Genomic DNA, 54664 nt, shown 5'->3' with positions numbered 1-54664 from the left:
GCGCCCGCGCCGGTGCAGCAGCGGCGCGTCGTCCTCGCCCACCGCAAGCGAGTCGAGCCGGCAGGTGACCTCCAGCGACCAGCCGACCTCGCGGCTGTCGACCAGGCTCACTGCGAACCAGGTCCCGCTGGAGACGAGCCGCGGGCCCCACTCGGTCTCCTCGAAGGCGCCCATCCGGAACGGGCCGCCCGGGGCGGGGGCGGTGCCGGCGAAGGCGTCGGCCAGGTCGCGGTCCGGCCACGACAGCAGCTGCACGACGCCGCGCCCGGTCCCCAGCAGGCGATCGGTGAGGTCGGCGTCCGGGTCGAGCAGCGCGAGGACGTGGGCCGGCTCGCCGTTGGCCAGCATCAGCGAGGTCACGGTGAGCCCGGAGCGGTCCCGGCCCGCCCCGGCCGTCCACAGGCTGACCGCACCGCCGAGGCGGCCCCGCAGCCGGCGTACCGGATCGGGGTCGGCGTCCGCGAACGGGTGCGTGCTGTGGATGGTCACAGGTGGAGCCTAGGTCGAGGCGGGCCACCTGCTCGTGGCACGCTGCCGTGGTGGAGACGAGGATCCGGGTCCTGGCCATCCTGGGCGTACTGCTCGGGCTGGGCGCGCTGCTCCCTCTCCCCCAGGCGGCCGCGGACGACGACGGCCGGGTGCTGCGGGTCGGCACCGAGGGCACCTACCCGCCGTTCACGTTCGTCGACCCGCGCACCGAGGAGCTGACCGGCTACGACATCGAGGTGATGAACGCGGTCGCCGAGGAGGCGGGTTGGGGCGAGCCGGAGTACGTGCAGTCGACGTTCGACGCGCTCTTCCCGGCGCTGGACGCCGGTCGCATCGACGTCATCGCCAACCAGGTCACGATCAACCCCGAGCGCGAGGCGCGCTACCTGTTCACGCGTCCCTACACCTACTCGCGCGGGGTCATCGTGACCGCCGCCGGCACCGAGGACGTCGAGACGCTCGACGACCTCGAGGGCCTGACCGCGGCCCAGTCCGAGACCAGCAACTGGGCGCAGGTCGCGCGCGACGCGGGTGCGAAGGTGCAGTCGGTGGAGGGCTTCGCCCAGGCCGCCGAGCTGCTGGTGCAGGGCCGCGTCGACGTCATCGTCAACGACAACATCGCCGTGCTCGACTACCTCGCGTCGACCGGGTCCGACGACATCAAGATCGTCGGCAACGCCGGCGACGAGATCAGCCAGCAGGCGCTGGTCTTCCGCAAGGACGACGCCGCCCTGCGCGACCAGGCCGATCAGGCGCTCGCGCGGCTCGGCGCCGACGGCACGCTCGCGGAGATCTCGGAGGAGTACTTCGGCGCCGACGTGTCGGTGGCCGATCCCGAGGAGATCGACGCCCCGAAGGACCGTGACAGCCGCAGCTGGGTGGCGGTCCTCCAGGACGCCGCCTGGCCGATGCTGAGGGGCGCGATCCAGGGCACCATCCCCCTGACCGCCATCAGCTTCGCGGGCGGGCTCCTGATCGGGCTCGCCGTGGCGCTCGCCCGGATGTCCCCGTCACGACTGCTGAGCGCCCCTGCCCGCGCCTACATCTCGCTGATCCGCGGCACCCCGCTGCTGGTGCAGCTGTTCATCTTCTTCTCGGCCTCCCCCAGGTCGGGCTCACGCTGCCCGGCTTCCTCGCGGCCTGCCTGGCGCTGAGCCTCAACGTCGCCGGGTACGCCGCCGAGATCATCCGCGCCGCGATCCTGTCGGTACCGCGCGGCCAGCTCGAGGCCGCCACCACCATCGGTATGGAGCGCTGGCAGGCGCTGCGCCGGATCGTGCTGCCGCAGGCGGCGCGGATCGCGGTCCCCCCGCTGTCCAACTCGCTGCTCTCGCTGGTCAAGGACACCTCGCTGGTCTCGGTCGTCCTGGTGACCGACCTGTTCCGCGAGGCGCAGAACGCCGCGGCGTTCAGCGGCGAGTTCATGCCGCTGTACATCTTCGCCGCGCTCTACTACTGGGTCATCTGCCTCGTCCTGTCGATCGGGCAGAGCGCGCTGGAGAGGCGACTGGGAAGGTATGCCGTATGAGCGCCCCGCTGATCGAGGTCCACGGCCTCGTCAAGTCGTTCGGGGACACCCCGGTGCTGAAGGGGGTGGACTTCACCGCCGACTCCGGCACCGCCACCGTGCTCCTCGGCCCGTCCGGCTGCGGCAAGACCACCGTGCTGCGCTCCCTCAACGTGCTGGAGACCCCCGACGCCGGCCTGGTGCGCATCGGCGACGCCGCGGTCGACTTCGGCGAGCTGCCCAGCGACAAGGGCGCCCGGCGCCGCGCGATCCGGGCGCTGCGCTCGCGCAGCGGGATGGTCTTCCAGTCCCACCACCTTTTCCCCCACAAGACGGTGCTCGGCAACCTCATCGAAGGGCCCGTGCAGGTGCAGGGCCGCCCCGAGGCCGAGGCCGTGGCCGACGCCCGGCAGCTGCTGGAGCAGGTCGGCCTCGCCGGCCGCGAGGACGCCCGGCCGGCCGACCTCTCCGGCGGCCAGCAGCAGCGGGTCGGCATCGCCCGGGCGCTCGCGCTGAAGCCGGACGTGGTGCTCCTCGACGAGCCCACCTCCGCCCTCGACCCCGAGCTCGTCGGCGAGGTGCTCGGGGTGATCCGCGACCTCTCGGAGCAGGGCTGGACGATGGTGATCGTCACCCACGAGGTGCGCTTCGCCCGCGACGTCGCCGACCAGGTGCTCTTCCTCGACGGCGGGGTGGTCGCCGAGCGCGGCGGCGCCGAGGTGCTGAGCGAGCCCCAGCACGAGCGCACGCAGCAGTTCCTGCGTCGGGTGCTCGAGGCGCGCTAGCCGGACTGCCCCGACAGCGGCACGACGAGCTGCCATTCGGTGCCGAACGACCCGGTGCTGAGCTCGGCGGTGCCCCCGAGGTCGGCCATGCGTCCGCAGATCGACTCACGGACCCCCAGCCGGCCCTGGCGGGCCGCGTCCTCGAGGCGGCCGGCCGGGATGCCGGGCCCCTCGTCGCGGACCGAGACCTCGATCCGCTCGGGCAGCGCCTCCAGGAGCACCCACGCCGGGGCGTCGGCGCCGACGTGGGCGACCACGTTGTCCAGGCAGGCGGAGACGACCGCCCGCAGCTCGGCGACCACCGCGGCCGGCAGCTCGACCGGCGTACCGGGGGTGGCGACGGTGACGTGGCCGCGCGCCCCGAGCTCGGCCAGCGCCGCCGCCAGGTCGGCCGTCGCGTCCGGTGCCGTGGAGGACACGGCGTCCTGGGAGCGGATCAGGGTGCGCAGCACCTGCTCCTGCTCGCCGGCCAGCCGTCCCAGGTCGGCCGCCTCCCCGCCCAGCTCCGCTCCGCGGCGCTGGACGAGCGCGAGCACCTGGAGCACCCCGTCGTGCACGGTCCGGGCCAGGCGGGCGCGCTCGGCCTCGGCGAGGACGGCGCGCTGGGCCTCGTCGCGCTCGCGCGCCATCAGCTGCAGCGACTCGCACAGGAAGCCCACGATGGGCCCCGCGACCAGCAGCAGGAAGATGTTGGCGTAGTTGGTCTGGGTCAGGTCGTCGCGGACCGTGGCGTCGACCCCGGCCACGCAGACCGAGGCGAACAGCCCGCCGCGCCAGTGGTGGTGGATCGCCCAGGCGAAGATCGGGCACACGACCCAGAAGCCGGGGATCGAGGCGTTGAACCACTCCCCCTTCACCAGTGGCGTCACCGCGAGCAGCGCCAGGGTCACCGCGAGGTCGGCGCCCAGGAGCCGGCGGGTACGGCGCGCCGGGTCCGCGTAGGCCCTCAGCGTCACGCCCGTCCAGACCACCATGACCGCAGCGCAGACCAACGCCCAACGCGGGTGGTCGAAGCCGTCGGCCCGGTAGAGGTTCAGCGCGAGGGCGTAGACCAGCAGCACCACCCGCAGGATGCCCAGGGCCCGGAACAGCCGGTCCTCGACGTCCAGCGCCGGCCGGCTCCAGAGCCGCAGCTGGGTCAGGACGCCTTCTTCTGCTCGTCGCCGTCCCGGGGCGCGATCGAGTCCGCCTTCGCCTTCGCCTCGGCCTCGAGCCGCTTGGACTCCTCCTTGGCGCGGCTGGCGTACATGTCGACGTACTCCTGGCCGGAGAGCCGCATGATCTCGTACATGATCTCGTCGGTGATCGAGCGCAGGATGTAGCGGTCGTTCTCCAGGCCCGCGTAGCGGGAGAAGTCGAGCGGCCGGCCGAAGCGCACGACCGGTCGCGTGAACGACCCGAACGTCTTGCCCGGGGGCGCCACCACGTTGGTGCCGACCACGGCGACGGGGATCACGGGGACCCCGGTCTCCAGGGCGAGCCGGGCGACCCCGGTCTTTCCACGGTAGAGCCGGCCGTCGTGGGAGCGGGTGCCCTCGGGATAGATCCCGAACAGGTCGCCCTCCTCGAGGATCCGCTTCGCCGACGACAGGGCGCCCTCGGCCGCGGAGGCGCTGGAGCGGTCGATGGGGACCTGCCCCGCACCGGAGAAGAACAGCTTCTGGAACCAGCCCTTGATGCCCGGGCTCGTGAAGTACTCCGCCTTGGCCACGAACGTCACCCGGCGCGGGAGCGTGAGCGGCATGAACAGCCAGTCGGCATAGGAGAGGTGGTTGCTCGCGAGGATCGCCGGGCCCACCTCGGGCACGTGCTCGGCGCCCTCCACCTGCGGGCGGAACACGACGCGCAGCATGGGGCCCAGCGCGACCCACTTGAGGAACCAGTAGAACAACGAAGCACCCTTCTTCATCGCCGACCCGGCGGCTGGCCTGGACCTGGGGGCAGCGTAGTCCCTGCCGGCGGCTGTGACCTACAGCCGCGACGCCCCGAGGTGGTGCACAATCGGCGCCATGACGACCGAGGCCCTCGCCGCACCACTGACGATCGCGGCGCAGCCGGAGCTGACCGGCGGGCGCCGCGTCGGCGTGCTGCTCAGCCACGGGTTCACCGGCCAGCCCGCGTCGATCAAGCCGTGGGGCGAGCACTTCGGGGCGCTCGGGTACGCCGTGTCGGTGCCCCGGCTGCCGGGCCACGGCACCACCTGGCAGGAGTGCAACACCACGACCTGGGACGACTGGTACGGCGAGCTGGCCCGCGCCTTCGACGCGCTCTGCCTGGACAACGACGCGGTCGTGGTCGGCGGGCTGTCGATGGGTGGCGCCCTCGCGCTGCGCCTGGCCGCCGACCACGCCGAGCGGGTCTCGGGGCTGGTGCTCGTCAACCCGGCCGTGGCCACGAGGCGCCTCGACGTCAAGCTCCTGCCGGTGCTCAAGCACGTCGTGCCGTCCTTCCCCGGGCTGGCCAACGACATCAAGAGGGCCGGGGCCGACGAGCACGGCTACGACCGCACGCCGCTCAAGGCCATCCACTCCCTCATGCGCGCCTGGCCGCCGCTGGTGGCCGACCTGCCCAAGGTCACCTGCCCGATCCTGTACCTGCGCTCCACCGTCGACCACGTCGTCGACGAGGCCTCGCAGCCACTGATCACCGGCAAGGTGTCCTCGCGCGACGTGACCGTCGTACCGCTCACCGACAGCTACCACGTGGCGACGCTCGACAACGACGCGCCGCGCATCTTCGACGAGTCCGCCGCGTTCGTGGCGAGGACGACCGCGGCGTAACCTCGAGTCGTGCAGCGCGACAACGACGACGATGCCTGGCGCGCGATCGTCGAGAACTACGGAGACCGGGCCGACCTGGACCCCGAGCCTGCGCCGGAGCCGGCCGCCGCACCCGAGGAGCCGGTGGCGGGCGAGGCCAGCTGGGACGACCCGTACCCGGACGCCGACTGGTCCTCGGACCGCTTCGTGCCCCCACCGCCACCGCCGGTCCCCGCGACCACTCCCGACCGGATGCTCGCCTGGGCCGGCCTCTTCGGGGCTCCGGCCATCCTGCTCGTGTGCCTGGTCGCCGGCATCGACCTGCCGCCGCTGCTGGCCTACCTGCTCGTGGCGGCGTTCGTCGGCGGCTTCCTCTACCTCGTGCTGCTCATGCCCCGCGGCCCCCGCGACCCCGACGACGACGGCGCGGTCGTCTAGCCGGTCCGCGCGATGCGCGCAGCCCCGACCATGCCGGCGGCCGAGCCGCAGGACCCGACGAGGACCTGCGGCAGGTCTCGGTGGCCGGCGCCGACCAGGGTGCGCTCCAGGGCGGCACGGGTCGGCCCGAGGAGCAGCTCACCCGCGTCCGACACCCCGCCCCCGACCACGACCACGGGCGGGTCGAACGAGCCGACGAGCCCGGCCAGCCCGACGCCGAACCAGTCACCGACGGAGGCCAGGGCCTGGATCGCCGCCGGGTCACCGCCCGTGGCGGCCGCCGTGATCGCCGCGCCGTCCTCGTAGGCGTCTCCGGCGAGGCGCGTCAGCGCGTTGCCGCTGGCGTACTCCTCCAGGCAGCCGCGCAGGCCGCACTCGCAGACACGGCCGTCGGGCACCACCCGGACGTGCCCGAACTCCCCCGCCATGCCGTTGGCGCCGCGCCACAGCTCACCGCGGTGCACGATCGCGCCGCCGATGCCGGTCCCGATGGTGACCAGCAGGAAGTCGGGGTGCGCCAGGCCGCGGCCGTGGGCCAGCTCCGCCACGGCCGCGCAGGAGACATCGTTGTCGAGCAGCACCGGCACGCCCCAGCGCGCCGACAGCCGGGCGGCGGTGTCGTCCTCCTGCCACGGCAGGTGGGTGGAGAAGCGCACCCGGCCCCGGGTCAGGTCCACCAGGCCGGCGACCGAGAGGCCCACGGCGGCGACGGTGCGCCGGTCGGCCACCTCGAGGACCGCCTCGGTGACCGCGTCGTCCAGGGCGCGGGGCTCCGCCTGCCGCCCGGGAGTGCGCCGCCGCGCGGTCCGGAGCACGCGACCGTGGTCCGAGACCTCGCCGGCCAGCACCTTGGTGCCCCCGACGTCGACGCCGATGTGGAGGGCGCTCACCGCCGTGCCAGGTCGGCCGCGCCGATGACACCGGCCTTGTTGCCCAGCGTCGCGAGGCGGATCTCGGCCACGGGGCGGTGGGTGGGCGCGATGAGCTGCGACTCGAAGGCGGCACGCAGCGGGTCGAGCAGGAGGTCCCCGGCCTCGCTGACGCCGCCGCCGATGACGACGGCGGCGGGGTCGAGGACGGTCGTCAGCGAGGCGATGCCGTGGCCGAGCCACCGCCCGAGCGAGGCCAGCAGGTCGACGGCGAACGGGTCGCCGTCCCGCGCGGCCTCGGTGATCAGCGCCCCGTGGATCCCGGACGGGTCGCCGCCGGCGCGGGCCAGCAGCGACTCCACCTGCTCCGCGCCGCCCGCGGCCGCCGTACGGGCCTCCCGCACGAGGGCCGTCCCGCTTCCGTACTGCTCCAGGCACCCGCGGTTGCCGCAGCCGCACAGGTGGCCGTCCGGCACCACCCGCAGGTGCCCGATCTCGGCGGCGACGCCGTAGGCGCCGCGGTAGAGCTCCCCTCTCAGCACCAGACCACCGCCGACCCCCGTGCCGACGGTGACCATCAGCAGGTCGTCCACGTCCTCGGCGGCACCGAACGCGAACTCGCCCCACGCCGCGGAGTTGGCGTCGTTCTCGATGACCACGGGCAGGCCGACCTGCTCCTCGAGCTCGCGCTTCAGGTCGAGGTCGCGCATGGCGAGGTTGGGGGCGAACAGCACCCGGGCACGGCCGGCGTCGACGTACCCGGCGAAGCCGATCCCGACGCTGTCGACCTCGTGTCGCGTGCGCAGGTCGGCGACCAGCCCCGCGATCGCGGCCTCGATGGCCTCGCGATCGGTCGCGGGCGACTCGACGCGCGCCTCCTCGAGGATGGCGCCCTTCGCGTCGACCACGGCGCCCGCGATCTTGGTGCCTCCGACGTCGATGCCGCACGACAGGCTCATGACTCTTTCTCCGACCCGAGATCATCGTCCAGGTCGATGCGCTCGACCTGGTGCCCGCGCCCGGTGGCGTCGGGGGGAACGGGGGTGGCCAGGAGCCCGGCGGCCGCCTGGAGCAGGGCCGACGCGGCGACCTTGAGCTGGGCCCGCACCTCCGGGTTGGTCTGGCGCACGGCGTGCATCGTGCGGCACACCGGGCAGTAGGTGCACTCGGGGCCCCCGGTCGCGACGTGCTCGTCGACGTCCTCCAGCAGCGAGGCGGCCTGCCCGGCCAGCCCGCCGAGGCCCTGGCCCAGGTCGGCGCCGTGGTCCCTGGCCCACTCGGAGAGGGCGCCGAGCAGCTTGGCCGCCTCGTCGCCGACGCTGCCGACGGGCTCGTCGGCGGCGCCGGGCCGGTCCTGGGGATCGCTCACGTCGCCTTCTCCCGTACGTCGTCCTGGGCCGGGTCCGTGAACCGGACCCGCAGCTCACCCTGGTCCACCCGGGCTCCCGCGACGCGCAGGCGCGCGAGGCCGGCCGGGAGGGTGAGAAGGCGACGATACGACCCCACGGCCTGTCCCGAGGAGCCGAGGGAGGCGTCGTCGCGCAGGGTCACGACCAGCTCGTCGCCGTGGCGGGCGAGACCGACCTCTGCCCGGGTGACGAACGGCAGCGACAGGTGCAGCTCGGCGCCGTCGGCGGTGCGGTCGACGCGGTAGGGCCCGGTCCCGGCCGGCACGGCGAGCGGGTCCGAGTCGCCGTACACCTGTGCGGCGAGCGTCCGCAGCGCGTCGACGCCGACCGGCTCGGTGGCGCGGTACACCGAGCGCCATACCGGCAGGTCGGCGAAGGACTGCGCCACCTCCGCGAGCACGGCGTCCTGGGCGAGCACCCAGCCGGCGCGCCAGTCGTCGGCGCCCTCGGCGGGGAAGACCCGGTTGGCGACGACCCCGTCGACGCGGTAGCCGAACAGCGAGAGGCTCGTGTAGGAGCGGCGCGCCTCGGCGAGCACGACGCTCTCCGGCGTCAGCACCAGCCGCACGCTCGCCTCTGGGCCCGACAGCAGCCCGTGCACCTCGTCGAGCTCGGCGTGCAGGCGCTCGACCGCGTCGAAGATCCCGTCGCCGGGCATCGGCACGCCCGCGGCCCGCGACAGGACCGGCTTGAGGGCCTTGACGACGCGGCGCTGGGTCGGCAGCACCCGGTCCATGTACCAGCCGAGGGCCTCCGGCAGGGCGAGGAGGCGCAGCGTCTCGGCGGTCGGGGCGCAGTCGACGACGATGACGTCCCACTCCCCCGACAGCGCGTGCAGGCGCAGCTCCAGCAGGGCCAGGACCTCCTCGGCCCCGGGGATCACCGTCAGCTCCTCCGCCGCGACCGGATCCACGCCGACGCCCTCCAGCACGCTCAGCAGATAGCGCTGGATCTCCGCCCACGACTGCTCGAACCTCAGCTGGGCGTCGACCTGCTGCACGAACAGTCGCTCGGCCACCTCGGTCGGCTCCGCCCCCACCGGCGCGCCGAACGCGTCGGCCAGGGAGTGTGCCGCATCGGTCGACAGCACCAGCGTGCGGTGGCCGGCGTCGGCCGCGAGGGCGGCCGTCCCGGCGGCCACGGTCGACTTGCCGACACCGCCCTTGCCGGTGAACAGGAGTAGGCGCACGGCGGTCTCAGAGAGACTCGACGCGCTTCTTCAGCCCCTTCAGCGCGGTGTCGATGAGGATCTTCTCGCCCTTGCGCTTCAGCATGCCGATCAGGGGGATGCTGACGTCGAGGGCGAGGCGGTAGGTGACCTCCGTGGACCCGTTGCCCAGGTCGCGCAGCACGTAGGCGCCGTCCAGGGCCCGGAGCATCTTGCCCTCGACCAGGGTCCAGGTGACCTCGGCGTCGCCGTCCCACTGGTAGGCCAGCGTGTACTCGTCCTTGATCGGTGAGACGTCGAGCGCGAAGAAGACCTGCTCGGCGCGCCCGTCCTGCTCCGGGCCGTAGGTGGCCACGACGTCGGCCACGGTGACGCCCTTGGCCCACTGGGGGTAGGCCTCGAAGTCGGCGATCACGCCCATCACGTCGCCGGGCGCGGCGTCGACGACGATCGAGGAGGTGGTCTGTTCGGCCATCGTGAACCCCTAGCTGGCGCCCCGGGAGGCGGGTGGATCGGAACCGCGATGCTACCGGATGGTCGGCCTCTCGACCCTCGGCGGTAACCTGCCCGCAACGGCCCGATGGGCGAGCCTGAGGAGGAGAGACGTGCGCGAGTTCTCGACGCCCATGACGATCGAGATCCCGACGACGGGAAACCTCACCGACGACGTGGTGGCGAATGCAAGTGAGGCCCCCGACGCGGTGGTGTTCAGCCGTGCGGTCGACTCGGGCTGGACCGATGTCACCGCGGCGGAGTTCCTGGCCGAGGTGTCCGCAGTCGCGAAGGGCCTGATCGCGTCCGGCATCGAGCCCGGCGACCGGGTCGCCCTGATCTCCAAGACCCGTTATGAGTGGACGCTGCTGGACTACGCGATCTGGTTCGCCGGCGCGGTCACGGTGCCGATCTACGAGACCTCGGCGGCCGACCAGATCTCCTGGATCCTGCAGGACTCCGGCGCCAAGGCCGTGGTCGCGGAGACCCCCGCCCACCTGGCCCGCATCGCGGAGGTCCGCGCCGGGCTGGACGACCTCAACCACGTCTGGTCGATCGGCGACAACGCGGTGACGGTGCTCGGACGGATCGGGCACGACGTCGTCGACGAGGAGCTGGAGAAGCGCCGCACGTCGAGCACCCCGCTCGACCTGGCGACCCTGATCTACACCTCCGGCACGACCGGGCGCCCCAAGGGCTGCATGCTCACCCACGGGAACTTCATGTTCGAGCTCGGGGTGGCCACCGACGAGCTCCACGACCTCTTCCACGAGGGGTCCTCCACCCTGCTGTTCCTGCCGCTGGCCCACGTCTTCGCGCGGATCATCCAGATCGGGTCGGTCAAGCGGCGCACCCGCCTGGGGCACAGCGCGGACATCAAGAATCTGGTCGAGGACCTGCAGCAGTTCCGACCGACGTTCATCCTCGCCGTGCCCCGCGTCTTCGAGAAGGTCTTCAACACCGCCTCCCAGAAGGCCACCGCCGACGGCAGGGGCGCGATCTTCGCCCGCGCCGCCGAGGCCGCGATCGCCTACTCGCGCGGCCTGGACTCCGCCAAGGGCCGCGCCTCCCTCGCCGTGCGCGCCCAGCACGCACTCTTCGACCGCCTCGTCTACGGCAAGCTCCGCGACGCCCTGGGCGGCAGCTGCGAGTACGCCGTCTCCGGGGGCGCTCCCCTCGGCGACCGGCTGGGCCACTTCTACCGCGGCATCGGCCTGACGGTCCTGGAGGGCTACGGCCTCACCGAGACCACCGCCGCGCTCACCGTCAACCTCCCCGAGGCCACCAAGATCGGCACCGTCGGCCGTCCGCTGCCCGGTACGGCGGTCCGCGTCGCCGACGACGGCGAGCTGCTGTTCCGCGGCGGTCAGGTCTTCGCGGGCTACTGGGCCAACGAGCAGGCCAGCGCGGAGGCGATCGAGCGTGACGGCTGGTTCCACACCGGCGACGTCGGCGAGGTCGACGACGAGGGCTTCGTGCGCATCACCGGGCGCAAGAAGGAGATCCTCGTGACGGCCGGAGGCAAGAACGTCGCCCCCGGCCCGCTCGAGGACCGGATCCGCGGGCACCTGCTGGTCAGCCAGTGCATGGTGGTGGGCGACCGGCAGCCGTTCATCGCCGCGCTCGTCACGATCGACCCGGAGTCGTTCCCGGCTTGGGCGGAGGCCCACGGGAAGACCGGCTCGATCGCCGACCACGTGGACGACCCCGACCTGCGCGCCGAGATCGAGGCGGCGGTCGAGGACGCCAACAAGACGGTGTCCAAGGCCGAGTCGATCCGCAAGTTCACGATCCTGCCCGGCGACTGGACCGAGGAGGGCGGCGAGCTCACTCCCAGCCTGAAGCTCAAGCGCAACGTGGTGCTGCGGCAGTGCAAGGACGCGATCGCGGCCCTGTATCTTCCCTAGCACGAGAGTCTCGGTGCCGGGGGCAGACAGAGGATCGGCGGGCGCGACCGCGCGCCCGTTCCGACCGGCGGGGGGTGGCGGGGCATGACCGACGCTCGACGCCACGCGCGCCTGGTCCGCCTGACCACCGCGGGGCGCGCGTTCGTCCTCCTCGCCATGGGGGTGCACGTCCTGTGGCGCCGCGACGTGCCGGCGGCCTGGGCGCTCCTCGCTGTCGCGATCACCTGGACGGTGGCGCAGCTCGTCGCCTGGCGGGCGCCGCACGTGCGGGTGGCGTGGCTCGAGGCCGCGGTCGTGGGACTGGTCTGCGGCCTCTCGCTGGGGTGGACGACCGGGGTGCTGGCCGCCCTCACCCTGGCGCCGTTCGTGGGCGGGCTGCTCCGCGGCTTCGCGGGCATGGCGGTCGCGAGCGCCGCGCAGCTGGCGGGGCTCCTCGGCGGCGCCCTGGCCGTCCACGGCCCGCTCTCCGTCGAGACCGGCCTCGCCGTGTTCACCTGGACGGTCACCGGGCTCGGGGCCGGCGGCGTGGCGGCGTACGTCCGGGCCGCGGTGCCCGACGGCGCGCCTGACGCCGACGCGCCGTACCGCGACGCGCAGGGGCTGCTCCGCCAGCTCATCGACCTGTCCGGCGGGCTCAGCTCCGGTCTCGACGTCGGCTCCCTCGGGGGTGCGCTGCTCAGCCAGGTGCACGACCACGCGCCGGCGCAGACCCTCGCCCTCTACGTACGCCGCGGCGAGACCGTGGTGCCACTGCTCGAGGACCCGCCGGTGGGCCCGGAGGCCGAGCGCCTGGCCGCGGCGGCCTGGGCCACCCGCCGCATCCAGGTCGAGGGCCGCGCCTTCGCCTTCCCCCTCGGCGAGGGCTCGATCGTCGCCGGCACGCTCTCCGAGCGGGTCGAGCTCGACCTCCAGCCGCGCCTGGAGGAGGTCCGGACCGCGCTGGGCTCGGCGGCCGTGCAGCTCGACACCGCCCTGCTGTTCTCGGCGTTCCGCGACGCCGCCACCGCCGACGAGCGCCGGCGGCTCTCGCGCGAGATGCACGACGGAATCGCCCAGGACATCGCCTCCCTGGGCTACCTGGTCGACGCCCTCGCAGCCCGGCCCGCGGACCCCCGGCAGGCCGGTCAGCTCGCGGCGCTGCGCGAGCGGATCAGCACGATCGTCTCCGAGGTGCGCCAGTCCGTGCTCACGCTGCGCACCAGCGTCGGCGAGAGCGAGAGCCTGGGCGCCGCGGTGGGCACGCTCGCCCGTCACCTCAGCGAGGTCTCGGGGGTCCCGATCGCCGTCACCCTCGACGAGCACAGCACCCGGCTGCGGGCCGAGGTGGAGGCCGAGCTCTTTCGGATCACCCAGGAGGCGATGACCAACGCCGTCCGGCACGCCCGCGCGGGCTCGGTCGAGGTCGTCTGCCAGGTCTACCCGCCCGAGGCGCTCATCACCGTGACCGACGACGGCCGCGGGCTGCAGCAGCGCCGGCCCGACTCCCACGGCCTCGCGATCATGCGTGAGCGGGCGGATCTGATCGGCGCCGACCTGGCGATCGGCGACGGCGTCGACGGCGGGCTGCGCATCGCGGTCCGGCTGGGGCGGAGCGCGCAGGACCGGGTGGCGACATGAGCGAGAGCGGGCTCCGGGTCCTGCTGGTCGACGACCACGAGCTGATCCGCAACGGCCTGGCCGGCGTCCTCGACCTCGAGGACGACATGACGATCGTGGGCGTCGCGGCCACGGTCGCCGAGGCCCTCACTGCTCACGACGACTTGGCCCCCGACGTGGTCGTGGCCGACCTGCAGCTGCAGGACGGCACCGGCCTCGACATCGTCCGGGCCGTGCGGCGGCGCAACGACGCCGCGGGCCTGGTGATCTTGACCATGCACTCCGGCGACGACCAGATCTTCGCGGCCATGGAGGCCGGCGCCTCGGGCTTCGTCGGCAAGGACGCCCCCGCCTCGGAGGTGGTGCGGACGGTCCGGCACGCCGCGGTGTCGCCGCGCTCGTTCGTGTGCACCGGCCTGGTCGGCGCGATGATGCGGCGCCAGTCACCGGGGGCGACCCGGCTCAGCGGCCGCGAGCACGAGGTCCTGCTCCTCCTCGCCGACGGGCTGGGCGCCGCCGCGATCGGGGAACGGCTGTACCTCAGCGAGTCGACCGCGAAGGCGCACATCGCGCGCATCTACCAGAAGCTCGGTGCCGCCAACCGGGCCCAGGCCTTGGTCACCGCCATGCGGATCGGGCTGCTCTCCAGCATCACGCGACCCCACGACCGCTAGTCGTTCGCGAGCCGCTGCGCGAGTGCGATGCGGGTCAGACCGGTGGGGTGGCTGCCGAACCAGAGCTGGCTCCAGGCCGGGGGCGTCGGGTCCGAGAGGGAGCGCAGCGCCAGCTGGGTCTGCATCGCGATGAACGCCGACGGGTCGTCGGTCGCGCGCAGGGCGTCGACGTCCGCCCGGGTCTCGATCTGGCGGCTGATCGTGTTGCTCACCGGCGAGGTCACCAGCGACGCGAGGGCGAGCAGCGCGAGGACCAGCGGGACCACCGCGGGGTCCGACAGGCCCGGTCCCCCGCGCCGACGCACGCGGCCGAGCACGAGGGCCAGCAGCCCAACCCCCACGAGGGCGCCCGAGGCACCCAGCAGCGAGCCCGTCACCACGTCGCCGTGCCGGGCGTGCGCGAGCTCGTGGGCGACCACCGAGAGCGCCTGGTCCTGCGGCAGGCCGTCCACCAGGGTGTCGTAGACGACGACGCGGCGGGTGCCGCCGAAGCCCGACACGTACGCGTTCAGCGTCGTCGTACGGCGCGAGGCGTCGGCGACGAGCACGTCGTCGACGGCCACTCCCTCCTCGTCGGCCAGCCGCATGATCGCGCCCCGCAGGGGGCCGTCGGGCAGCGGCTCGAACTCGTTGAACAGCGGCTCCACCACCACCGGGTAGACGAAGGATCCGGCCAGGACGAGCGCTCCCAGACCGGCGCCCGCGATCGCCGGCCAGGCGCGCCGCCACCGGCGGGCGCAGGCGAGCACCGCCAGCAGCCCCAGCGAGGTCACGGCGATGTCGAGCAGCTCGCCCTTGACCAGGTCGGAGAAGAAGGCGGCAGCGTCCTGGGTCGACAGACCCTCGTCGACGCGCGCGCGCCACAGCAGCACCGCGAAGGGCAGCGTGATCAGGCGGCGCAGGAGGTCCACCACGGCCACCGCGAGGGGCACCTGCACCCACCACGGGCCGGGCAGCCGGCCGAAGAGCGCGCGCCCGCGCCGGGTGAGGCCCAGCCAGCAGGCCACCGCGAGCGACACGGCCAGCGAGCTCCAGCTCAAGGTCCGGGCGTGGCGTGAGAACGCCTCCGCCCGCTCCACCTGCTCGGGGGTGAACACCGAGAGCGGGTCGGCCGGTTCGAGCCGACCACCGGGGACCGGGTCCCAGGGCACCAGCCACGCCGCGAGCGCAACGAAGGCGACGAGCCCGACCAGGGTCGTCACGAGCGCGACCCTGCGCTCCGCCTCTGGGTCTTCGGCAGTCACGCCGCCAAGTCTGTCAGGCGGGCCTGCCACGCCCGGACCAGCTCCTGCTCGGTCCACCCGAAGCCGTCGGCCAGTGCGTCGGCGAGCGTGCTGCCGGTGCGCACGGCGTCGTACAGGCCCACGAGCGCCGCCTCGCCACGCCGTTGTGCGAGCACCCGGCACGCGAGCCAGGCCGACTCGTAGGCCGCCCCGGCATGGCCGGTCGAGGCGTCGAACTCCGCGGCGCCGGGCAGGGCCGCGGGCGGCCCGTCCTCGCGCACCTGGGCGATGACCTGGGCGGCCGTGCGCGAGAGCGGAAGCCGGACGTCGCGCAGCGACACGTAGTCGGCGAAGCCCTCGACCAGCCACTGCGGCATGGCCTGGCTGCCGGTCGCGTCCGTGGCTACGTGGGCGGCCTCGTGGCTGACGACGACCTGGGCGCCCAGCGGCCGGAGGCGCTCGAACTCGGCCTGGTTGAGGAACACGTGCACCGGCGCGCCCGGCGCCTGGGTGGCATCGGGCGACGACGTGACCGCGGCGACGCCGGCGTAGTCCCCCGGCTCGGCATCCAGGGCTCGGTCGAGGGCGTCAGGGGTCGCGGGGACCTCGAGCACCAGCGGCCCGCGCCACGCGGGGAGCACCCGGGCCACCACCGGGAGCGCGGCCCGACCGCGGTCGAGGTAGCCGGCGGCCGCGGTGCCCACCGCGGCCCCCCTCCCGGCGGCCACCACCAGCACGTCGGAGGTACGGCGCACGGTCACCGGACCGGCTAGCCACACCGGCGAGACGCCCTCGACGCCGCCGACCCCGACGATGCCGGCGTCCGGCCCCGCGAAGCGCACCTCGACCTCGGCCCGCGCTGACGTCTCGTCGTAGCCGGCGAAGCGCCAGGTCGCGTCGACCGCGGCCGACCAGGTGTCACCGTCAGCCGCCCCCGACTCGTCGAGGTAGCGCAGGGAGAAGTCCCGGACCCGCAGGGCGTCGGCGTTGCCGACGAGCGTGCGCAGCAGGTCCGCCGCCCGCTGGTCGCCCTCGGGGGCCGCGTCGGCCGCGATCTCCGGGTCGGAGGACTCGACGGCTCGGGCGAAGAGCTGCAGCGACCGGGCCGCGGCGGCCGGCCGGACCACCTCGGCACCCGGGTCGGGGCGAGGAGCGACGTACGGCTCCTCCCGCAGCAGGACCCAGGTCGCCAACCCGACCACGACCAGCAGGGACAGCGAAAGGCCGGCCACCCACAGACGTGGGCGACCGGCCTCGGTGCTCGGTCGGTCAGCCAGGGCGGACCGCGCCGACGACCGGCATCTCGTTCATGTCGGAGACCTTGACGCCGGCGCCCGGGTTGGCTGCGTGCACGATCAGGCCGTTGCCGATGTACATCCCGACGTGGCTGATCGGGCTGTAGTAGAAGACCAGGTCGCCGGGCTGCAGTGCGCTCAGCGAGACCCGGGGGCCGGAGGAGTACTGGGCGCTCGAGGAGTGCGGCAGCGCGACCCCGGCCTGCGCCCACGCCATCATCGTCAGGCCGGAGCAGTCGAACGCGCTGGGGCCGGCGGCGCCGTAGACGTAGGAGTCGCCGACCTGAGCCATCGCGTACGCGACGGCGGCGGAGGCGCGGCCGGTCGCCGGCACGTCGGAGGGGACGGTCTTGGACCCGCGCGAGAGCATCTCCGCGCGCTCCTCCTCCTTGAGCCGGCCGAGGAGGCCCTCGGCCTCCTCGTGCTTCTTGTCGACCGTGGCCTTCTCGTCGGCCAGGCGGTCCTTGAGCGCGGTGACCTGGGCGAGACGGCGCGAGGTCGCGGTCTCGCGGATGTCGAGCGCCTCGACCTCGTCGGTGTAGTCGGCCAGGAGCGCGTCCTGCCGGTCCTGGTAGGACGACATCGTCGTCAGCTGGGACAAGAAGGCGCCGGGGTCATCGGAGACGAAGATCTCGCCGACCGCGGAGATGCCCTGGCCCTGGTACTGGCTGACCATGGCGTCGGCGACCTGCTCGCGGACGGTGTCGAGCGCGGCGTCCTGGCGTCGCTGGTCGGCGCGCAGCGAGGCGACGTCGCCCTGCAGCGCCTCCAGCTCGATCTTGGCGTCGTTGTAGCGCTCCGAGGCCTGCTCGGCCTCGTGGTAGAGCCGGTCGACGCGCGCCTGCACGGTGTCGATGTCGGGCTCGGCGTATGCCGTGGTGGACGGGACGAGCCCGATGGTGGTGGCCAGAGCCAGGCCGGTGAAGGCCGTGATGAGTCGCTTCCGCACGAGCGGGCGGTCTCCCTTGCGTGTCGTACGCCTACCGGGTGAGCTGACGGGTTCGGGCACGACTTGCCCTACCCCCGCTCCTCGCCGCCACCTGCGCGCGACGCCTTGCGAGGGATACACCCCAGAAGAGTTGGTTCCCCGGCTCCCGGACCGCCCCCGAAGACGGTCCCGAACTCGACGCAGCCCCCGCGCGGACCTGGTGGACCACTTCCACGGGTGCTTGAAGCGCTCAGGCTAATGGCCAGGAGGGGCGCTGGCCAACTCCCGAGCCGAGTTTGTGGACGCCGGTCACGCGGACTCGACCTCGGGGCCCGAGACCGGACGCACCAGACGCAGCGGCGGCACCAGGCCGGAGGCCGCGAGCACGTCGAGCGCGTCGCACTCGGCATCGTCGAAGGTGAGCTCCGGCGGCGGGCCCAGGAGCACGGTCACCACGCAGTCGTGGCAGGCCAGCCCGCGCACCACGCAGGTGTCGCAGTCGATTCTCGTCGTCATGTGAGCAGGCTGACAGCCGCCACCGACATCGACCCCAGGGCGGCTCTGATCGGGGTCAGGACGGGTCGGAGGCCAGGTCCGCGTCGCTGCGCGCGACCGTCTCGATCGCGTCGCTGCGGCCGCACCACCGGCACGACACCGACTCGACGTCCTCCCCGAGCACCTCGACGCTCTCGACGGCGTGCTCGCCCGCCAGGTCGAGGTGCCAGAACTCCTGGGTGCGCCGGGTCCGGGTCACGTCGAAGCGGGTCAGGTTGCCGCAGCCGCCGCAGCGCCAGCGGTGGGCGGGATCGGGCAGGGCGGGTGTCTGGCTCACGCGGCCAGCCTAGTGACCGGGCGCCGGGGCGCGCCGTCCGGGGATTGTCGGCGGCCCGCCCTACGGTCGGGGCATGAGCCCGGCCGCCCCTTCCGCACCTCTGGTCACCTCCCCGGCCGGCGGCCGCTGGGAGTCACAGCGCAGCTTCGACGAGCTCGGCCGGTCGCTGCGCGACGTCACGTTCTGCGTGGTCGACCTCGAGACCACCGGCGGCTCCCCCACCGCCGGATCGATGATCACCGAGATCGGCGCGGTCAAGGTGCGCGGCGGCGAGGTGCTCGGGGAGTTCCAGACGCTGGTCAACCCCCAGAGCCAGATCCCGGCGTTCATCGCCGTGCTCACCGGCATCAGCAACTCGATGGTCGCCGACGCCCCGGCCATCGAGTCGGCGCTGCCGGCGTTCCTGGAGTTCGCGGCCGGCACGGTCCTGGTGGCCCACAACGCGCCGTTCGACGTCGGCTTCCTGCGCCACTTCGCGGAGCGCCAAGGGCGCCCCTGGCCGGCGTTCGAGGTGGTCGACACCGCCAAGCTGGCGCGCCGCGTGATCACCCGCGACGACGCGCCCAACTGCAAGCTGTCCTCGCTGGCCCGGGTCTTCCGCAGCGGCACCACCCCCAACCACCGCGCGCTGTCCGACGCGCGCGCGACCGTCGATGTGCTGCACGGCCTCATGGAGCGCATCGGCGCGCTCGGCGTCCACACGCTGGAGGAGCTGCAGACGTTCTCGTCGCGGGTCTCCGCGGCGCAGCGGCGCAAGCGTCACCTCGCCGACGGGCTGCCGCACTCCCCCGGCGTCTACCTCTTCAAGGACGAGCACGCCCGGGTCCTCTACATCGGCACCTCCCGCGACGTGCGCACGCGCGTCCGCTCCTACTTCACCGCCTCCGAGACCCGCTCGCGCATGGGCGAGATGGTGCGGCTGGCCGCCACCGTCCAGGCGATCGAGTGCGCCACCCCGCTGGAGGCGGAGGTGCGCGAGCTGCGCCTGATTGCCGAGCACAAGCCGAGCTACAACCGGCGCTCGCGCTTCCCGGAGAAGGTCACGTTCGTCAAGCTCACCCGCGAGCCCTGGCCGCGGCTGTCACTCGTCAAGCGGGTGCTCGACGACGATGCCGACTACCTCGGCCCCTTCGGCAGCCGCAAGCTCGCCGAGAAGTGCCTCGCCGCCCTCCACGACACCTTCCCGGTGCGCCAGTGCTCCGACCGGTTCGGCCGCACCCCGTCGCGCTCCGCCTGCGTGCTCGCGGAGCTGGGGCGGTGCCTGTCTCCCTGCGACGGCAGCGTCGACCAGCACACCTACGCAGCCGTCGTACGGCAGCTGCAGGAGACGCTGCTGCGCCGCCCCGACGAGGTGGTCGACCTGGTCAACGAGCGCATGGCCACGCTCGCCGCAGACCAGCGATTCGAGGAGGCCGGCGTCCACCGCGACCGGCTGGCGTCGTTCGTGCGCGCCGCCGCGCGCACCCAGCGCCTCACCTCGCTGACCCGCTGCGCCGAGGTGGTGGCCGCCCGCCGAGAGGACGACGGCCGCTGGGCGGTCCACGTCGTGCGCTACGGCCGGCTCGCAGCCGCCGGGGTGATCCCGCCCGGCACCGACGCGGTCGCCTACGTCGAGGCCCTGCGGACCTCCGCCGAGACCGTCACCCCCGCTCCCGGCCCGGTGCCCGCCGCCACGGCGGAGGAGACCGAGCGGCTGCTGCGCTGGCTGGAGTCGCCGACCGTGCGCCTCGTCGACGTCGACGGCGAGTGGACCTGCCCCGTGCGCGGCGCCGGCCGTCACCTCGATGGGCCACTGCTCGCCCGCCAGGACGCCGGGCATCACCTCGAGCAGCGTTAGAGTCCGACCATGATCACCGCCATCGTCTTCGTCAAGGCCGACGTCGCCCGGATCCCCGAGGTGGCCGAGGCCATCGCCGCGCTCGACGGGATCAGCGAGGTCTACTCGGTGACCGGCCAGATCGACCTGATCGCCCTGGTGCGGGTGCGACACCACGACGACGTGGCCGCCGTCATCGCCGATCGTCTCAACAAGGTGCCCGGCGTCACCGAGACCGAGACCCACATCGCGTTCCGGTCCTACTCGCGCCACGACCTGGAGTCCGCGTTCTCCCTGGGCCTCGACTAGCTCGAGTCAGTCAGCGGTGGCGGCGATCCAGCGCTCGAGCGCGGCCTGCGCGGCACCCGAGTCGATCGCCTGCTCGGCGCGGGCGATGCCCGCGGGCAGCGCCTCCTCGACCGAGGCGGCCGGCTGGTCGTAGACCGCCAGCGCTGCACCCGCGTTGAGTACGACCGCGTCGCGCACCGGCCCGCGCTCCGACGCGAGCGTGCGCCGTACGACCTCGGCGTTGTGGGCGGCGTCACCGCCGCGCAGGTCTGCCGCGGTGGCCGGGGCGAGGCCCAGGGCGGCGGGGTCGACCGTCGTGGCCCGCACCTCGCCCGCGTGCACGTGCCACACCGAGGAGGTCGTGGTGGTGGTCAGCTCGTCCAGCCCGTCGTCGCCGCGGAACACCCAGGCGTCCGCGCCGCGGTGGGCGAAGACGCCGGCCATCACCGGCGCCATCCGCGAGTCGGCGCAGCCGATCGCCTGCGCGGCCGGACGGGCGGGGTTGGCCAGGGGGCCGAGGAAGTTGAAGGTGGTGCCGATGCCGAGCTCGCGGCGCGGCACCGCGGTGTGGCGCATGGCCGGGTTGAAGGCTGCGGCGAAGCAGAACGTGATGCCGGCGTCCTCCGCCACCTGCGCGACCCGCTCCGGCGGCAGGTCCAGGCGGATCCCGAGCACCTCCAGCACGTCGGCGCTGCCGGACTGCGAGGAGGCGGACCTGTTGCCGTGCTTGACGACCTTCGCCCCGGCTCCGGCGGCCACGATCGCCGCCATGGTCGAGATGTTGACCGACATGGAGCGGTCACCCCCGGTGCCGACGACATCCAGCAGGCGCCCGGGCACCGAGATCCGGGTACGCCGCTCGTACATCGCCTCGACCAGGCCGGTGACCTCGTCGATGGTCTCGCCCTTGGCCCGCAGGGCGACGGCGAAGCCGGCGATCTGGGCCGCAGTCGCCTCCCCGGAGAGGATCTCCCCCATGGCCCAGGTGGCCTGCTCGGCCGTCAGGTCGGAGCCCGCGACGAGGGCGCCGAGGACGTCGGGCCAGGTCACGCCTGGGCGGGGACCCGCGCCCGCAGCAGCGCGACCACGGCCTCCGCGAGCTGGATCGGGTCGATCGGGTGGGCCACCACGGCCTCCGCGCGCGACCAGGTCGCGAGCCAGGCGTCCTGCGGACGGCCGATCAGCACCAGCACCGGCGGGCACTGGTAGATCTCGTCCTTGAGCTGCTTGGCGATGCCGAGCCCACCGGCCGGCACGGCCTCGCCGTCGAGGATCACCAGGTCGATGTCACCCGCGTCCATGTTCTGGATGACGACCGGCTCGGTCGCCACCTCGACATAGGTGAGCTCGGGCAGGTCGGGGTGGGGTCGGCGCCCCAGCGCAAGGATCACCTGCTGACGGGTGGTCACGTCGTCGCTGTAGACCAGGACCTTGAGCTTGGGGTTCGTCGAGTCGCTCACGAGCGGCATGCTACCGCTCGGGGTCGGACCCGCTCGCCCCAGGCGCGACGGCGCGCTCGCGCGCCTCCTGGAGATCGAGCCGCCGGTCCTCCCGGCGCGCCTCCTGGAACGACGAGCGCACCCACTGCGCGAAGAGGACGGCGAAGAAGGACAGTCCGACCAGGTCCCCGGCGCCCCAGAGGATGCCGCCCGCAAGGTGCTGGTCGTCGTACGGGTCGGGGAGCCACGAGCCCATCGGCCCGTCGGCCAGCGAGGGGTACCAGTCGCCGCCCAGGAGCGTCTCCTGGCCCATGATCGTGACGCCCAGGAAGGCGTGGAAGGGCAGCGTGAGCATGGTCAGCAACACCCGGAACGGGTAGCCCACCCGCCCGGGCAGGGGGTCGACGCCCACGAGCGGCCAGAAGAACAGCGACCCGACCAGGACCAGGTGCACGTGCATCATCTCGTGCACGTAGACCGAGTGCAGCGAGGCCTCGTACCACCCGGAGAAGTAGAGCGCCCAGGGCGACACGACGTACAGGGCGAAGGCCAGCGGGGCGAACGAGAGCACCGCCGCCACCCGTGAGTGGAGGACCGCCAGCAGCCAGCGGCGGGGAGTGCCCGGCAGGGTCCGCAGCGCGAGGGTGACGGGTGCCGACATCGCCAACGCCAGGGGCACCAGCATCGACAGCACCATGTGCTGGACCATGTGCAGGCTCAGCAACGTCGTGTCGTAGGCCGCCAGGCCGGACGACGTCGCGACGTAGAAGCACCCGATCCCCACGCCGAACGCGATCGTGCGGCCCACGGGCCAGCGGTCGCCTCGGCGGCGCAGCTCCCGCACCCCGAGCGCGTAGAGGCCGACCGCCCAGACCGTGAGCACGAGCGGCAGCGGAGCAAGGGACCACTCGGTGAAGAACGAGGCGAACGAGGGCTGGGACAGGCTCTCGGCTGCGGCCAGGGCGGTGAGGAGCGGTGGTGCGGGCACGTTCAGAACTTTATGACCCCCTTGGGGAGGGGGCCGGGTCGCCCTCGGGGCGCAGCGACCGACATAATGATTCTCGTGGCGACGACTGCGACAGCTCCGATTCCGGCATCCCGGCTACACGGGCATCACGACCGCCCGAGCATGGTCGCGGTGGGGACCATCATCTGGCTCGCGAGCGAGCTGATGTTCTTCGCCGCCCTGTTCGCGTCGTACTTCACGATCAGGGCGGTGAGCACCGACCTGTGGGCCCAGAACACAGCGATGCTCGACGTGCCGTTCGCGGCGATCAACACCACGATCCTGGTGCTGTCGTCACTCACCTGCCAGCTCGGCGTCTTCGCCGCCGAGCGGGGCCAGGTGGGCCGCTCCGGCTCGCTCCTCGCCATCAAGGGCTGGGGGCTGCGCGAGTGGTTCATCCTCACCTACATCATGGGCGCGATCTTCATCGCCGGTCAGGCCGTCGAGTACGCCACGCTGATCCAGGAAGGGATCACGATCCCGGACTCGGCCTACGGCACGATGTTCTACCTGACCACCGGGTTCCACGGGATCCACGTGACGGGCGGGCTGATCGCGTTCCTGTTCGTCCTCGGGCGCACCTACATCGCGCGCAAGTTCACCCATGAGCAGGCGGTCAGCGCGATCGTCGTCTCGTACTACTGGCACTTCGTCGACGTCGTGTGGATCGGGCTGTTCGCCACGATCTACCTCATCCAGTGACCTCGCAAGGACTTATCGTGCGCCTCCTGAACCGAACCGCCGGACGCCTGTCGCGGCATCGCCGCGGCCGACTGGCCGGCATCGTCATGCTCATGCTCGGCCTCGTGCTGACCGGGAGCATGTACGCCGCCTTCGCCCCTGCCCAGGCAGGGTCCGCAGACTCCGAGGAAGAGCTCATCGCCGAGGGGCGCGAGCTGTTCCTCGTCAGCTGTGCCTTCTGCCACGGCAAGAACGGCGAGGGCGTCCTCACCGAGGGCGGCACCCAGTACGGCCCGCCGCTGATCGGTGTCGGCGCGGCGTCGGCCGACTTCCAGCTCGAGACCGGCCGGATGCCGCTCACCCAGCCGGGTGCGCAGACCGCCAGCAAGCCGCCGGTCTTCAACCAGCAGGAGATCGAGGCGCTGTCGGCCTACGTCGGCTCACTCGGCCCGGGGCCGGCCATCCCGGACCCTGAGGAGTACAGCATCGACAACCTCAGCCCCGAGGAGCAGGAGGAGGCGATCTCGCGCGGCAGCCAGATCTTCCTCACCAACTGCACCGCCTGCCACAACTTCAACGGCAACGGCGGAGCCATGCCCCGCGGCGGCGCGGCGCCCAGCATCATGGGCACCTCCCCGGAGCACATCTACGAGGCCATGCTCACCGGCCCCGGCAACATGGACGTCTTCTCCGACGGCAACCTCTCCCCCGAGGAGAAGCGTGACGTCATCGCCTACATCGAGGAGCTGCGCGAGCAGCCCGAGTACGGCGGCTTCAGTCTCGGCGGCCTCGGCCCCGTGAGCGAGGGCGTGTTCGCCTGGCTCCTCGGCATCGGCGGCCTGGTCGGCTTCGCCATCTGGATCGCTGCCCACACCACCCGCTCCACCAAGCAGCCCTCGAAGGGAGCGGACGCGTGAGCATCGACCACGACCACAGCGTGACTCGGGCGGAGGGCACCGACCACGTCCCGGCGGTGCCCGACCCGGGTCTGCCCCAGCACTCCTGGCGTCCCACCGACGTCGACGAGCGGCTGGCCAAGCGCGCGGAGCGCCAGGTCGCCTCCCTGTTCGGCCTGTCCGCGGTGTGCGTGATCCTCTTCCTGGTCGCCTACTTCACCCTCGACATCGGTGACAACCACACGACGGTCGCCGGCTTCGCCGCCTCGACCCTCGCGCTGGGCTCGACGCTCGGCCTCGCCCTGCTCTTCATCGGCATCGGCATCATCCAGTGGGCCCGCAAGCTGATGAGCGACCAAGAGCTCGTCGAGATGCGTCACCCCGCTCGGTCCTCCGACGAGGACCGAGCGGCGACCGTGGAGGCACTGCAGCTCGGGCTCGAGGAGTCCGGCATCGCGCGCCGTCCGCTGGTGCGCAACTCGCTCCTCGGAGCGGTCGGCCTGCTCGGGCTCCCCGCCATCGTGATGCTGCGCGACCTCGGTCCGCTGCCGGGTGACGCGCTCTACCACACCGTGTGGAAGAAGGGCATGCGCGTCGTTCGCGACGTCGTCGGCACCCCGATCAACGTGGCCGACCTCGAGATCGGCGACCTGGTCAACGCGGAGCCGGAGATCGTCTTCGCCGTCGACGAGGACGGCGAGCACGTCCTGCATGGCGCCGACCTCCAGATCGCCAAGTCCAAGGCCGCGGTGATCCTGCTCCGCATGGACCCCTCCGACATCACCCCCGGCAAGGGCCGGGAGAACTGGTCGGTCGACGGGATCGTCTGCTACTCCAAGATCTGCACCCACGTCGGGTGCCCGATCTCCCTCAACGAGCGCAAGACCCATCACCTCCTGTGCCCGTGCCACCAGTCCACCTTCGATCTCGCCGACTCCGGCAAGGTCGTGTTCGGCCCCGCGGCGCGGGCTCTGCCCCAGCTGCCGCTCATGGTCGACGAGGAGGGCTTCCTCGTCGCGCAGAGCGACTTCACCGAGCCTGTGGGCCCGAGCTTCTGGGAGCGTGACTCATGAGCGTCGACACGAGCAAGGTCGCCGACAGCAATACCACCACCGCGGCCACGCCCAAGAAGCCCGGCAAGGCCGGCGCCGTCGCCAACTGGGCCGACGAGCGCCTCGGCCTCGCCACCGCCATGAAGAAGAACCTGCGCAAGGTCTTCCCGGACCACTGGTCCTTCATGCTCGGCGAGATCGCGCTGTGGAGCTTCGTGGTGCTGCTCCTCACCGGCATCTTCCTGACGCTCTGGTACACCCCGAGCATGGCCGAGGTCGAGTACCAGGGCTCCTACAACCTGCTGCGCGGTGTGAACATGTCCGAGGCGCTCGCCTCGACACTGCACCTGTCCTTCGACGTCCGTGGCGGTCTGCTCATGCGGCAGATGCACCACTGGGCCGCCATGCTCTTCATCGCCTCAATGATGATCCACATGATGCGCGTGTACTTCACGGGCGCATTCCGCAAGCCGCGTGAGCTCAACTGGGTCATCGGCAGCCTGCTGCTGCTGCTCGGCACGCTGGAGGGCTTCACCGGCTACTCGCTGCCCGACGACCTGCTCTCCGGCACCGGCATCCGCGCGGCCGACGGCTTCATGAAGTCCATGCCGGTCGTGGGCACCTACATGTCGTTCTTCCTCTTCGGCGGGGAGTTCCCCGGCGAGGCGATCATCCCGCGTCTCTACATCGTCCACGTGCTGCTGATCCCCGGCCTGCTGCTGGCCCTGATCGCGGCTCACATGCTGCTGCTCGTCTACCACAAGCACACGCAGTGGCCCGGTCCCGGACGGACCGAGCAGAACGTGGTGGGCTTCCCGATGCTCCCCGTCTACGCGGCCAAGGCCGGCGGCTTCTTCTTCATCGTCTTCGGCATGACCGCGATCATGGGCGGGCTGCTGACGATCAACCCGGTGTGGAAGTACGGGCCCTACGACCCGACCAAGGTCACCGCCGGCTCCCAGCCCGACTGGTACATGGGCTGGCCGGACGGCGCCCTGCGGATCATGCCCGGGTGGGAGTCCTCGTTCCTGGGCGTCACGCTGTCGTGGAACGTGCTGGTCCCGATCATCATCCTGCCGGGGCTGATGTTCACGATCTTGATGCTGCTGCCGTTCCTCGAGTCGTGGATCACCAAGGACAAGCGTGATCACCACCTGCTCGAGCGCCCCCGCGACGCCCCGACGCGGACGGCGACGATGGTCGCGCTGATGACGTTCTACGGTCTGATGTGGGCCGCGGGCGGCAACGACATCATCGCCATCAAGCTGCACCTGAGCATCAACCAGATCACGTACTTCATGCGTGCTGCGGTGTTCATAGGGCCGGTGATCGCGTTCATCATCACCCGGCGCTGGTGCATCTCGTTGCAGCGTCAGGACAAGGAGCGGCTGCTCCACGGCTACGAGACCGGCGTCATCATGCGCTCCCCCGAGGGCGGCTACTCCGAGCGGCACCTGCCGATCGGCCAGGCCGAGGCCTACACGCTGACCGCGCGTGACCCCGACGAGGTGTGGACGCCCGGCAGCGAGACCGACGAGAACGGCATCCCGGCCAAGCGGGGGCGTCTCGACGGCCTGCGCGCCAAGCTGTCGGCCCTGATGTTCGCCGACAACATCCAGCCGGTCACCAAGACCGAGCTCGAGGAAGCCGAGCACCACGCGGAGCACGAGCATGAGCTCCAGGCCTCCCTCGAGGGTCACGCGGCCGACGGCCACCAGTTCGACGGCATCCACCCGGTCGAGGGCGAACACCTCCGCGGAGACCACTGACCCGTCCCCCGCTGCACAGCACCACCGCTGACCCGTCAGAGACTTTCTGACGGGTCAGCGTCATTTGCGGTGAGATGGTGACTGGGGAACGCAGGATCGGCCGGCGCAGCGCCCGCTCGAGTCCGGCCCGGAGCAGCAGGTGCACGTCCTGATGGCGACCGAACATGTTCTCCTTGTGGACGACCACGATGATCCAGCCGGGGTGCGTCGCCATCCGGCCGCGCCTGCCCTGGTCGTGCGTGCGCGGCTCCTCGCCGTCGGTCACCACACAGTCGCGCGGCACCACCAGCCGCAGCATCTCGAGACGCAGCTCCAGATCATCGGTGAGATCCGGCATCGCATCGACGTCGCGAACAGGGTGGGGCGAGCAGGCGCTCCCTCACCAGCGCGCGCTGCTGCGGCCACGTGAGCCCGTGCTCGCGAGCCTCCGCGGAGGTGAAGGGACGCCCGTTCGGGAACCGCGATCGGGCCTCCAGCAACGTGGTCAGCGGAGGGCGGAGCCCTTGGCGTAGTCGGCGAAGGATGCGTTCCAGTCGCCGTAGCCGTTGTCGAGGGTCATGGGACGGTCGGTGCCGGTGTACTCCACGACGTCGCCGCGGCGGGACATCTCGTAGAGCCAGCCGGCGTCGGCGGTGCTCATGCCGGTGCAGCCGTGAGAGACGTTGGCGTGGCCCTGGGAGCCGGTGGACCAGGGGGCGGCGTGGATGAACTCGCCGGAGGCGGTGACTCGCATGGCCCACTGCACGTTGTCGATGTCGTAGGCGTCGGCACTGCCGGCGGCGATTCCGACGGTCTCGGAGTTCATCCGCTTGCGGTCGTACTTCTCCATGATCACCTTGGTGCCGGAGCGGGTGGTGAAGCCCGGCTTGCCGGTGGTGATGGGCAGCGTGCGCAGTAGCTTGCCGTTGGAGAAGACCGACATGTGGTGGGCGGCCGCATCGACCTTGTAGACGTGGGCATCGCCCACCTCGAAGTCGACCTCCCGGTCCTCCTGGCCGTAGACGCCGTTGCCGGCGGCGACGCCGTTGACATCCACGTCGACGGAGACCTTGGTGCCGGCCTGCCAGTACTTCGCCGGGCGCCAGTGGGCCTCGTTGGCCGACAGCCAGTGCCAGGAGCCGCGCTGGGCGGGCTCCGAGGTCACCTTCATGTGGCGCTCGAACTCGGCCCGGTCGGTCACCGGCACGTCAAAGGAGACGATGACCGGCATCCCGACGCCGACGGTCTCGCCGGCCAGCGGCGCGACGGAGGGGTAGGTCTGGTCGTCGAGCGTCAGCGCCTGCGTCGCAAACGAGGTGGTACGGCGCACAGGGGCGCCGTCGGCCCCCTGGGCGAGCGCCTTGACGGTGTAGGACTCCCCCGGCTCCAGCCGGTCCGAGGCGGTCCAGGTGCGGCCGTCGTCCGCGAGCGCGCCGCTCACCGAGCCGGAGCTCGACGAGAGCGTGACCTCGGTGAGCCGGGCATCGGTGGCGCGGACCGACACGATCTTGTCCACGGGCACCGTGGCCCCGCGCTTGACGTTGGCGACGAGCCGGCCGGCGGGCTCCTGAGAATCGGTGCCGGCGGCACCGGAGCGGGCCGGCCCCGAAGGGCCGTCGGAACTGTCGCTCAGCGCGGATCCCGCATCACAGGCGGTGAGGGCGAGGCTGGCGAGGAGCAGCGCGGAGGCGCCGACCAGGCGGCGGCTGGGCATGATGAGGGAACTCCCGGGGAGGCGGTGCCGGACATGAGTCGGCCGCGCGCGGCCAACTCACCCAGGATAACCCGGGGCCCCCTATAAGCCGCGCTCCTCGCCCACCAGGGTGAGTCAGTGGGCGTGCTCGCCCCGGTAGTACTCGAAGACCAGCCCGGTCAGCGCGATCGCCCCGAGCACCGCGCCGATGATCATCAGCCACCAGGCGCTGGCGGCGATGGCGGCGACCATCACGCCGAGCGTGAGGGCGCACCACAGCGGCCACCAGCTGTAGGGCGGGAAGAACCCGAGCTCCCCGGCCCCGTCGGCGATCTCCGCGTCCTTGCGGTCCTCGGGGCGCGGCTCCATCTTCTTGGCGTGGAAGCCGAGGTACAGCGTGATCATCAGGGTCAGCAGCGCGGTCATGGTGAGCGCGGAGGTGCCCGTCCAGTCACCGCCCTTGTCGGAGCCCTCGGTGACGAACCAGTAGGCGGGAGTCACCAGCACCAGGAACACGGTGCAGATGGCGAACATCCAGGTCTCGGACTTCATCAGGCGTTGTCCCTCGGGGTGTCGTCGTCAGTGCGCTCCTCGATCAACTCCTCGCGCCCCTCCATGTCGGGGGCGTCGGCGAAGCGACCGTCGCGGGCGGCGCGGTTCTCGTCCAGCTCGATCGCGGCGATCTCGGGGTGGTGCAGGTCGAAGGCCGGCGACTCCGAGCGGATGCGCGGGATGGAGACGAAGTTGTGCCGCGGCGGGGGGCTGCTCGTGGCCCACTCCAGCGAGCGGCCCCAGCCCCACGGGTCGTCCACGCCCACCAGCGGCGAGCGCCGCGAGACGTAGACGTTGTAGAGGAACGGCAGCGTCGAGGCGCCCAGCAGGAACGCGCCCACCGTGGAGATCTGGTTGAGGGTGGTGAAGCCGTCACCGGGCAGGTAGTCGGCGTAGCGACGCGGCATGCCCTCCACCCCCAGCCAGTGCTGGACCAGGAACGTCAGGTGGAAGCCCACGAACAGCAGCCAGAAGTGGATCTTGCCCAGCCGCTCGTCGAGCATCCGCCCGGTCATCTTGGGCCACCAGTAGTAGAAGCCCGCGAACATCGCGAACACCACCGTCCCGAACACCACGTAGTGGAAGTGCGCCACCACGAAGTAGGAGTCCGACACGTGGAAGTCCAGCGGCGGCGACGCCAGGATGATGCCGGTCAGGCCACCGAACAGGAAGGTGGTGAGGAAGCCGATCGACCAGAGCATGGGGGTGTCGAAGGAGACCGACCCGCCCCACATCGTGCCGATCCAGTTGAAGAACTTCACTCCTGTCGGCACCGCGATCAAGAAGGTCATCCCCGAGAAGAATGCGAGATTCACCGAGCCGGTGACGAACATGTGGTGGGCCCACACCGCCACGGACAGGATCGCGATGGCGAGGGTGGCACCGACCAGGCCGACGTAGCCGAAGAGCGGCTTGCGGCTGAAGACGGGCAGGATCTCGGTCACGATGCCGAAGAACGGCAGCGCGATGATGTAGACCTCCGGGTGCCCGAAGAACCAGAACAGGTGCTGCCACAAGATGGCACCGCCGTGGGCGGTGTCGAAGACGTGGGCGCCCAGGATCCGGTCGGCCTCGAGCGAGAGCAGCGCCCCGGCGAGCACGGGGAACGCGATCAGGACCAGCAGGCTGGTGATCAGCGTGTTCCACACGAACAGCGGCATCCGGAACATCGTCATGCCGGGTGCGCGCATGCAGATGATCGTGGTGATGAAGTTGACCGCGCCGAGGATGGTGCCGAGGCCAGCCATCCACAGGCCCATGATCCACAGGTCGCCGCCGACGCCGGGTGAGCGCACGGAGTCCGAGAGCGGGGTGTAGGCGAACCAGCCGAAGTCGGCCGCACCCTGGGGGGTCAGGAAGCCCGAGGCGGCGATGAGGCCGCCGAAGAGGAACAGCCAGTAGCTGAACATGTTCAGGCGAGGGAACGCCACGTCGGGCGAGCCGATCTGGATCGGCATGATCACGTTGGCGAAGCCGAAGAACAGCGGCGTGGCGAACAGCAGCAGCATGATCGTGCCGTGCATCGTGAACAGCTGGTTGTACAGCTCGTCGTTGACGATCTGCTGGTCAGGGAACGCCAGCTCGGAGCGGATCAGCATGGCCATGAGGCCGCCGATCATGAACCAGCCGAACGAGGTGATCAGGTACATCTTGCCGATCAGCTTGTGATCGGTCGTGGTCATGATCCGGACCAGCTGCTGGCCGAGCGGCTTGCGGCCGGCGGTGACGTCGGCCGATCTCGCGGCGGTGGTGGTCACTCGGACCCCTCCTCGGAATCGTCGGGATCCAGGCCGACCTCGGGCTCGTCGTCGGTGTCGAGGCCTGCCTGGGTGTCGGCGTAGGCGCCACCCAGGATCGGCTCGTCGTACACCTCGCCGGCGTCCTCGAGCTCCTGGAGGTAGGCGTCGTAGTCGTCGCGGGAGACGACCTTGACCGTAAACAGCATGCGTGAGTGGTAGACGCCGCAGAGCTCGTAGCACTTGCCGGCGTACTCGCCGATGCGCTTCGGCGTGACCTGGTAGGAGTTCATCTGGCCGGGCACGACGTCCATCTTCATGAGGAAGCCGGGCACCCCGAAGTCGTGGATCACGTCGGGGGTGACCAGGTTGAAGCGGGTGGTCTCGTTGACCGGCAGGTAGAGGACCGGGATGACGTTGCCCTCGCCCCCCTCGACGACGTACTCCTCGCCGTAGGGGTGGTTGAACGTCCAGGTCCACTGCTGCCCCACGACGGTGATCGTGTTGTCGGGCGGCGTGTCCTCGAGGACCTCGTTCTGGACCCGCACGGTGTGCGAGAAGAACACGATCACCATGATCACCGGGAAGATCGTGTAGAAGATCTCCAGCGGCAGGTTGTAGCGGGTCTGGATCGGGATCTCGTCGTCGCTGCGACGGCGGAAGTGCAGGGCCGAGTAGAAGATCAGACCCCAGACGACGACGCCGGTGATGAGCGCGGCGATCCAGGCCCCCTGCCACAGGGACAGGATGGACTCGCCCTCGACGGTGGCGGGGTCAGGCATCGCGAGACGCTCCCACTCACCAGAGTCGGAGCCGCACCCGGAGAGGGCGAACAGGCCGATGCCAAGCAGGGCGAGGAGCGATATCCGGCGGCCAAGAACGCCAGATCCTGCCCTACGCTCGGGGAGTTGCAGACCCACGAACGAGCCTTCCTCTCAGACGGTCACATCAAGGAAGAACACTATCCGAATCGCCCCTCCGGTGACCGACCGGGTCGCCGGTAGCCTCCTGCTGTGACCGCCTATCTCGACTCGGGCTCGGCCGAGCCCCTCCACCCGGCGGCCCGCGACACGTTCCTGGCGGCGCTTGACCAGGGGTACGCCGACCCGCGGCGCCTGCACCGGCCCGGTCGAAACGCGCGGCTGCTGCTCGACAACGCGCGCGCGGTGGTGGCCGAGAGCCTGGGGGTCCGCCCGGACGAGGTGACGTTCACGGCCTCGGGCACCGAGGCCGTGCACCGCGGGCTGCTCGGCCTGCACCGGGCACGGGCCCGGGTGTCGGACCGCATCGTGCACAGCGCGGTCGAGCACTCCTCGGTGCTCCATGCGGCCGCGTGGGCGTCCGGCGAGACCGTCGCCGCGCCCGTGGACCACGAGGGGCGGGTCCTGGTCGAGGACCTGGTCGCCGCTGCGACCGGCGCCGCCGTCGTGGCCGTGCAGTCCGCGAACCACGAGGTCGGCACGACGCAGCCGGTGGCCGAGGTGGCCGCGCGCCTCGACGGGGTGCCGCTGTTCATGGACGCGTGCGCGAGCGCCGGGCGCCTGGACCTGCCCACGGGATGGGCGGCGGCCGCGGCGTCGGCGCACAAGTGGGGCGGCCCGGCCGGTGTCGGAGTGCTCCTGGTCCGCAAGGGCGTGCGCTGGACCAGCCCGTTCCCCCGCGACGAGCGCGTGGACGAGCGGGCGAGCGGGTTCGAGAACGTGCCCGCCGCCCTGGCTGCGGCCGCCGCCCTCCAGGCGGTCGTCGCGGAGCGCGAGGAGACCGCGGCCCGCCAGGCGGCACTGGTCGACCGGATCCGTGCGGCGGTGGTCGCGATCCCCGACACCGACGTCGTCGGCGACCCGGTGGGCCGGCTCCCCCACCTGGTGACGTTCTCGTTCCTCTACGTCGACGGGGAGGCGTTGGTGCACGCTCTGGACCGCCGCGGCCTCGCCGTGGCCAGCGGCTCCGCCTGCACGGCGTCCACGCTGGAGCCCAGCCATGTGCTCGCGGCGATGGGGGCCCTCACCCATGGCAACGTGCGACTCTCGCTCGGCCGGTACGCCTCCGCCAACGAGGTGGAGCGCCTGCTCGCGGTGCTGCCCGACGCGGTGGCCGAGATCAGGGCGGACGTGCGCCCGTGACGCCGGCGCTCGAGCTGGACTGTCGTGACCTGCCCTGCCCACGGCCGATCATCGAGCTGGCCCGCCACCTCGCCGACGTGGGGGTGGGCCAGGTGCTCGCGGTCGTCGCCCACGACCCCGCCGCACGCTACGACGTGCCGGCCTGGTGCCGGATGCGCGATCAGGAGTACGTCGGGCAGGACACCGCCGACGACGGCGCGCCCCGGTTCCTGGTGCGCCGCCGGTCCTGACCGGCCCTCAGAGGTGCGCGGCCACGTCCTTCGCGGCCTCGGAGCCGTACGATCCCTCGACGCGGTCGACGAACTGCTGGTGCGTGAACGTGTACTCCTGGGTGCCCACGGTCTCCACGACGTACGCCGCCAGCACGCAGCCGACCTGGGCGGCGCGCTCCAGCGGCAGCTCCCAGCTCAGGCCGGCGAGGAAGCCGGCCCGGAACGCGTCGCCGACGCCGGTCGGCTCCACGGCCACGACCCCCTTCGCCGCCGCGATCTCGATGGCGTCCTCGCCCTCGCGGGTGATCCGCACGCCCTGGGCGCCGAGCGTGGTCACCTGGGTGCCGACGCGGGAGAGCACCTCCTCGGCGGACCAGCCGGTCTTCTGCTCGATCATGTGCGACTCGTACTCGTTGGAGAACAGGATCGCGGCGCCGTCGATCAGGTCGCGGATCAACTCGCCGTCGGAGAAGGCCAGCTGCTGGGAGCAGTCGGAGATGAACGGGTAGGCGCGCTGACGGCACTCGTGGGTGTGGCGGCGCATGGCGTCGGGGTCGTCGGCGCCGATCAGCACGTACGCCGGCTCGCCGACGCGCTGCACGATCGGCTGCAGCTCGATCTGGCGGGCCTCGCTCATCGCACCGGGGTAGAACGACGCGAACTGCGCCATCGTCTGGTCGGTGGTGCAGACGAAGCGGGCGGTGTGCTTGGTCGTCGAGATGTGCACCGAGTGGCAGTCGACGTTGTGGCGCTCGAGCCAGGAGCGGTAGTCGCCGAAGTCCTCGCCGGCCGCGCCGACCAGCACCGGGCGCAGGCCCAGGCGTCCCAGGCCGAAGCACATGTTGGGCGCGACGCCGCCGCGGCGAATCTCGAGGTCCTCGACGAGAAACGAGACCGAGATGTTGTGGAGCTGCTCCACGACCAGCGAGTCCTCGAACTTCCCGGCGAAGGTCATCAGGTGGTCGGAGGCGATGGAGCCTGCGATGAGCAGCGAACCGGAGGTCGACATGACACCGAACACTACCCACGGGTACCGCTGGGACTACGCGGGAGTAGCCAATAGCGTCGACGCATGACGCCTTACGAGGAGCTCACCAGCCCCCAGGAGATGCGCGCCGACTGCGAGGCCGCCGGTCGCCGACTGCGGCTGGAGGCGCACCTGGCCCGCGCCGCCGCGGCGGCCGCCCGCCCCGCGCCCAGCATCCACTTCGCGGACTTCCCACGCGAGCTCCCCAAGCGGGAGATCCGCATCTCCGACGCGGCCACCCGCATCGCCAACGCGTTGCACCTGCACCTCGACTGAGGCGCCCCCGACTCGACGGGCCGACCCCTCCTCTCCCTCGGCCTGTTGAGACCGAACAGCCCCCCGCCGGTCTCCCGGCGGGGGGCTGTTGTCGTTGCTTCAGGCTGCTTGTCGGCTCACGGGGCCTCGACACGCTCCGTCGCGGCTGCGATCAGTGGAAGGAGTCTCCGCACGCGCACGAGCCCGTGGCGTTGGGGTTGTCGATCGTGAAGCCCTGCTTCTCGATGCTGTCGACGAAGTCGATCATCGCGCCGTTGAGGTAGGGCACGCTCATCCGGTCGACGACGACGCTGACGCCGTCGAAGTCGGTGACGACGTCGCCGTCGAGGCTGCGCTCGTCGAAGAACAGCTGGTAGCGAAGGCCGCTGCAGCCGCCGGGCTGCACCGAGATGCGCAGCTGGAGGTCGTCACGCCCCTCCTGCGCGAGGAGGCTCTGCACCTTGGCGGCCGCCACCGGGCTCAGGTTGATCTGGTCGGTGCGACGCTCAGTGGTGGTATCGACCTGCTCGGTCATGTGTGACTCCCAGTCCGTTCGCGGGTTTCTTACCTCTCCCAATCCTCGCACACGGCGGGTTATTCCCCGCACCCCTCATCGGGACCAGGTGCGGGCGACGCGCTCCGCGAGGGCCGCCAAGGAGCCGGCCGGGTCGGCGAAGGCGCGCTCCTCCCCCACCAGGTCGACCAGGGAGTGGGCCGACTCGACGCCGAGGGCGCGCATCTCGCGGGAGCCGACGAGGACCTGCCCGGCCAGCGCGACGCACGGCCGCAGGGCCTCCTGCGCGACCGCCGCGACGCCGTAAGGCACCTTGCCGGAGCGGCTGGAGAAGTCGAAGGCCCCCTCCCCGGTCAGGACCAGGTCGGCCTTGCGTGCCCGCTCACCCAGGCCCACCGCCGCCGTGACCAGCTCGATGCCCGGCTCGCGCACCCCGCCGAGACACAGCAGCGCGAAGCCGAGGCCGCCGGCGGCGCCGGCCCCCTTCTCCAGCGCCGTACGGCGGTCGGCCGCGGCCGCGAAGCGCTCCAGCCACCCGTCCACGGTCACCAGCCGGTCCTCGGCGATGCCCTTCTGGGGCCCGAAGGTCTTGGTCGCCCCGAACAGCCCGGCCAGCGGGATGTCGACGTCGGTCGCGACAACCAGGCGCAGGCCGGCGACCCGGGCGCGGGCCGGTGCCAGGTCCACGGTGCCCAGGTCGCCGAACGCGGCCGGTCCGGCGTCGAGGACGCCGTCCGCGGTGGCGCCCAGCGCGGAGAGGAGTCCGGCGCCGCCGTCGTTGGTGCCGCTGCCGCCCAGCCCGACCACGACGGTGCTCGCCCCGGTCGCGGCCGCGGCCAGCACCAGCTCGCCGACCCCGGTCGTGGTGGCGCGCTCGGCATCCCGGCCGCCCACCAGCGGCAGGCCGCAGGCCTGGGCGCTCTCGACGTAGGCGGTATCACCGACGACGAGCACCGTCGCCGGCGTCGGCGCCCCGAACGGCCCGCTCACGGTCACCGCCAGGAGCTCCCCGCCCAGCGTCTCGTGCAGGACGTCGACGAACCCGGGCCCCCCGTCCGACATCGGGGCCAGGTCGAGCTCATCGCCGGGCGCCCGCCGCGCCCAGCCGGCCGCGATGGCGCGGGCCGCCTCGACCGCCGTGAGCGTGCCGGCGAACTTGTCGGGCGCCACCAGGACTCGCATGGGCCCCATCCTGGCCGACACCTAGGCTGGCGCCGTGACCGAGGTGACGATCCGGCCGATGCGACCCGACGATGTGCCGGAAGCGGAGCGGCTGAGCGCGGAGTGCTTCTTGGAGTTCGACCGCCGGACTCGTCGCCTCTGCGACCCCGAGCCGCAGCCGCGCTCCGGCGTGCGCCGGGCCGACTGGCTGGTCCGCACCCACCATCTCCTGGAGACCGACCCCGGCGGCTGCTGGGTGGCCGACGACGACAGCGGGATGATCGGGATGGCGACCTCCTTCGTGCGCGACAAGACCTGGTGTCTCGCGACGTACGCCGTCCGACCGAGGCTGCAGTCGCGCGGCATCGGCAAGCAGCTGCTCGACGCGGCGCTACACCACGGCCGCGGCTGCCTGCGCGGCATGCTGTCGGCCTCGAGCGACCCCAGGGCGGTCCGCCGCTACCGCCTGGCCGGCTTCTCGCTGCACCCCCAGATGCACCTCACCGGCACGGTCGACCGCTCCGCGATCCCGGTCATCGAGAAGGTGCGCGACGGCTCGGCGGCCGACACCGACCTCATGAACTCCATCGACCGGCAGGTCCGCGGCGCGGCGCACGGGCCGAACCACGAGCTGATGCAGCAGCTGTGGCGTCCGATCGTGTCCGACTCCACGACCGGCTCGGGCTACGCCTACCTCGCCGAGGGCAGGGTGGAGCTGCTCGCGGCCACCACCCGCGCCGCGGCCACGCGGCTGCTCTGGGCGGCGATCGCCGACGGCGGCGCCGAGCACACCGTTGCGCACCTCACCGACGCCAACGAGTGGGCCATCGACGTCGGGCTCGCCGCCCGGCTCGAGCTGCGCACGGAGGGCTACCTCGCGCTGCGGGGAATGAGCCCGCCGTCGCCCTACGTTCACCACGGTGCCCTGCTCTGAGACCCCGGCCACACCGAACTAGGATCGCTGCCATGACGACCGTCGACCTACCCCTCCTGCCGCTCGGCCGAGGCGTTGACCTCTCCTCCGAGCGGGGAGTCGAGTGCCCCGGTGACCTGCCCGAGGCCTCCGACCCGGCCCTGGTCGAGCGGGCCCGCGCCGCCAAGGAGGCGCTCGGCGACCGGGTGTTCGTGCTCGGGCACCACTACCAGCGCGACGAGGTCATCCAGTTCGCGGACGTCACCGGGGACTCGTTCAAGCTCGCCCGCGACGCCGCGGGGCGCCCGGAGGCGGAGTACATCGTCTTCTGCGGCGTGCACTTCATGGCCGAGTCCGCCGACATCCTCACCGGGCCGCACCAGCGGGTCGTGCTGCCCGACCTCTCCGCGGGGTGCTCCATGGCCGACATGGCGGTGCTCTCCCAGGTCGAGGATGCGTGGGACGCGCTCGCCGCGGCCGGCGTCCAGGACGCCGTCGTCCCGGTGACGTACATGAACTCCAGCGCCGACATCAAGGCGTTCTGCGGCCGCAACGGCGGCATCGTGTGCACCTCCTCCAACGCCGAGACGGCGCTGGAGTGGGCCTTCGACCAGAAGCAGGACCTGGCGGCCGACGGGCGCCGGGGCAAGGTGCTGTTCTTCCCCGACCAGCACCTCGGCCGCAACACCGCGGTGCTCAAGATGGGCCTCACGCTGGAGGACTGCGTGGTGTGGGACCCCCAGCAGCCCAACGGCGGCCTGACCACCCAGCAGCTCGTCGACGCGACGATGATCCTGTGGAAGGGCCACTGCTCCGTGCACGGCCGCTTCAGCCCGGAGGTCATCGACACCCTGCGCGCGACGGTCCCCGACATCCAGATCCTGGTGCACCCCGAGTGCACCCACGAGGTCGTGCTCAAGGCCGACCTGGTCGGCTCGACCGAGTTCATCATCAAGACCATCGAGGCCGCGCCCGCGGGCACCAGCTGGGCGATCGGCACCGAGCTCAACCTGGTCAAGCGGCTCGCGCAGGACCACCCCGACAAGAACATCGTCTTCCTCGAGAAGAACGTCTGCTACTGCTCCACCATGAACCGCATCGATCTGCCGCACCTGGTGTGGGCGCTGGAGTCGCTGGTCAACGGGATCGTGGTCAACCAGATCGACGTGGATGACGACACCGAGCGCGACGCCCTGGTCGCCCTGCAGCGGATGCTCGACCTGCCGGGCCGCTCCCACAAGGACTAGCGGGGGCGCACTCACCCGGCGGGCGTGGCGGCTCCTCGCCGGTTCCGGTCACAGGCCGGGGGCACCCCAGAGCGCGAGCCACCGGGAGAGGTCCTGCTCCATCGGGATCTCGTCGCGCAGCGTGTCGCGCACCTGGATCTCCAGCAGGTTGTCGCGCTGCTGCGGCCCGGTGGGGGCGAACGCGTAGAACGAGGACTGCTTGTAGAGGTAGACCAGTCCCACACGGCGGCCGGCGGAGTCGGCGAACGGCACCAGCGAGCACAGCAGCGACGGTCCGAAGCCCTCCGCCTCCAGGGTGGTGTTGACGGCGTGCAGGTCGGTGCAGAGCCCGCCCATGTCGTCCGGCTGCCGGTGGACGCTCAGCCAGGTGAAGCCGAAGCCGTCGTGGCTCACGGCCACCTCCGGCGCGTCGACGGCGCCGGTGATGAGCTCCACCACGTCGCTCTGGGTCTCGGCGAAGCCGGCCCCGGCCGCGGCTCGGTAGCAGACCGAGCCGACTCCGGTGGGGGTCAGCCCGATCGCGGTCTGGAGCGTGACCGCCGCGCTCGGGATCAGGAACAGGGCGTCGAGGTCGGCCTGCTTGGGTCGGGAGCGGCCCATGACCGCCTGCCAGAAGCCCATCAGGCGGTGGGCCGGCCGAGCTCGGCCTGGATCTTGGCGAGCTGCTCGAGGCGCTGCTCGAGCGAGGGGTGGGTGGAGGTGAGCGTGCGCAGCGAGACGCCGGCGACCGCCGGTGCGATGCACAGGGCGCTGGCCGCGCTCACCTGGCGCAGGTCCTTCTGCGGGATCTGGTTCATCTCGCCGGTGATCTTCTGCAGCGCCGAGGCCAGGGCCGCCGGCTTCATCGTGAGGTAGGCGCCGGCCCGGTCGGCGGACAGCTCGCGGTAGCGAGAGAGCAGCCGCAGCAGCACGAAGCTCACGGCGTAGACGACCAGGCTGACCAGGAGCACGATCAGCCACACGGGCAGGCCGTTGTTGTTGTCGCGACGCCCGCCGAGCAGTCCCAGGCCGCCGTACTGGGCGCCCTGGGTGAGCATGCCGGCGGCGATGCCGGCCGACGAGGCCACGGTCATGACCAGGACGTCGCGGTGCGCGACGTGCGAGAGCTCGTGGGCAAGGACGCCTTCCAGCTCCTCGGCCGTGAGGACACCCATGATGCCGGTCGTGACGCACACGACCGAACGGTTGGGCGAGCGGCCCGTGGCGAAGGCGTTGGGGACCGAGGTGTGCGCGATGCCGACGCGGGGCTTGGGCATGTCGGCCAGGGCGCACAGGCGGTCGATCATCCCGTGCAGCTCGGGAGCCTCCTCGGGGCTGACCTCGCGCGCCCGCATGGCGCGCATGGCGATCTTGTCGGAAGAGGACCACTGGTAGACCGCGATGCCGATGCCGGCGATCCCGATGAGGATGCCCAGACCACCGCCGGCGGCGTAGGCCAGCCCCACGACGAGGGCGACGAACAGCGCCCCGAGCAGGAACATCACCAGGGTCATGCGGGCGGTGAGCCCCGAGTCACCAATGAAGCGTGTGCGAGCCATGGCCCCATTCTCCCGGTGCGTCCAAGCGGGGCCTCAGCCGGGGATCAGGCCGTCGTCGGCCAGCAGCTCGCGGACCTGCTCGATGGTCGCGTCGGCCGGCGGCAGGATCAGGTCGGACTCGTCCAGAGAGTCGAGCGGGTGGGCCACCCCCTGGCCGCGGACGCCGTCGAGCAGCGCGTTGAGGGCCTCACGGAAGGTCGCCTCGTCACCGGTCTCGACGGCGGCTTCGAGCGTCGCGTCCAGCTCGTTCAGGGTGTCCAGGGCGCTGTCGGCCACGTCGTACTGGCCCTCCCCCAGGATGCGCACGATCAGCGAGCTCATCGCGGCTGCTCCCCCTCGGGCTGCTCGGACCCGGCCTCGATCGCGTCAGGGGCCGACCCCGAGGAGAGGCCCTTCATCCGTGCCAGCTCGGCCTCCACGTCGGCCTGCGAGCTCATCGACTCCAGCTCGCGACTGATGTCGTCGCCGGCGTTGATGGAGGAGGCGTCGTCGAGCGCACCGGAGGCGATCAGCTCGTCGATGGCACCGGCGCGGGCCTGCAGCTGCGCGGTCTTGTCCTCGGCGCGCTGGATCGCCATCCCCACGTCACCCATCTCCTCGCCGATGCCGGACATGGCCTCGCCGATCCGGGTCTGCGCCTCGGCTGCGGTGTAGGTCGCCTTGATCGTCTCCTTGCGGGTGCGGAAGGACTCGACCTTCGCCTGGAGGCGCTGCTGGGCCAGCGTCAGCTTCTCCTCCTCGCCCTGGAGGTTGGCGTGCTGCGCCTTGAGGTCGTTGATCTGGCCGACCAGGCCGGACTTGCGGGTCAGCGCCTCGCGAGCGAGGTCCTCGCGGTCCATCTGCAGCGCCTTCTCGGCCTGGTCCTGCAGCTTGGCCGACTGCTGCTCGAGCTGGGCCACCTGCAGCTCGACGCGCTTGCGGCTCGTCGCCACGTCGGCCACGCCGCGGCGTACCTTGGAGAGCAGGTCGAGCTGGCGCTGGTAGCTGTAGTCCAGCGTCTGGCGGGGGTCCTCGGCCCGGTCGAGGGCCTGGTTGGCCTTCGACCGGAAGATCAGGCTGACGCGCTTCATGAGGCTCATGCGGGGGTCCCTCTCAGGTGGAGCGGAGTGCAACGACGTGGACTTCACCCTACGGCGCCGACGGTGACGTCCGCGACCACGCAGGTACTCTGAGGGGGTATCGCTCCCGCCCATCCTGCTGAAGGCCTTTCGTTGTTCCGTCGTAGCAAGCCAGAGACCACCACCGCCGACGCCGCCGCCGTCACCGCCAGGGAGGGCGGCAAGGGCCGACCGACCCCCACGCGCCGTGAGGCCGAGGCCGCCGCCAAGGCGCGCGCCAAGGTGCCGCGCACCCGCAAGGAGATCGCGCAGCAGCAGCGCCAGGCCAAGATCGAGTCGAGCCAGAAGGTCCGCTCCGCCATGAAGACCGGCGACGAGCGCTACCTGATGCCGCGCGACAAGGGACCGGTGCGGCGCTTCATCCGCGACTACGTCGACTCCCGCTTCTCGATCGTCGAGCTGATGATCCCGCTGCTCATCGTCACCATGGTGCTCGGCTACTCCGGCAACCCCGACCTGCGCAGCATGGGCAACACGCTGCTGCTCGGCACGCTGCTGCTGGTCGGCGTCGACCTGGTCCTGCTCCGGCGCCGGGTGCGCAAGGAGATCGCGCGCCGCTTCCCCGGTGAGCCGCTGAAGGGCACCACGTACTACACGATCACGCGCGCGATGCAGATGAGGTTCATGCGGATGCCCAAGACGCAGGTCAAGATCGGCCAGGAGCTCCCCGAGCACTACCGGTGAGCGACCAGGTCGCCGGGCTCCTCGCGGGCCTGGTGGCCGCCGCGCTGTTCGGTGTCGCCGCGGTGGTCCAGGCCTCCGCCGTACGCCGGATCGGTGGGCGGCCCACCCACCTGGTGGGCTTCGTGCTGCGCTCGGTGCGCGACCCGCTCACCATGCTCGTGGTCGCCGCCTACCTCGGCGGCTTCGTGCTGCACGCGGTCGCGATCTGGCTGCTGCCGCTCTACCTGGCGCAGGCGCTGATCTCGCTGTCGCTGCCCGTGACCGCACTCGCCTCGCGCCGGGTCAGTGAGGACCTGTCCCGGGGCGACTGGGTGGGCGTCGGAGCCGTCACGGCCGGGCTCGCCCTGCTCTCGCTTGGCTCGGGCGAGCCCGGCGAGGTCGTGACGACCTGGGCCTTCGCGCTGGCGGTCGGGCTCGGCGTCGTGCTGCTGCTCGCGGCCGCGATGGTCGGCCGGGAGTGGTCCGGCCCCGTGCTGGGCGCGCTCGCCGGCCTCGGGTACGCCGGGTCGGCCATCGCGGTGCGCGGGGTCGGCCTGCCGCTCGAGCCGCCGGTCGTGCTGGCGGCGCTCGCCGTACCGGCCTTCGGGCTGGTGTCGTTCTGGCTCTACTCGCTCGGGATGCACTCCAACGCGGTCACCGGGACCACCGCCCCGATGATCGTCGGGCAGACCCTGCTGCCGGCGGCCATCGGGGTGGCGCTCCTCGGTGACGGCGTGCGTGACGGCTGGGCCGTCGGCGTGGCGATCGGGCTGGTGCTCGCGACCGCCGGCGCCGCGGCGGTCAGCCGAAGTCCCTCTTCGGCGGCGACTGCGTCTTAGCCGGGTCGCGCTCGGCGACGTCCCCGACGACCTCGTCGATGGCGCTCATCGTCGACTCGTCGAGGGTCACGCCCGCGGCCTTGACGTTCTCGGTCACCTGCTCGGGGCGGCTGGCGCCGATGATCGCGCTGGAGACGTTGGGGTTCTGCAGCACCCAGGCGACGGCCAGCTGCGCCAGGCTCAGCCCAGCCTCGTCGGCGATGGGCCGCAGGCGCTGCACTCGCTCCAGGACGTCGTCCCTGAGCCAGCGCGAGATCATGTTCGACCCGCCCTTGTCGTCGGTTGCGCGCGACCCGGCCGGCGGCTGCTCGCCCGGCTGGTACTTGCCGGTGAGCACCCCCTGGGCGATCGGCGACCACACGACCTGCCCGAGCCCGAGCTCCTCGCAGGTCGGCACGACCTCGGCCTCGATGACCCGCCACAGCATGTTGTACTGCGGCTGGTTGGAGACCAGCGGGACGTGCAGCTCGCGCGCCAGCGCGTGCGCGGCCCGGATCTCCTCCGCGCGCCACTCCGAGACCCCGATGTAGAGCGCCTTGCCGGAGCGCACGACGTCGGCGAAGGCCTCCATCGTCTCCTCGAGCGGCGTCTCGTGGTCGTAGCGGTGGGCCTGGTACAGGTCGACGTAGTCGGTGCCGAGACGCTGCAGCGAGCCGTTGATGGACTCCAGGATGTGCTTGCGCGACAGTCCGTGGTCGTTGTGCGCGCCCGGGCCGGTCGGCCAGTAGACCTTGGTGAAGATCTCCAGCCCTTCGCGGCGCTCGCCGGCCAGCGCCTTGCCCAGGACGGTCTCCGCCGCGGTGTTGGCGTAGACGTCGGCGGTGTCGAAGGTGGTGATGCCCTCGTCGAGGGCCTGCCGGACGCACGCCAGCGCGGCGTCCTCCTCCACCTGCGACCCGTGGGTCAGCCAGTTGCCGTACGAGATGGCCGAGATCTTCAGGCCGCTTGCTCCAAGGTTACGAATCTCCATGCCACCGACACTAGGACGCCGCTCCCAGCCGGCCGCCCCTACCCTGGGCGCGTGGACTTCAACCAGCCCCCCGTGCGTCGGGTCGAGGTGGACCCCGGCCACGACCTGGAGTCCCGGGCGTGGCCGATGACGCTGCCGGTCGTCCGGCAGCTCGCCCGCGAGGGGCTCGAGCTCGCCCGCGGGGTGACGTTCCTGGTCGGTGAGAACGGCTCGGGCAAGTCGACCGTCGTCGAGGCCGTCGCGGCGGCGTACGGCCTCTCGCCCGAGGGCGGCTCGACCCACAGCCGGCACTCCACCCGTGAGTCCGAGTCGCCGCTGCACCGCGCCCTCGCCGTACGCCGCGGGATCGGGGCGAGCCGGTGGGGGTTCTTCCTTCGCGCCGAGACGATGCACGGCTGGTACACCTACATCGAGAACCTCGGCGGCGACGTGCCGTTCCACGAGCTCAGCCACGGCGAGTCGTTCCTGGCGGTCCTCGAGAGCCGCTTCGGCTCCGACGGCTTCTACTGCCTCGACGAGCCCGAGGCCGCGCTGTCCTTCTCGTCCACGCTGGCGCTGGTCGCGGTCCTGCACCGGGTCACGGCCGCCGGCGGGCAGGTCCTGTGCGCCACCCACTCCCCCGTCCTTGCGGCGATGCCCGGCGCGAGGATCCTGGAGGTCGGCGAATGGGGGTTCCGCGAGACGGCGTGGGAGGACCTCCAGGTCGTCGACCACTGGCGCCGCTTCCTGGAGCGCCCCGACGCCTACCTGCGCCACCTCGTCGACGACGAGGTGCCAAGATGATCGCGTGAGCAGCCCCACCGCCGACGTGTCCGTGCGCATCGCCTGGGCCGACGACGCCGCGGCCATCGCGGAGCTCCAGCTGCGCACCTGGCGCGAGCAGTACGCCGACGTCCTGCCGGCCGAGGCGCTCCCCCACGACACGGGGGCCGCCGCAGCCACGTGGCAGGAGGCGCTGCGCAAGCCGCAGGACGCCCGCAACCGGGTGCTCGTGGCGCTGGAGCGCAACCGGGTGTGCGGGTTCGCGATCGTCGGCCCGGCCTCGGACCCCGACTGCGACCCGGTCTCCGACGGCGAGATGCAGGAGCTCACCGTCGCGCCCGAGGAGCGCGGCAAGGGGCACGGCTCGCGGCTGCTCCAGGCCGCCGTCGACACGATGCTGGCCGACCGGTTCACCCATGCGGTGGTCTGGACGCTGGCGACGGACGACGCGACGCGGGTCTTCCTCAGCGAGGCGGGATGGGCGCCGGACGGCGCACACCGCACGCTGGACCTGGACGGCACCGGCAGCACGCAGGTCAAGCAGGTCCGCCTGCACACCGCCTTCTCGTGACCCCGCCGTCGGCCGACCCTGAGGACCTCCGTCGCATCGTCCGCGACAGCCTCGGCGTCGGCCTGGCCACCGGCACGTACGGCGTGAGCTTCGGCGCCGTGTCGGTCGCCTCGGGACTGGACGTGCTGCAGACCTGCGCCCTGTCCCTGCTGATGTTCACCGGCGCCTCGCAGTTCGCCCTCGTCGGGGTGTTGGCCTCCGGGGGCGCCCCCTTCTCCGGCGCGCTGACGGCGTTGCTCCTCGGCACCCGCAACACGCTCTACGGCCTGCGACTGGCGGGACTCCTGGGCTGGACCGGGCCCCGCCGTCTCGGCGCCGCCCACCTGGTGATCGACGAGTCGACGGCGATGTCGGTGACCCGCAGGACCAGGGAGGGGGCCCGGACCGGCTTCCTGACCACGGGCGTCTCGATCTTCGTCCTGTGGAACCTCTTCACGATGGTCGGCGCCGTCGCCGGCACGGCGATCGGCGACCTACGCACGTACGGCCTGGACGCCGCCGTCGGGGCGGCGTTCCTCGCGCTGCTTTGGCCTCGGCTGCAGCAGCGGCGCAACCTCGTCGTCGCGCTGCTGGCCGCCGTCGTGGCCCTCGGCGCGGTGCCGGTGACCGCGGCCGGCGTACCCGTGCTGGTCGCCGGGGGCGTCGCACTGCTGGCCGGCCTGCTGCTCCGTCAGAGGAGCACGGCATGACCTGGACGGCGATCCTCGTGGCGGCGGCCGGCTGCTACCTGCTCAAGCTGGCCGGGCTGTCGGTCCCGCCGCGCGTCCTGGAGCGACCGCTGGTGGCCCGCGTCGCCGACCTGATCCCGGTCGCCCTGCTGTCGGGACTGGTCGCGGTCCAGGTCTTCACCAGCGGGCACGACCTGGTGCTGGACGCGCGCGCCGCGGCGCTGGCCGCGGCGATGGGGCTGCTCATGCTGCGGGCACCGTTCCTCGTGGTGGTGGCCGGCGCCGCCCTCGTCGCCGCGCTACTGCGGCTGCTCTGAGGGCGGCACCGACCAGGTCAGACCGGCTGCACCGCCCCGAGGACCTCCTGGACCTCGTCGGCGCTCGTGGCCGCCTCCAGGCGGGCCACCTGCTCGGAGTCCAAGAAGACCTCCGCGATCTGTCCCAGCAGCTTGAGGTGGTCGTCGCCCTGCGCCGCGATACCGATGACGAACTTGACCTCCTTGTTCTTCCACTGCACCCCGTCGGAGTAGCGCACGAACGAGATCGCGGTCCGCTTGATCGCGGGCTTGGCCTCGTTGGTGCCGTGCGGGATCGCGAGCAGGTTGCCCATGTAGGTGGACACCGACTGCTCGCGCTCGTGCATGGCGTCGACGTACGACGGCTCCACGGCGCCGGACGCCACCAACAGCTCACCGGCGCGGGTGATCGCCTCCTCGCGCGTCCCCGACCCCCCGTCCAGCACGATCGACTCCGGCGACAGCAGCCCGCCGACACCGGCTGAGGCGGCGGCCGAGGAGCTCTCCGGCTCGGTGGCCGCCGATCCCCCCCTCTCGCCGGACTCCTCGACCAGCTCGACGATCTCGTCGTAGCGGGGGCTGTTCATGAAGTTCTCGACCGAGACGTGGATCGCCGACCCCGTCTTGAGCCGGGCCCGCTCGGTGAGGTCCTGGTGCGTGACCACGAGGTCGTAGTCGTCGCTGAGGTTCGAGATCGCCTTGTTGACGACCGTGACCTCGGGGTGCCCGGCCGCGTGGATCTTCTTGCGCAGCACCGACGCACCCATCGCCGAGGACCCCATGCCGGCGTCGCAGGCGAACACGATGGAGGTGATGGGGCCGGTGCGGTCCGCGTCGCGACGGGTCAGCATCCCGGCCACCGACGACTTCTTGCCCTTGTTGGCCTCCATCGCAGCCGTGGCCGCGCCCAGGTCGCCCTCGTCGACGCTGCGGTCGATCTTGAGCAGGAACGAGGCCACCAGGAAGGACACAGCGGCCGCGACGACCACCGACAGCGTCACGCCGACCAGGCTGCTGGGCGGCGACGACGTCCAGACCGCGATGATCGATCCGGGCGATGCCGGAGACCGCAGGCCGGAGTCGAAGGCGACGTTGACCGCGACGCCGGACATGCCGCCGGCGATGACGGCCAGAACCAGGATCGGCTTCATCAGGACGTAGGGGAAGTAGATCTCGTGGATGCCGCCGACGAACTGGATGAGGATCGCGCCAGGGGCGGACGCCTTGGCGACGCCCTTGCCGAAGACGGCGAACGCGAGGAGCAGACCCAGTCCGGGGCCGGGGTTGGCCTCGAGCATGAACAGGATCGACTGACCGGTGTCCTTCGCCTCGGTCGTGCCGAGAGGGGTGAGAATGCCCTGGTTGATCGCGTTGTTGAGGAAGAGGATCTTGGCCGGCTCGATGAAGATCGAGGTCAGGGGCAGCAGGTTGTTGTCGACGAGGGTGTTGACGACGTTGGAGGCCAGCTTGCTGAACTCCTCGACGAAGGGGCCGGCGAGGACGAAGCCGATGACGGCGAGGAAGCCGCCCCAGATGCCGGCGGAGAAGTTGTTGACGAGCATCTCGAAGCCGGGGCGGATCTTGTGCGTCCACAGGGCGTCGAGGCGCTTCATGGACCAGCCGGCAAGGGGGCCCATCACCATGGCGCCGAGGAACATCGGCACCGAGGCACCGGCGATGGCGCCCATGGTGGCGATCGCGCCGACGACACCGCCGCGGATGTTGTCGTCGTACATCATCCGGCCGCCGGTGTAGCCGATGAGCAACGGCAGCAGGTAGGTGATCATCGGGCCGACGATGCCGGTGCCGTCGGCGCCGGAGCCCCAGGCCCCGAGGTCCTCCACGAAGCCGTAGCCGCCCTCGTAGCCGAAGACGTCCTTGCCGATCAAGGTGATCCAGCCGGTCTCGATGAACAGAGCGGTGATCAGGCCCCAGGCGATGAACGCGCCGATGTTGGGCAGAACCATGTTGGACAGGAACGTGCCGAAGCGCTGAACCTGGGTGCGAAGCCCGCCGCTGGCGGATCCCGTGGTGGCGGTGCTGGTCATCGAGCTCTCCCTTGAACGGGCCTGGGCCTGAGTCATCGGCGTGTGACACCGATCACGATCTTCGAATGTCTTTGTATCTCCTCCACTTCACGTCCGTCAAGAGGCTAAACCCACACACTCAGTATCAAACCCACAAATGCGGTAGTATTGATGGTCACATCACGCGCGGTCGGCGTAGACCGGCCACCCCTTGACCCCAGCTGGAGGACGAATGAAGGCCCTGAGGTTCTACGCCCCCGAGGACGTGCGCATCGAGGACGTCGAGGAGCCCACGTGCGGGCCCGAGGAGATCAAGCTCAAGGTCAAGAACTGCTCGACCTGCGGCACGGACGTCAAGATCCTCCACAACGGCCACCAGAACCTCACGCCCCCGCGCACCATCGGGCACGAGATCGCCGGCGAGGTCGTCGAGGTCGGGGCCGACGTGCAGGCGACGTACGGCGGCGACTGGCAGGTCGGCGACCGCGCCCAGGTGATCGCGGCCGTGCCGTGCGGCGAGTGCTACGAGTGCCAGAAGGGCTGGATGGCGGTCTGCCAGAACCAGACCTCGGTCGGCTACCAGTACGACGGCGGCTTCGCCGAGTACATGATCGTCCCGAAGCAGGTGCTCAAGGTGGACGGCCTGAACCGGATCCCCGACAACGTCGGCTACGACGAGGCGTCGGCGGCCGAGCCCTTCGCGTGCGCGATCAACGCCCAGGAGCTGCTCGGCATCGAGGCCGGCGACACCGTCGTCGTCTTCGGCGCCGGCCCGATCGGCTGCATGCACATCCGCATCGCGCGCGGCGTCCACCAGGCCGGCAAGGTCTTCCTCATCGACGTCAACGCCGACCGGCTCGCGATGTCCGCCGAAGCCGTCCAGCCCGACGAGGTCATCAACGGCGCCGAGGTCGACGTCGTCGAGCGGGTCATGGAGCTCACCGGCGGCCGGGGCGCGGACGTCATCATCACCGCGACCGCCGCCAACGTCACCCAGGAGCAGGCCATCGCGATGGCTGCGCGCAACGGGCGGATCTCCTTCTTCGGCGGCCTGCCCAAGACCGACCCGACCATCACCTGCGACTCCAACGTCGTGCACTACCGCCAGCTGCACATCCACGGCGCCAACGGCTCCGCCCCCGAGCACAACAAGCGCGCCCTGGAGTACATCTCCACCGGCCAGGTCCCCGTCAAGGACCTGATCACCGAGCACATCCCCCTCGACCGGGTCCTCGACGCCTTCGACATCGTCCAGCGCGGCGCCGCGATCAAGGTCACCGTCGAGCCGTAGCGCCGAACGTACGAGGCGCCACGGCGTCCTGCGGGGAGATTGACCAAGCCCCACACGCCCCCCGGCCCGCGAGGCCGTCACGGGCGCGCCGAGACCCGGTCGCAGGCGCGGGGCGGCACCCGGGAGATTCACCGGGTGCCCGGTGAAACTCGCGGCTCCCCCACGAAACTTCATACGGGCGGCGTGAGATTCACCGGGTGCCCGGTGAATCTTGTCTACTCGTGGGGCGACGAGAAGGGCCCGTGCCGGTTCCGTCCGACACAGACCCTTCCCCTCCGGAGACGGTCAGCTCACGCTGACGGCGCTCCAGGCCGAGGCGACGGCGCGGTGCTGTGCGCTGCCGGCGCCGTACAGGTCCGCGGCCGCGCTGAGCGTGGCGGTGCGGGCCTGCGCATAGGTGGTGCCGGAGGTCATGTAGACGTCCAGCGCCCGGAACCAGATCCTCTGGGCCGCGTCGCGACCGATGCCGGTGACCGTCGTGCCGTTGCAGGTCGAGGAGCTGTGGCGACGCCGCCGATGGTCTTGGCGCCGGAGCCTTCGGCCAGCAGATAGAAGAAGTGGTTGCCGACGCCCGAGGAGTAGTGGACGTCGAGGTTCTTGGTGTTGGCGCTCCAGCAGTTGGGTGAGCTGCCGTCGGCGATCGGGTCGTCCAGGCGGCGCAGGCCCTGGTGGCCGGCGAGGTCGAACTCCTCGCCGATGAGGTAGCCGGCCGGGTCGGCGGCGTTGACGGCGTAGAACTCCACCATCGACCCGAAGATGTCGGAGGTGGCCTCGTTGAGGCCGCCGGACTCGCCGGAGTAGGTCAGCCCGGCGGTGGTCTCCGTGACCCCGTGGCTCATCTCGTGGCCCGCGACGTCGAGCGAGACCAGCGGGCCGAACTCGACGCCGTCGCCGTCGCCGTACGTCATCTTGGTGCCGTCCCAGAAGGCGTTGACGTAGCCCTTGCCGTAGTGGACCGGGCTGGGTGCGCCCCTGCCGTCGCCGAAGATGCCGTTGCGACCGGGGCGCTGGGCGCATCCGTTCGGTGGGTGCACGTGTGTGCACTGCAGGAACTTGCAGAAGCCGGTCACGCCGACCTCGCGGCGCCAGCCGCGGACGGATCAGTCCAGGTCGAGGAGGTGCTCGAGCCCGACGGTCAGACCGGGGCGACTCCGGATCTGGCGGACGCCGGTGAGCACTCCGGGGGTGAAGGAGGCCCGGTCCATCGAGTCGTGCCGGATCGTGAGTGTCTCCCCCACGCCGCCCAGAAGCACCTCCTGGTGTGCCACCAGCCCCCGCAGGCGCAGGCCGTGCACACGGATGCCGTGGACGTCGGCCCCCCGGGCCCCGTCCAGTGCGGTGCTCGTGGCGTCGGGCGGCGCGGGGAGCCCCGCCTCGCGGCGTACGGCCGCGACCAGCTCCGCCGTACGGCGTGCGGTCCCGGACGGCGCGTCAGCCTTGTCGGGGTGGTGGAGCTCGACGATCTCGACCGACTCGTAGAAGGGCGCGGCGACGGCGGCGAAGCGCATCATCAGGATCGCGCCGATGGAGAAGTTGGGGGCGATCAGGACACCCACGCCGGGCTCGTCGTCGAGCAGGTCGCGCAACACGCCGAGCCGCGCGTCGTCGAACCCGGTGGTGCCCACCACGGCGTGCAGGCCGTGACTGATGCAGTAGGCGAGGTTGTCCATCACGACGTCAGGGTGGGTGAAGTCGACGACGACCTCGGCGCCCCGCTCGACCAGGGTCTCGATGTCGTCACCCTGGTCCACGGCGGCGACCAGCTCGGTGTCGTCCGCCGCCTCGACGGCCGCGCAGACCTCAGCCCCGACCTTGCCCCGTGCTCCAAGCACGCCCACCTTGATCGTCGCCACCGGAGCAATCTAGCGCGACACCGAGGCCTCGAGGTGGCCCCCGTCCCTGCACCCGGGCGCCTGCGTCTGGCAGGCTGGTGCCCATGGCGGCGAACACGATCCCGGCCCGCATCCGTTGGGCGGTGGAGTTCATGGACGTCCAGCCGGCTGACCACGTCCTGGAGATCGGGTGCGGTCCCGGTGCGGCGGCGGAGCTCATCTGCGCGAAGCTCGAGAGCGGCAAGCTCTTCGCCATCGACCGCTCGGAGTCCGGCGTCGACCGCACGAAGCGGCGCAACGCCGCCCACGTCGAGTCCGGACGGCTCACGGTCCGCCAGATCGACCTGGCCACCCTGCGGGTCCCGGTCAAGCGGCTGACCAAGGTGTTCTCCTTCAACGTGAACCTGTTCTGGGTGCGCGACTGCGCCGACGAGGTAGCGCTGTTGCACGAGCGCGTGGTCCCCGGCGGCGCGGTATACCTGTTCTACGAGGCCAGCCGGCCCGAGGAGGTGCCGCGGGTGCTCGAGCGGGCGTCCGCCGCCTTGGCCGGTGGTGGGTTCCGGGTGTCGGTCATCGACCATAAGCAGCCCGCGGTCATCGGCATCATCGGCCGTCGATAAGGTTAGGACCTTATGAGGACTCGACATTAGATTGCTGCCTAATGTAGGGTGCTGATCAGGCGATGGCCGATCGGGAGGTGGGTGCGCGTGCTTGCGGTCCTCACCGCCGACCAGCAGGGCAGCCGCAGCGGCCCCGACCTGGTGCCGGCCACCCTCGGGCAGCTCGCACGGCTCCCCCTGCTGCGCGGCTTCGAGCGCACCGCCGGCGATGAGTTCCAAGGTGTCTTGGACGACCCGGCCGCCCTGGCGGCCGCGCTCGAGGTGCTGCTGCGCGCCGGCGAGTGGAACATCGGGGTGGGCTTCGGGGCGGTCGACCTGCCCCTGCCGCCCTCGACCCGCGCCGGCTCCGGAGCGGCCTTCGTGCACGCCCGGGAGGCCGTCACCGCGGCCAAGTCCAGCCCCTGGCACCTGCGCGTCGTCGACGGCACCGGCGCTGGTCCGGCCCGTGCTCTCGAGACGACCTTGTGGCTGTGGGCCGCAGTGCTCGCGCGCCGCACTCCCCGCGGCTGGGAGGTCGCCGACCTCGTGGACACCCAGGGTCTCTCCTACGAGGAGGCCGGGCGGCGCCTCGGCATCACCCAGTCGGCCGTGAGCCAACGTGCGCAGCCGGCCGGCATCGTCGAGGGACGGCGCGCCCGCGAGCTCGTCACCTACCTCGCCGGCCAGCTCATCGACCCGACAGGAGCCACCCCATGACCCCCGACGAGACCGGCGCCCTCGTGCTCGCCCTGCTCGCGGCGGGCGTCATCGCGGCCGCCTGGGGCTGGACCCCCGCCGGCCGGAGCATCTGGCCACCGGCCTCCCTCGCCGTGCTGGCCGCCGCGCTGGCGACCGCCGTACCCGCCGAGCTGGAGGGGGAGACGCCGGTAGCCGTGGGCATGGCTCTGGCCGGGCTCCTGGCGGTCGCGGGCGGCGGCCCCGTCACCGCGTGGGTGTTCGCGTTCGTGGACCGCCAGGGCGGCACGGGCGCGCAGAGCATGCAGCAGGCCGAGAAGGTCCTGCGCGGCGGCGCCTGGATCGGCGGCCTCGAGCGCGCGGCCGTCGCCGCCAGCCTGCTGGCCGGGTGGCCCGAGGGCGTCGCGATCTCGCTCGCCCTCAAGGGCCTGGGCCGCTACCCCGAGCTGCGCAACCAGGAGAACACCGGCACCGCCGAGCGCTTCATCATCGGCACGTTCACCAGCGTGCTCTGGGCGTCCGCCTGCGCCGGCGTCGTGCTGCTGGCGACCTAGCCGCGGCGCTGCGTGGGAGGTTCTGGGCCAGAACCGGCGCTTCTGGGCCAGAATTCCGCCCCAGAACGTCAGGGTTATCAGCATCTGCTGATAACCCTGCCCCTACGCCGGCCCCACCACCGCAAGCACCTCCGGCCGCGCGAAGACGTCGGCGGCGATGGCGCGGACGTCGTCGAGCGTGACGGCCTCGATGCGGGCGAGGATCTCGTCGATGCCGAGCAGCTCGTCATGGACGAGCTCGGCCTTGCCCAGGCGAGACATCCGGGAGCCGGAGTCCTCGAGGCCGAGGACCAGGCCGCCGCGCAGCTGGCCCTTGCCGCGGGCGAGCTCGTCGGCGGAGATGCCCTCGACGGCCACCTTGGCCAGCTCGCTGCGCACGACCGCGAGGACCTCGTCGAGCTTGGACGGCAGGCAGCCGACCGAGACGCCGACGACGCCGGAGTCGGCGTGGTTGCTGGCGAAGGAGAAGACCGAGTAGGCCAGGCCGCGGCGCTCGCGCACCTCCTGGAAGAGCCGGCTCGAGGTGCCGCCACCCAGGGCGGTGTTGAGTACGGCGAGCGGGAAGCGGCGCTCGTCGCTGCGGGGCAGGCCCTGCATGCCCAGGACCAGGTTGACCTGCTCGAAGGGCCGCACCGCCGTGACCGTGCCCGCCCGCACCTTGGTCGTACGGCGTGAGGTGCGCGGCGGCGCGGGGGGCGCGTCGCCGCTCAGGAAGTCGTTGCGCCCGAACGAGCGCCGGACCTGGCGCACCACCGTGGCGTGGTCGAGGTTGCCGGCGACCGCGACCACCATGTTGGGGGCGCGGTAGTGGCGCCGGTAGAAGCGCACGATCTGGGTGCGGGTCAGGGCCTCGATCGACTCGACGGAGCCGGCGATCGGCCGGCCCAGCGGCGTACCGCTCCCCCACGCCTGCTCGGCGAAGAGGTTGTGGACGACGTCGTCGGGGTCGTCGTCGTGCATGGCGATCTCGTCGAGGATCACGTCGCGCTCGGCCTCGACGTCCTCGTCGGTGATCCGCGAGCTGGTGATCATGTCGCCGAGCACGTCGACGGCCAGCGGCAGGTCCTCGTCGAGGACGCGCGCGTGGAAGCAGGTGTACTCCTTGGCGGTGAACGCGTTGAACTCGCCGCCGACCGCGTCCAGCGCGATCGAGATGTCCAGCGCGGAGCGCTCGGGAGTGCCCTTGAACAGCAGGTGCTCGAGGAAGTGTGAGGCGCCGTGCAGCTGCGCGGTCTCATCACGCGAGCCGATGCCGACCCAGACGCCGATGCTGGCCGACCGGGCTCCGGCGAGCTGCTCGGTGACGACGCGCAGCCCGCCGGGCAGGACGGTACGGCGCACGCGCGAGGTCACCTGCCCGTCGGCGTCGCGCACCGTCTGCAGGGTGCGGGTCGAGCCGATCGGCTGCGCGCCGGCGGCCCGTCCCGCACCCCGAGAAGGCGTCGACCCGCCCGAGGAGCTCGGGGGGGGGGGCGGGGGAGCGGGGGGGCCAAGGCGGGGGCGGGGGGGG

Annotated in this window: 63 protein-coding genes and 1 riboswitch (1 of these 64 cut by a window edge); of the genes, 30 read left to right on the top strand and 33 right to left on the bottom strand. The window is 71.8% G+C overall.

The annotated features are described in order from the left end of the window. On the bottom strand, positions 1-489 hold the 5' portion of the coding sequence (locus LRP67_RS11460) for a flavin reductase (protein WP_231270301.1). 15 nt of this gene lie to the left of the window's left edge; the window shows 489 of its 504 coding nt (coding positions 1-489); it begins with the start codon at positions 487-489; its stop codon lies beyond the left edge, outside the window. 50 nt (positions 490-539) lie between these two features. Between LRP67_RS11460 and LRP67_RS11455 the strand changes: the two genes are divergently transcribed. From LRP67_RS11455 to LRP67_RS11445, 3 genes are read left to right on the top strand one after another with little or no spacing between them, the layout of a single operon-like run. Next, positions 540-1643, top strand: coding sequence for an ABC transporter permease subunit (locus tag LRP67_RS11455; protein WP_231270300.1), 1104 nt, complete (start codon positions 540-542; stop codon positions 1641-1643). After that, positions 1610-2017, top strand: a complete 408-nt coding sequence (locus tag LRP67_RS11450; RefSeq protein WP_308189741.1) for an amino acid ABC transporter permease — start codon at positions 1610-1612, stop codon at positions 2015-2017. The genes LRP67_RS11455 and LRP67_RS11450 overlap by 34 nt, the downstream gene beginning before the upstream one ends. Beyond that, positions 2014-2781, top strand: a complete 768-nt coding sequence (locus LRP67_RS11445) for an amino acid ABC transporter ATP-binding protein (protein ID WP_269211463.1) — start codon at positions 2014-2016, stop codon at positions 2779-2781. Before LRP67_RS11450 ends, LRP67_RS11445 begins: the two co-directional genes overlap by 4 nt. Here LRP67_RS11445 and macS read toward each other — a convergent pair. Next, on the bottom strand, positions 2778-3890 hold the full coding sequence (gene macS / locus LRP67_RS11440; RefSeq protein ID WP_269211483.1) for a MacS family sensor histidine kinase: 1113 nt from the start codon (positions 3888-3890) through the stop codon (positions 2778-2780). The two genes, LRP67_RS11445 and macS, sit on opposite strands and share 4 nt — an antisense overlap. Positions 3891-3919: 29 nt before the next feature. Beyond that, positions 3920-4672: a 1-acyl-sn-glycerol-3-phosphate acyltransferase gene (locus LRP67_RS11435; RefSeq protein ID WP_231270298.1), complete on the bottom strand. Its 753-nt coding sequence runs from the start codon at positions 4670-4672 to the stop codon at positions 3920-3922. Between the two features lie 118 nt (positions 4673-4790). On the opposite strand from LRP67_RS11435, the gene LRP67_RS11430 reads away from it, so the two are divergent. Continuing rightward, positions 4791-5561: a carboxylesterase gene (locus LRP67_RS11430; protein WP_231270297.1), complete on the top strand. Its 771-nt coding sequence runs from the start codon at positions 4791-4793 to the stop codon at positions 5559-5561. A 9-nt stretch (positions 5562-5570) separates the two neighbouring features. Beyond that, positions 5571-5978 (top strand): hypothetical protein, encoded by a 408-nt coding sequence (locus LRP67_RS11425; protein ID WP_231270296.1) that lies wholly within the window; start codon positions 5571-5573, stop codon positions 5976-5978. Here the strand turns inward: LRP67_RS11425 and LRP67_RS11420 are convergent. From LRP67_RS11420 to LRP67_RS11400, 5 genes are read right to left on the bottom strand one after another with little or no spacing between them, the layout of a single operon-like run. After that, positions 5975-6868 (bottom strand): ROK family protein, encoded by an 894-nt coding sequence (locus tag LRP67_RS11420; RefSeq protein ID WP_231270295.1) that lies wholly within the window; start codon positions 6866-6868, stop codon positions 5975-5977. The genes LRP67_RS11425 and LRP67_RS11420 overlap by 4 nt on opposite strands. Beyond that, entirely contained in the window at positions 6865-7806 is a 942-nt protein-coding gene (locus LRP67_RS11415; protein WP_231270294.1) for an ROK family glucokinase, read from the bottom strand. The genes LRP67_RS11420 and LRP67_RS11415 overlap by 4 nt, the downstream gene beginning before the upstream one ends. After that, complete coding sequence (locus tag LRP67_RS11410) at positions 7803-8216, bottom strand: hypothetical protein (RefSeq protein ID WP_231270293.1); 414 nt, start codon at positions 8214-8216, stop codon at positions 7803-7805. Before LRP67_RS11410 ends, LRP67_RS11415 begins: the two co-directional genes overlap by 4 nt. Continuing rightward, positions 8213-9445: an ArsA family ATPase gene (locus LRP67_RS11405; RefSeq protein ID WP_231270292.1), complete on the bottom strand. Its 1233-nt coding sequence runs from the start codon at positions 9443-9445 to the stop codon at positions 8213-8215. Before LRP67_RS11405 ends, LRP67_RS11410 begins: the two co-directional genes overlap by 4 nt. Positions 9446-9452: 7 nt before the next feature. Beyond that, entirely contained in the window at positions 9453-9899 is a 447-nt protein-coding gene (locus tag LRP67_RS11400; RefSeq protein WP_231270291.1) for an SRPBCC family protein, read from the bottom strand. A gap of 130 nt (positions 9900-10029) precedes the next feature. On the opposite strand from LRP67_RS11400, the gene LRP67_RS11395 reads away from it, so the two are divergent. The 3 genes from LRP67_RS11395 (at position 10030) to LRP67_RS11385 (ending at position 14093) form a co-directional block, all read left to right on the top strand. After that, positions 10030-11823: a long-chain fatty acid--CoA ligase gene (locus LRP67_RS11395; RefSeq protein ID WP_231270290.1), complete on the top strand. Its 1794-nt coding sequence runs from the start codon at positions 10030-10032 to the stop codon at positions 11821-11823. Positions 11824-11907: 84 nt separating this feature from the next. Next, the gene (locus tag LRP67_RS11390; RefSeq protein ID WP_231270289.1) at positions 11908-13440 is read left to right on the top strand and encodes a histidine kinase; all 1533 of its coding nucleotides are present in this window, start codon (positions 11908-11910) and stop codon (positions 13438-13440) included. Continuing rightward, complete coding sequence (locus tag LRP67_RS11385; RefSeq protein ID WP_231270288.1) at positions 13437-14093, top strand: response regulator transcription factor; 657 nt, start codon at positions 13437-13439, stop codon at positions 14091-14093. The genes LRP67_RS11390 and LRP67_RS11385 overlap by 4 nt, the downstream gene beginning before the upstream one ends. On the opposite strand, the gene LRP67_RS11380 is transcribed toward LRP67_RS11385, so the two are convergent. The 5 genes from LRP67_RS11380 to LRP67_RS11360 all read right to left on the bottom strand — a co-directional run bounded on the left by LRP67_RS11380 (position 14090) and on the right by LRP67_RS11360 (position 18371). After that, positions 14090-15337 (bottom strand): M48 family metallopeptidase, encoded by a 1248-nt coding sequence (locus LRP67_RS11380; RefSeq protein ID WP_231270287.1) that lies wholly within the window; start codon positions 15335-15337, stop codon positions 14090-14092. The two genes, LRP67_RS11385 and LRP67_RS11380, sit on opposite strands and share 4 nt — an antisense overlap. Beyond that, positions 15334-16548 carry a hypothetical protein gene (locus LRP67_RS11375; RefSeq protein ID WP_231270286.1) on the bottom strand — a complete coding sequence of 405 codons (1215 nt, stop codon included), beginning with the start codon at positions 16546-16548 and terminating at the stop codon, positions 15334-15336. Before LRP67_RS11375 ends, LRP67_RS11380 begins: the two co-directional genes overlap by 4 nt. A 37-nt stretch (positions 16549-16585) precedes the next feature. Continuing rightward, complete coding sequence (locus LRP67_RS11370) at positions 16586-17560, bottom strand: C40 family peptidase (RefSeq protein ID WP_231270285.1); 975 nt, start codon at positions 17558-17560, stop codon at positions 16586-16588. A 26-nt stretch (positions 17561-17586) separates the two neighbouring features. Then, positions 17587-17740: riboswitch (cyclic di-AMP (ydaO/yuaA leader) on the bottom strand. Between the two features lie 108 nt (positions 17741-17848). After that, positions 17849-18055 (bottom strand): hypothetical protein, encoded by a 207-nt coding sequence (locus tag LRP67_RS11365; protein WP_231242449.1) that lies wholly within the window; start codon positions 18053-18055, stop codon positions 17849-17851. 55 nt (positions 18056-18110) lie between these two features. Then, positions 18111-18371 carry a hypothetical protein gene (locus LRP67_RS11360; RefSeq protein WP_231270284.1) on the bottom strand — a complete coding sequence of 87 codons (261 nt, stop codon included), beginning with the start codon at positions 18369-18371 and terminating at the stop codon, positions 18111-18113. A gap of 73 nt (positions 18372-18444) precedes the next feature. On the opposite strand from LRP67_RS11360, the gene LRP67_RS11355 reads away from it, so the two are divergent. Both LRP67_RS11355 and LRP67_RS11350 read left to right on the top strand, forming a co-directional pair. Further along, complete coding sequence (locus LRP67_RS11355) at positions 18445-20208, top strand: DEDD exonuclease domain-containing protein (RefSeq protein ID WP_231270283.1); 1764 nt, start codon at positions 18445-18447, stop codon at positions 20206-20208. Between the two features lie 9 nt (positions 20209-20217). Beyond that, entirely contained in the window at positions 20218-20496 is a 279-nt protein-coding gene (locus tag LRP67_RS11350; RefSeq protein WP_231242446.1) for an Lrp/AsnC family transcriptional regulator, read from the top strand. A 6-nt stretch (positions 20497-20502) separates the two neighbouring features. Here the strand turns inward: LRP67_RS11350 and trpD are convergent, their stop codons facing one another. The 3 genes from trpD to LRP67_RS11335 are packed head-to-tail and all read right to left on the bottom strand — an operon-like array spanning position 20503 to position 22902. Continuing rightward, complete coding sequence (trpD, locus tag LRP67_RS11345; protein WP_231270282.1) at positions 20503-21525, bottom strand: anthranilate phosphoribosyltransferase; 1023 nt, start codon at positions 21523-21525, stop codon at positions 20503-20505. Beyond that, positions 21522-21944 (bottom strand): hypothetical protein, encoded by a 423-nt coding sequence (locus LRP67_RS11340; RefSeq protein ID WP_374107415.1) that lies wholly within the window; start codon positions 21942-21944, stop codon positions 21522-21524. Before LRP67_RS11340 ends, trpD begins: the two co-directional genes overlap by 4 nt. Before the next feature lies 1 nt (position 21945). Continuing rightward, positions 21946-22902 (bottom strand): cytochrome c oxidase assembly protein, encoded by a 957-nt coding sequence (locus LRP67_RS11335; protein WP_231270280.1) that lies wholly within the window; start codon positions 22900-22902, stop codon positions 21946-21948. Positions 22903-22968: 66 nt separating this feature from the next. Here LRP67_RS11335 and LRP67_RS11330 point away from each other — a divergent pair, with 66 nt between their 5' ends. The 5 genes from LRP67_RS11330 to LRP67_RS11310 all read left to right on the top strand — a co-directional run bounded on the left by LRP67_RS11330 (position 22969) and on the right by LRP67_RS11310 (position 27727). After that, positions 22969-23622 carry a heme-copper oxidase subunit III gene (locus LRP67_RS11330; protein WP_269211462.1) on the top strand — a complete coding sequence of 218 codons (654 nt, stop codon included), beginning with the start codon at positions 22969-22971 and terminating at the stop codon, positions 23620-23622. A 17-nt stretch (positions 23623-23639) separates the two neighbouring features. Further along, complete coding sequence (locus tag LRP67_RS11325) at positions 23640-24518, top strand: c-type cytochrome (RefSeq protein ID WP_374107414.1); 879 nt, start codon at positions 23640-23642, stop codon at positions 24516-24518. Positions 24519-24520: 2 nt separating this feature from the next. After that, positions 24521-25570, top strand: a complete 1050-nt coding sequence (locus tag LRP67_RS11320) for a ubiquinol-cytochrome c reductase iron-sulfur subunit (protein ID WP_231270429.1) — start codon at positions 24521-24523, stop codon at positions 25568-25570. Continuing rightward, positions 25567-27318, top strand: coding sequence for a cytochrome bc complex cytochrome b subunit (locus LRP67_RS11315; RefSeq protein ID WP_231270278.1), 1752 nt, complete (start codon positions 25567-25569; stop codon positions 27316-27318). Before LRP67_RS11320 ends, LRP67_RS11315 begins: the two co-directional genes overlap by 4 nt. A 139-nt stretch (positions 27319-27457) precedes the next feature. Next, positions 27458-27727 carry a hypothetical protein gene (locus tag LRP67_RS11310; protein ID WP_231270277.1) on the top strand — a complete coding sequence of 90 codons (270 nt, stop codon included), beginning with the start codon at positions 27458-27460 and terminating at the stop codon, positions 27725-27727. Positions 27728-27802: 75 nt separating this feature from the next. Here LRP67_RS11310 and LRP67_RS11305 read toward each other — a convergent pair whose 3' ends face one another. The 4 genes from LRP67_RS11305 to coxB all read right to left on the bottom strand — a co-directional run bounded on the left by LRP67_RS11305 (position 27803) and on the right by coxB (position 32198). After that, positions 27803-29011 (bottom strand): Ig-like domain-containing protein, encoded by a 1209-nt coding sequence (locus tag LRP67_RS11305; RefSeq protein WP_231270276.1) that lies wholly within the window; start codon positions 29009-29011, stop codon positions 27803-27805. 114 nt (positions 29012-29125) lie between these two features. After that, entirely contained in the window at positions 29126-29542 is a 417-nt protein-coding gene (locus LRP67_RS11300; RefSeq protein WP_231270275.1) for a cytochrome c oxidase subunit 4, read from the bottom strand. Further along, positions 29542-31299, bottom strand: a complete 1758-nt coding sequence (gene ctaD / locus LRP67_RS11295) for a cytochrome c oxidase subunit I (RefSeq protein ID WP_374107413.1) — start codon at positions 31297-31299, stop codon at positions 29542-29544. Before ctaD ends, LRP67_RS11300 begins: the two co-directional genes overlap by 1 nt. Beyond that, a complete protein-coding gene (gene coxB, locus LRP67_RS11290) occupies positions 31296-32198 on the bottom strand; it encodes a cytochrome c oxidase subunit II (RefSeq protein ID WP_308189735.1) in 903 nt (300 codons plus the stop codon). Before coxB ends, ctaD begins: the two co-directional genes overlap by 4 nt. A gap of 93 nt (positions 32199-32291) precedes the next feature. On the opposite strand from coxB, the gene LRP67_RS11285 reads away from it, so the two are divergent. Then, positions 32292-33401, top strand: a complete 1110-nt coding sequence (locus LRP67_RS11285) for an aminotransferase class V-fold PLP-dependent enzyme (protein ID WP_231270274.1) — start codon at positions 32292-32294, stop codon at positions 33399-33401. After that, on the top strand, positions 33398-33631 hold the full coding sequence (locus LRP67_RS11280; protein WP_231270273.1) for a sulfurtransferase TusA family protein: 234 nt from the start codon (positions 33398-33400) through the stop codon (positions 33629-33631). The genes LRP67_RS11285 and LRP67_RS11280 overlap by 4 nt, the downstream gene beginning before the upstream one ends. 7 nt (positions 33632-33638) lie before the next feature. Here the strand turns inward: LRP67_RS11280 and LRP67_RS11275 are convergent, their stop codons facing one another. Then, positions 33639-34622 carry a carbohydrate kinase family protein gene (locus LRP67_RS11275; RefSeq protein ID WP_231242433.1) on the bottom strand — a complete coding sequence of 328 codons (984 nt, stop codon included), beginning with the start codon at positions 34620-34622 and terminating at the stop codon, positions 33639-33641. A 63-nt stretch (positions 34623-34685) separates the two neighbouring features. Between LRP67_RS11275 and LRP67_RS11270 the strand changes: the two genes are divergently transcribed. Beyond that, positions 34686-34916 (top strand): hypothetical protein, encoded by a 231-nt coding sequence (locus tag LRP67_RS11270; protein ID WP_231270272.1) that lies wholly within the window; start codon positions 34686-34688, stop codon positions 34914-34916. Between the two features lie 151 nt (positions 34917-35067). On the opposite strand, the gene erpA is transcribed toward LRP67_RS11270, so the two are convergent. Both erpA and LRP67_RS11260 read right to left on the bottom strand, forming a co-directional pair. Further along, a complete protein-coding gene (gene erpA / locus LRP67_RS11265) occupies positions 35068-35430 on the bottom strand; it encodes an iron-sulfur cluster insertion protein ErpA (RefSeq protein ID WP_231242431.1) in 363 nt (120 codons plus the stop codon). A gap of 75 nt (positions 35431-35505) precedes the next feature. Next, positions 35506-36591: a glycerate kinase gene (locus tag LRP67_RS11260; RefSeq protein ID WP_231270271.1), complete on the bottom strand. Its 1086-nt coding sequence runs from the start codon at positions 36589-36591 to the stop codon at positions 35506-35508. A 34-nt stretch (positions 36592-36625) separates the two neighbouring features. Here LRP67_RS11260 and LRP67_RS11255 point away from each other — a divergent pair, with 34 nt between their 5' ends. Together LRP67_RS11255 and nadA are read left to right on the top strand one after the other, a co-directional pair. Further along, entirely contained in the window at positions 36626-37504 is an 879-nt protein-coding gene (locus LRP67_RS11255; RefSeq protein ID WP_231270270.1) for a GNAT family N-acetyltransferase, read from the top strand. A 32-nt stretch (positions 37505-37536) separates the two neighbouring features. Further along, entirely contained in the window at positions 37537-38730 is a 1194-nt protein-coding gene (nadA, locus tag LRP67_RS11250) for a quinolinate synthase NadA (RefSeq protein ID WP_231270269.1), read from the top strand. Between the two features lie 48 nt (positions 38731-38778). Here nadA and LRP67_RS11245 read toward each other — a convergent pair whose 3' ends face one another. Genes LRP67_RS11245 through LRP67_RS11230 form a run of 4 tightly spaced genes read right to left on the bottom strand, consistent with a single transcriptional unit; the run spans position 38779 to position 41347 of the window. Then, positions 38779-39351 (bottom strand): hypothetical protein, encoded by a 573-nt coding sequence (locus tag LRP67_RS11245; protein ID WP_374107412.1) that lies wholly within the window; start codon positions 39349-39351, stop codon positions 38779-38781. Further along, on the bottom strand, positions 39351-40268 hold the full coding sequence (gene htpX / locus LRP67_RS11240) for a zinc metalloprotease HtpX (protein ID WP_231242426.1): 918 nt from the start codon (positions 40266-40268) through the stop codon (positions 39351-39353). Before htpX ends, LRP67_RS11245 begins: the two co-directional genes overlap by 1 nt. 33 nt (positions 40269-40301) lie before the next feature. After that, on the bottom strand, positions 40302-40589 hold the full coding sequence (locus tag LRP67_RS11235; RefSeq protein WP_308189734.1) for a hypothetical protein: 288 nt from the start codon (positions 40587-40589) through the stop codon (positions 40302-40304). Next, entirely contained in the window at positions 40586-41347 is a 762-nt protein-coding gene (locus LRP67_RS11230) for a PspA/IM30 family protein (RefSeq protein ID WP_231270267.1), read from the bottom strand. The genes LRP67_RS11235 and LRP67_RS11230 overlap by 4 nt, the downstream gene beginning before the upstream one ends. A 132-nt stretch (positions 41348-41479) precedes the next feature. Here LRP67_RS11230 and LRP67_RS11225 point away from each other — a divergent pair, with 132 nt between their 5' ends. Further along, positions 41480-42070 carry a DUF3043 domain-containing protein gene (locus LRP67_RS11225; RefSeq protein ID WP_231270266.1) on the top strand — a complete coding sequence of 197 codons (591 nt, stop codon included), beginning with the start codon at positions 41480-41482 and terminating at the stop codon, positions 42068-42070. After that, positions 42067-42888: a hypothetical protein gene (locus LRP67_RS11220; protein WP_231270265.1), complete on the top strand. Its 822-nt coding sequence runs from the start codon at positions 42067-42069 to the stop codon at positions 42886-42888. Before LRP67_RS11225 ends, LRP67_RS11220 begins: the two co-directional genes overlap by 4 nt. Here the strand turns inward: LRP67_RS11220 and LRP67_RS11215 are convergent. Then, on the bottom strand, positions 42851-43858 hold the full coding sequence (locus LRP67_RS11215; protein WP_231270264.1) for an aldo/keto reductase family protein: 1008 nt from the start codon (positions 43856-43858) through the stop codon (positions 42851-42853). The genes LRP67_RS11220 and LRP67_RS11215 overlap by 38 nt on opposite strands. A 51-nt stretch (positions 43859-43909) precedes the next feature. On the opposite strand from LRP67_RS11215, the gene LRP67_RS11210 reads away from it, so the two are divergent. The 4 genes from LRP67_RS11210 to LRP67_RS11195 are packed head-to-tail and all read left to right on the top strand — an operon-like array spanning position 43910 to position 46176. Then, positions 43910-44641: an AAA family ATPase gene (locus LRP67_RS11210; protein WP_231270263.1), complete on the top strand. Its 732-nt coding sequence runs from the start codon at positions 43910-43912 to the stop codon at positions 44639-44641. Between the two features lie 4 nt (positions 44642-44645). Then, on the top strand, positions 44646-45191 hold the full coding sequence (locus tag LRP67_RS11205) for a GNAT family N-acetyltransferase (RefSeq protein ID WP_231270262.1): 546 nt from the start codon (positions 44646-44648) through the stop codon (positions 45189-45191). Beyond that, positions 45188-45880, top strand: coding sequence for an AzlC family ABC transporter permease (locus LRP67_RS11200; RefSeq protein WP_231270261.1), 693 nt, complete (start codon positions 45188-45190; stop codon positions 45878-45880). The genes LRP67_RS11205 and LRP67_RS11200 overlap by 4 nt, the downstream gene beginning before the upstream one ends. Beyond that, positions 45877-46176, top strand: coding sequence for an AzlD domain-containing protein (locus tag LRP67_RS11195; protein ID WP_231270260.1), 300 nt, complete (start codon positions 45877-45879; stop codon positions 46174-46176). Before LRP67_RS11200 ends, LRP67_RS11195 begins: the two co-directional genes overlap by 4 nt. 17 nt (positions 46177-46193) lie before the next feature. Here the strand turns inward: LRP67_RS11195 and LRP67_RS11190 are convergent, their stop codons facing one another. Beyond that, positions 46194-48203 (bottom strand): PTS mannitol transporter subunit IICBA, encoded by a 2010-nt coding sequence (locus LRP67_RS11190; protein ID WP_231270259.1) that lies wholly within the window; start codon positions 48201-48203, stop codon positions 46194-46196. Between the two features lie 211 nt (positions 48204-48414). Between LRP67_RS11190 and LRP67_RS11185 the strand changes: the two genes are divergently transcribed. After that, positions 48415-49473, top strand: a complete 1059-nt coding sequence (locus LRP67_RS11185; RefSeq protein ID WP_231270258.1) for a zinc-dependent dehydrogenase — start codon at positions 48415-48417, stop codon at positions 49471-49473. A 285-nt stretch (positions 49474-49758) separates the two neighbouring features. On the opposite strand, the gene LRP67_RS21870 is transcribed toward LRP67_RS11185, so the two are convergent. From LRP67_RS21870 to dapB, 3 genes are all read right to left on the bottom strand, one after another. Next, a complete protein-coding gene (locus LRP67_RS21870) occupies positions 49759-49899 on the bottom strand; it encodes a M4 family metallopeptidase (protein WP_374107416.1) in 141 nt (46 codons plus the stop codon). Beyond that, positions 49884-50507, bottom strand: coding sequence for a M4 family metallopeptidase (locus tag LRP67_RS21465; protein WP_308189733.1), 624 nt, complete (start codon positions 50505-50507; stop codon positions 49884-49886). Before LRP67_RS21465 ends, LRP67_RS21870 begins: the two co-directional genes overlap by 16 nt. 66 nt (positions 50508-50573) lie before the next feature. Then, positions 50574-51317: a 4-hydroxy-tetrahydrodipicolinate reductase gene (dapB, locus tag LRP67_RS11175; protein ID WP_231270426.1), complete on the bottom strand. Its 744-nt coding sequence runs from the start codon at positions 51315-51317 to the stop codon at positions 50574-50576. A gap of 92 nt (positions 51318-51409) precedes the next feature. On the opposite strand from dapB, the gene LRP67_RS11170 reads away from it, so the two are divergent. The 3 genes from LRP67_RS11170 (at position 51410) to LRP67_RS11160 (ending at position 53154) form a co-directional block, all read left to right on the top strand. Next, complete coding sequence (locus LRP67_RS11170; protein WP_231270257.1) at positions 51410-51925, top strand: trans-aconitate 2-methyltransferase; 516 nt, start codon at positions 51410-51412, stop codon at positions 51923-51925. 87 nt (positions 51926-52012) lie between these two features. Next, positions 52013-52621, top strand: a complete 609-nt coding sequence (locus LRP67_RS11165; RefSeq protein ID WP_231270256.1) for a sigma factor-like helix-turn-helix DNA-binding protein — start codon at positions 52013-52015, stop codon at positions 52619-52621. Beyond that, the gene (locus tag LRP67_RS11160; RefSeq protein WP_231270255.1) at positions 52618-53154 is read left to right on the top strand and encodes a hypothetical protein; all 537 of its coding nucleotides are present in this window, start codon (positions 52618-52620) and stop codon (positions 53152-53154) included. The genes LRP67_RS11165 and LRP67_RS11160 overlap by 4 nt, the downstream gene beginning before the upstream one ends. 102 nt (positions 53155-53256) lie before the next feature. Here LRP67_RS11160 and LRP67_RS11155 read toward each other — a convergent pair whose 3' ends face one another. After that, complete coding sequence (locus tag LRP67_RS11155) at positions 53257-54528, bottom strand: pitrilysin family protein (RefSeq protein WP_231270254.1); 1272 nt, start codon at positions 54526-54528, stop codon at positions 53257-53259. Positions 54529-54664: the final 136 nt, after the last annotated feature.

The sequence above is a fragment of the Nocardioides sp. cx-169 genome (assembly GCF_021083605.1).
Taxonomy (GTDB): Bacteria; Actinomycetota; Actinomycetes; order Propionibacteriales; family Nocardioidaceae; genus Nocardioides.
This window is presented reverse-complemented; position numbering and strand designations above follow the sequence as displayed.

Coding starts and splice junctions, on each gene's coding strand:
- htpX (WP_231242426.1), bottom strand. CDS start 40,268: ATGGCTCGCACACGCTTCATTGGTGACTCGGGGCTCACCGCCCGCATG.
- LRP67_RS11385 (WP_231270288.1), top strand. CDS start 13,437: ATGAGCGAGAGCGGGCTCCGGGTCCTGCTGGTCGACGACCACGAGCTG.
- LRP67_RS11185 (WP_231270258.1), top strand. CDS start 48,415: ATGAAGGCCCTGAGGTTCTACGCCCCCGAGGACGTGCGCATCGAGGAC.
- erpA (WP_231242431.1), bottom strand. CDS start 35,430: ATGACCGAGCAGGTCGATACCACCACTGAGCGTCGCACCGACCAGATC.
- LRP67_RS11430 (WP_231270297.1), top strand. CDS start 4,791: ATGACGACCGAGGCCCTCGCCGCACCACTGACGATCGCGGCGCAGCCG.
- LRP67_RS11215 (WP_231270264.1), bottom strand. CDS start 43,858: ATGGAGATTCGTAACCTTGGAGCAAGCGGCCTGAAGATCTCGGCCATC.
- LRP67_RS11415 (WP_231270294.1), bottom strand. CDS start 7,806: ATGAGCCTGTCGTGCGGCATCGACGTCGGAGGCACCAAGATCGCGGGC.
- LRP67_RS11270 (WP_231270272.1), top strand. CDS start 34,686: ATGACGCCTTACGAGGAGCTCACCAGCCCCCAGGAGATGCGCGCCGAC.
- LRP67_RS11400 (WP_231270291.1), bottom strand. CDS start 9,899: ATGGCCGAACAGACCACCTCCTCGATCGTCGTCGACGCCGCGCCCGGC.
- LRP67_RS11315 (WP_231270278.1), top strand. CDS start 25,567: ATGAGCGTCGACACGAGCAAGGTCGCCGACAGCAATACCACCACCGCG.
- LRP67_RS11445 (WP_269211463.1), top strand. CDS start 2,014: ATGAGCGCCCCGCTGATCGAGGTCCACGGCCTCGTCAAGTCGTTCGGG.
- LRP67_RS11305 (WP_231270276.1), bottom strand. CDS start 29,011: ATGCCCAGCCGCCGCCTGGTCGGCGCCTCCGCGCTGCTCCTCGCCAGC.
- LRP67_RS11355 (WP_231270283.1), top strand. CDS start 18,445: ATGAGCCCGGCCGCCCCTTCCGCACCTCTGGTCACCTCCCCGGCCGGC.
- LRP67_RS11260 (WP_231270271.1), bottom strand. CDS start 36,591: ATGCGAGTCCTGGTGGCGCCCGACAAGTTCGCCGGCACGCTCACGGCG.
- LRP67_RS11340 (WP_374107415.1), bottom strand. CDS start 21,944: ATGCCGCTCGTGAGCGACTCGACGAACCCCAAGCTCAAGGTCCTGGTC.
- LRP67_RS11390 (WP_231270289.1), top strand. CDS start 11,908: ATGACCGACGCTCGACGCCACGCGCGCCTGGTCCGCCTGACCACCGCG.
- nadA (WP_231270269.1), top strand. CDS start 37,537: ATGACGACCGTCGACCTACCCCTCCTGCCGCTCGGCCGAGGCGTTGAC.
- LRP67_RS11160 (WP_231270255.1), top strand. CDS start 52,618: ATGACCCCCGACGAGACCGGCGCCCTCGTGCTCGCCCTGCTCGCGGCG.
- LRP67_RS11190 (WP_231270259.1), bottom strand. CDS start 48,203: ATGACCAGCACCGCCACCACGGGATCCGCCAGCGGCGGGCTTCGCACC.
- LRP67_RS11195 (WP_231270260.1), top strand. CDS start 45,877: ATGACCTGGACGGCGATCCTCGTGGCGGCGGCCGGCTGCTACCTGCTC.
- LRP67_RS11170 (WP_231270257.1), top strand. CDS start 51,410: ATGGCGGCGAACACGATCCCGGCCCGCATCCGTTGGGCGGTGGAGTTC.
- LRP67_RS11365 (WP_231242449.1), bottom strand. CDS start 18,055: ATGACGACGAGAATCGACTGCGACACCTGCGTGGTGCGCGGGCTGGCC.
- LRP67_RS11300 (WP_231270275.1), bottom strand. CDS start 29,542: ATGAAGTCCGAGACCTGGATGTTCGCCATCTGCACCGTGTTCCTGGTG.
- LRP67_RS11330 (WP_269211462.1), top strand. CDS start 22,969: ATGATTCTCGTGGCGACGACTGCGACAGCTCCGATTCCGGCATCCCGG.
- LRP67_RS11230 (WP_231270267.1), bottom strand. CDS start 41,347: ATGAGCCTCATGAAGCGCGTCAGCCTGATCTTCCGGTCGAAGGCCAAC.
- LRP67_RS11245 (WP_374107412.1), bottom strand. CDS start 39,351: ATGGGCTTCTGGCAGGCGGTCATGGGCCGCTCCCGACCCAAGCAGGCC.
- LRP67_RS11275 (WP_231242433.1), bottom strand. CDS start 34,622: ATGTCGACCTCCGGTTCGCTGCTCATCGCAGGCTCCATCGCCTCCGAC.
- LRP67_RS11235 (WP_308189734.1), bottom strand. CDS start 40,589: ATGAGCTCGCTGATCGTGCGCATCCTGGGGGAGGGCCAGTACGACGTG.
- LRP67_RS11350 (WP_231242446.1), top strand. CDS start 20,218: ATGATCACCGCCATCGTCTTCGTCAAGGCCGACGTCGCCCGGATCCCC.